Annotated in this window: 63 protein-coding genes (2 of these 63 running past the window's edge); 16 read left to right on the forward strand and 47 right to left on the reverse strand. The window is 57.6% G+C overall.

The window, feature by feature from the left end:
• Positions 1–375 carry the 5' portion of an iron-containing redox enzyme family protein gene (locus OS242_RS07750; RefSeq protein WP_267151105.1) on the reverse strand. It extends 330 nt beyond the left edge of the window, so only the first 375 of its 705 coding nucleotides appear in the window; the start codon lies at positions 373–375; the stop codon falls past the left edge of the window.
• A 588-nt stretch (positions 376–963) separates the two neighbouring features.
• On the opposite strand from OS242_RS07750, the gene OS242_RS07755 reads away from it, so the two are divergent.
• Positions 964–2154, forward strand: a complete 1191-nt coding sequence (locus tag OS242_RS07755; RefSeq protein WP_267151106.1) for a spinster family MFS transporter — start codon at positions 964–966, stop codon at positions 2152–2154.
• Positions 2155–2176: 22 nt separating this feature from the next.
• On the opposite strand, the gene OS242_RS07760 is transcribed toward OS242_RS07755, so the two are convergent.
• The 6 genes from OS242_RS07760 to OS242_RS07785 all read right to left on the reverse strand — a co-directional run bounded on the left by OS242_RS07760 (position 2177) and on the right by OS242_RS07785 (position 6135).
• The gene (locus OS242_RS07760) at positions 2177–2878 is read right to left on the reverse strand and encodes a glycerol-3-phosphate acyltransferase (protein WP_267151107.1); all 702 of its coding nucleotides are present in this window, start codon (positions 2876–2878) and stop codon (positions 2177–2179) included.
• 129 nt (positions 2879–3007) lie between these two features.
• Positions 3008–3820 carry a glycerophosphodiester phosphodiesterase gene (locus tag OS242_RS07765; protein ID WP_267151108.1) on the reverse strand — a complete coding sequence of 271 codons (813 nt, stop codon included), beginning with the start codon at positions 3818–3820 and terminating at the stop codon, positions 3008–3010.
• Positions 3795–4235, reverse strand: coding sequence for a hypothetical protein (locus tag OS242_RS07770; RefSeq protein WP_267151109.1), 441 nt, complete (start codon positions 4233–4235; stop codon positions 3795–3797). Before OS242_RS07770 ends, OS242_RS07765 begins: the two co-directional genes overlap by 26 nt.
• Positions 4236–4251: 16 nt before the next feature.
• Positions 4252–4887 carry a DUF1802 family protein gene (locus OS242_RS07775; RefSeq protein ID WP_267151110.1) on the reverse strand — a complete coding sequence of 212 codons (636 nt, stop codon included), beginning with the start codon at positions 4885–4887 and terminating at the stop codon, positions 4252–4254.
• 9 nt (positions 4888–4896) lie between these two features.
• Positions 4897–5523: a DedA family protein gene (locus OS242_RS07780; RefSeq protein WP_267151111.1), complete on the reverse strand. Its 627-nt coding sequence runs from the start codon at positions 5521–5523 to the stop codon at positions 4897–4899.
• Between the two features lie 207 nt (positions 5524–5730).
• Positions 5731–6135 (reverse strand): hypothetical protein, encoded by a 405-nt coding sequence (locus OS242_RS07785; protein WP_267151112.1) that lies wholly within the window; start codon positions 6133–6135, stop codon positions 5731–5733.
• Positions 6136–6256: 121 nt separating this feature from the next.
• Here OS242_RS07785 and ftsW point away from each other — a divergent pair, with 121 nt between their 5' ends.
• On the forward strand, positions 6257–7411 hold the full coding sequence (ftsW, locus tag OS242_RS07790) for a putative lipid II flippase FtsW (protein ID WP_267151113.1): 1155 nt from the start codon (positions 6257–6259) through the stop codon (positions 7409–7411).
• The gene (locus tag OS242_RS07795) at positions 7408–8367 is read left to right on the forward strand and encodes an MBL fold metallo-hydrolase (protein WP_267151114.1); all 960 of its coding nucleotides are present in this window, start codon (positions 7408–7410) and stop codon (positions 8365–8367) included. The genes ftsW and OS242_RS07795 overlap by 4 nt, the downstream gene beginning before the upstream one ends.
• A 45-nt stretch (positions 8368–8412) precedes the next feature.
• On the opposite strand, the gene thpR is transcribed toward OS242_RS07795, so the two are convergent.
• From thpR to OS242_RS07825, 6 genes are all read right to left on the reverse strand, one after another.
• Positions 8413–8976 (reverse strand): RNA 2',3'-cyclic phosphodiesterase, encoded by a 564-nt coding sequence (thpR, locus tag OS242_RS07800; protein WP_267151115.1) that lies wholly within the window; start codon positions 8974–8976, stop codon positions 8413–8415.
• Positions 8977–9019: 43 nt separating this feature from the next.
• On the reverse strand, positions 9020–9742 hold the full coding sequence (locus tag OS242_RS07805; RefSeq protein WP_267151116.1) for a phosphocholine cytidylyltransferase family protein: 723 nt from the start codon (positions 9740–9742) through the stop codon (positions 9020–9022).
• Positions 9743–9762: 20 nt separating this feature from the next.
• Positions 9763–11595, reverse strand: a complete 1833-nt coding sequence (locus OS242_RS07810) for an aminotransferase class V-fold PLP-dependent enzyme (protein WP_267151117.1) — start codon at positions 11593–11595, stop codon at positions 9763–9765.
• A 15-nt stretch (positions 11596–11610) separates the two neighbouring features.
• Entirely contained in the window at positions 11611–12318 is a 708-nt protein-coding gene (locus OS242_RS07815; protein ID WP_267151118.1) for a CDP-alcohol phosphatidyltransferase family protein, read from the reverse strand.
• A gap of 143 nt (positions 12319–12461) precedes the next feature.
• Positions 12462–12962 (reverse strand): GAF domain-containing protein, encoded by a 501-nt coding sequence (locus OS242_RS07820; RefSeq protein WP_267151119.1) that lies wholly within the window; start codon positions 12960–12962, stop codon positions 12462–12464.
• Between the two features lie 54 nt (positions 12963–13016).
• On the reverse strand, positions 13017–13175 hold the full coding sequence (locus OS242_RS07825) for a hypothetical protein (RefSeq protein ID WP_267151120.1): 159 nt from the start codon (positions 13173–13175) through the stop codon (positions 13017–13019).
• A 137-nt stretch (positions 13176–13312) separates the two neighbouring features.
• On the opposite strand from OS242_RS07825, the gene OS242_RS07830 reads away from it, so the two are divergent.
• The gene (locus tag OS242_RS07830; RefSeq protein ID WP_267151121.1) at positions 13313–14062 is read left to right on the forward strand and encodes a tRNA threonylcarbamoyladenosine dehydratase; all 750 of its coding nucleotides are present in this window, start codon (positions 13313–13315) and stop codon (positions 14060–14062) included.
• A gap of 304 nt (positions 14063–14366) precedes the next feature.
• Here OS242_RS07830 and OS242_RS07835 read toward each other — a convergent pair whose 3' ends face one another.
• The 4 genes from OS242_RS07835 to OS242_RS07850 form a co-directional block, all read right to left on the reverse strand.
• The gene (locus OS242_RS07835) at positions 14367–15548 is read right to left on the reverse strand and encodes an ABC transporter permease (protein WP_267151122.1); all 1182 of its coding nucleotides are present in this window, start codon (positions 15546–15548) and stop codon (positions 14367–14369) included.
• Positions 15545–16279: an ABC transporter ATP-binding protein gene (locus tag OS242_RS07840; protein WP_267151123.1), complete on the reverse strand. Its 735-nt coding sequence runs from the start codon at positions 16277–16279 to the stop codon at positions 15545–15547. Before OS242_RS07840 ends, OS242_RS07835 begins: the two co-directional genes overlap by 4 nt.
• 89 nt (positions 16280–16368) lie before the next feature.
• Positions 16369–16671 carry a hypothetical protein gene (locus OS242_RS07845; protein ID WP_267151124.1) on the reverse strand — a complete coding sequence of 101 codons (303 nt, stop codon included), beginning with the start codon at positions 16669–16671 and terminating at the stop codon, positions 16369–16371.
• A 157-nt stretch (positions 16672–16828) separates the two neighbouring features.
• Positions 16829–17698 carry a tyrosine-type recombinase/integrase gene (locus OS242_RS07850; protein WP_267151125.1) on the reverse strand — a complete coding sequence of 290 codons (870 nt, stop codon included), beginning with the start codon at positions 17696–17698 and terminating at the stop codon, positions 16829–16831.
• A gap of 204 nt (positions 17699–17902) precedes the next feature.
• Between OS242_RS07850 and queD the strand changes: the two genes are divergently transcribed.
• The 3 genes from queD to queC are packed head-to-tail and all read left to right on the forward strand — an operon-like array spanning position 17903 to position 19680.
• The gene (queD, locus tag OS242_RS07855; protein ID WP_267151126.1) at positions 17903–18319 is read left to right on the forward strand and encodes a 6-carboxytetrahydropterin synthase QueD; all 417 of its coding nucleotides are present in this window, start codon (positions 17903–17905) and stop codon (positions 18317–18319) included.
• A complete protein-coding gene (locus tag OS242_RS07860; protein ID WP_267151127.1) occupies positions 18309–18965 on the forward strand; it encodes a radical SAM protein in 657 nt (218 codons plus the stop codon). Before queD ends, OS242_RS07860 begins: the two co-directional genes overlap by 11 nt.
• A gap of 4 nt (positions 18966–18969) precedes the next feature.
• Positions 18970–19680 (forward strand): 7-cyano-7-deazaguanine synthase QueC, encoded by a 711-nt coding sequence (queC, locus tag OS242_RS07865; protein ID WP_267151128.1) that lies wholly within the window; start codon positions 18970–18972, stop codon positions 19678–19680.
• Between the two features lie 40 nt (positions 19681–19720).
• Here the strand turns inward: queC and OS242_RS07870 are convergent, their stop codons facing one another.
• Positions 19721–20035, reverse strand: coding sequence for a hypothetical protein (locus OS242_RS07870; RefSeq protein WP_267151129.1), 315 nt, complete (start codon positions 20033–20035; stop codon positions 19721–19723).
• Positions 20036–20207: 172 nt separating this feature from the next.
• Between OS242_RS07870 and OS242_RS07875 the strand changes: the two genes are divergently transcribed.
• A complete protein-coding gene (locus OS242_RS07875; RefSeq protein WP_267151130.1) occupies positions 20208–22010 on the forward strand; it encodes an SLC13 family permease in 1803 nt (600 codons plus the stop codon).
• Positions 22011–22052: 42 nt separating this feature from the next.
• Here OS242_RS07875 and OS242_RS07880 read toward each other — a convergent pair whose 3' ends face one another.
• Entirely contained in the window at positions 22053–22613 is a 561-nt protein-coding gene (locus OS242_RS07880; RefSeq protein ID WP_267151131.1) for a GNAT family N-acetyltransferase, read from the reverse strand.
• Positions 22614–22751: 138 nt separating this feature from the next.
• Between OS242_RS07880 and OS242_RS07885 the strand changes: the two genes are divergently transcribed.
• Positions 22752–23237, forward strand: a complete 486-nt coding sequence (locus OS242_RS07885) for a glutathione peroxidase (RefSeq protein WP_267151132.1) — start codon at positions 22752–22754, stop codon at positions 23235–23237.
• A gap of 3 nt (positions 23238–23240) precedes the next feature.
• Positions 23241–23687 (forward strand): MarR family winged helix-turn-helix transcriptional regulator, encoded by a 447-nt coding sequence (locus OS242_RS07890; protein WP_267151133.1) that lies wholly within the window; start codon positions 23241–23243, stop codon positions 23685–23687.
• 407 nt (positions 23688–24094) lie between these two features.
• On the opposite strand, the gene OS242_RS07895 is transcribed toward OS242_RS07890, so the two are convergent.
• The 10 genes from OS242_RS07895 to OS242_RS07940 all read right to left on the reverse strand — a co-directional run bounded on the left by OS242_RS07895 (position 24095) and on the right by OS242_RS07940 (position 33630).
• Complete coding sequence (locus OS242_RS07895) at positions 24095–25366, reverse strand: MFS transporter (protein WP_267151134.1); 1272 nt, start codon at positions 25364–25366, stop codon at positions 24095–24097.
• 14 nt (positions 25367–25380) lie between these two features.
• Positions 25381–26754: a coproporphyrinogen-III oxidase family protein gene (locus tag OS242_RS07900; RefSeq protein ID WP_267151135.1), complete on the reverse strand. Its 1374-nt coding sequence runs from the start codon at positions 26752–26754 to the stop codon at positions 25381–25383.
• Between the two features lie 198 nt (positions 26755–26952).
• Positions 26953–28248, reverse strand: a complete 1296-nt coding sequence (gene yfmH, locus OS242_RS07905; RefSeq protein WP_267151136.1) for an EF-P 5-aminopentanol modification-associated protein YfmH — start codon at positions 28246–28248, stop codon at positions 26953–26955.
• On the reverse strand, positions 28241–29524 hold the full coding sequence (yfmF, locus tag OS242_RS07910) for an EF-P 5-aminopentanol modification-associated protein YfmF (protein WP_267151137.1): 1284 nt from the start codon (positions 29522–29524) through the stop codon (positions 28241–28243). The genes yfmH and yfmF overlap by 8 nt, the downstream gene beginning before the upstream one ends.
• Positions 29525–29663: 139 nt before the next feature.
• Complete coding sequence (locus OS242_RS07915; protein ID WP_267151138.1) at positions 29664–29867, reverse strand: hypothetical protein; 204 nt, start codon at positions 29865–29867, stop codon at positions 29664–29666.
• Positions 29868–30213: 346 nt separating this feature from the next.
• Positions 30214–30504 (reverse strand): hypothetical protein, encoded by a 291-nt coding sequence (locus OS242_RS07920; RefSeq protein ID WP_267151139.1) that lies wholly within the window; start codon positions 30502–30504, stop codon positions 30214–30216.
• Between the two features lie 88 nt (positions 30505–30592).
• Positions 30593–30838 (reverse strand): hypothetical protein, encoded by a 246-nt coding sequence (locus OS242_RS07925; protein ID WP_267151140.1) that lies wholly within the window; start codon positions 30836–30838, stop codon positions 30593–30595.
• A gap of 106 nt (positions 30839–30944) precedes the next feature.
• On the reverse strand, positions 30945–32111 hold the full coding sequence (locus OS242_RS07930; RefSeq protein ID WP_267151141.1) for an NAD(P)/FAD-dependent oxidoreductase: 1167 nt from the start codon (positions 32109–32111) through the stop codon (positions 30945–30947).
• Between the two features lie 194 nt (positions 32112–32305).
• Positions 32306–32911, reverse strand: a complete 606-nt coding sequence (locus OS242_RS07935; RefSeq protein ID WP_267151142.1) for a CYTH domain-containing protein — start codon at positions 32909–32911, stop codon at positions 32306–32308.
• A gap of 83 nt (positions 32912–32994) precedes the next feature.
• Positions 32995–33630: a CAP domain-containing protein gene (locus OS242_RS07940; RefSeq protein ID WP_267151143.1), complete on the reverse strand. Its 636-nt coding sequence runs from the start codon at positions 33628–33630 to the stop codon at positions 32995–32997.
• A gap of 83 nt (positions 33631–33713) precedes the next feature.
• On the opposite strand from OS242_RS07940, the gene OS242_RS07945 reads away from it, so the two are divergent.
• The 3 genes from OS242_RS07945 (at position 33714) to OS242_RS07955 (ending at position 35192) form a co-directional block, all read left to right on the forward strand.
• Positions 33714–34667, forward strand: coding sequence for a LysR family transcriptional regulator (locus tag OS242_RS07945; protein ID WP_267151144.1), 954 nt, complete (start codon positions 33714–33716; stop codon positions 34665–34667).
• Positions 34668–34714: 47 nt separating this feature from the next.
• Positions 34715–34882, forward strand: coding sequence for a twin-arginine translocase TatA/TatE family subunit (tatA, locus tag OS242_RS07950; protein ID WP_267151145.1), 168 nt, complete (start codon positions 34715–34717; stop codon positions 34880–34882).
• 115 nt (positions 34883–34997) lie between these two features.
• The gene (locus OS242_RS07955; protein WP_267151146.1) at positions 34998–35192 is read left to right on the forward strand and encodes a hypothetical protein; all 195 of its coding nucleotides are present in this window, start codon (positions 34998–35000) and stop codon (positions 35190–35192) included.
• A gap of 56 nt (positions 35193–35248) precedes the next feature.
• On the opposite strand, the gene OS242_RS07960 is transcribed toward OS242_RS07955, so the two are convergent.
• From OS242_RS07960 to OS242_RS07995, 8 genes are all read right to left on the reverse strand, one after another.
• Positions 35249–36133, reverse strand: a complete 885-nt coding sequence (locus OS242_RS07960; protein ID WP_267151147.1) for a YhcN/YlaJ family sporulation lipoprotein — start codon at positions 36131–36133, stop codon at positions 35249–35251.
• Between the two features lie 60 nt (positions 36134–36193).
• A complete protein-coding gene (locus tag OS242_RS07965) occupies positions 36194–37594 on the reverse strand; it encodes an amino acid permease (RefSeq protein ID WP_267151148.1) in 1401 nt (466 codons plus the stop codon).
• Between the two features lie 78 nt (positions 37595–37672).
• Positions 37673–38242, reverse strand: a complete 570-nt coding sequence (locus tag OS242_RS07970) for a SpoIIE family protein phosphatase (protein ID WP_267151149.1) — start codon at positions 38240–38242, stop codon at positions 37673–37675.
• 69 nt (positions 38243–38311) lie between these two features.
• Positions 38312–38722 carry an anti-sigma regulatory factor gene (locus OS242_RS07975; protein WP_267151150.1) on the reverse strand — a complete coding sequence of 137 codons (411 nt, stop codon included), beginning with the start codon at positions 38720–38722 and terminating at the stop codon, positions 38312–38314.
• Between the two features lie 2 nt (positions 38723–38724).
• Positions 38725–39084, reverse strand: coding sequence for an STAS domain-containing protein (locus OS242_RS07980; RefSeq protein WP_267151151.1), 360 nt, complete (start codon positions 39082–39084; stop codon positions 38725–38727).
• Positions 39084–39974, reverse strand: coding sequence for an STAS domain-containing protein (locus OS242_RS07985; RefSeq protein WP_267151152.1), 891 nt, complete (start codon positions 39972–39974; stop codon positions 39084–39086). Before OS242_RS07985 ends, OS242_RS07980 begins: the two co-directional genes overlap by 1 nt.
• A 98-nt stretch (positions 39975–40072) precedes the next feature.
• Positions 40073–40384 (reverse strand): DUF1294 domain-containing protein, encoded by a 312-nt coding sequence (locus OS242_RS07990; protein WP_407702100.1) that lies wholly within the window; start codon positions 40382–40384, stop codon positions 40073–40075.
• Positions 40385–40425: 41 nt separating this feature from the next.
• Positions 40426–41493: a bifunctional phosphoglucose/phosphomannose isomerase gene (locus OS242_RS07995; protein ID WP_267151153.1), complete on the reverse strand. Its 1068-nt coding sequence runs from the start codon at positions 41491–41493 to the stop codon at positions 40426–40428.
• Positions 41494–41620: 127 nt separating this feature from the next.
• On the opposite strand from OS242_RS07995, the gene OS242_RS08000 reads away from it, so the two are divergent.
• A complete protein-coding gene (locus tag OS242_RS08000) occupies positions 41621–42112 on the forward strand; it encodes a hypothetical protein (RefSeq protein WP_267151154.1) in 492 nt (163 codons plus the stop codon).
• Positions 42113–42114: 2 nt separating this feature from the next.
• Here the strand turns inward: OS242_RS08000 and OS242_RS08005 are convergent, their stop codons facing one another.
• A complete protein-coding gene (locus OS242_RS08005; RefSeq protein ID WP_267151155.1) occupies positions 42115–43203 on the reverse strand; it encodes an HD-GYP domain-containing protein in 1089 nt (362 codons plus the stop codon).
• 180 nt (positions 43204–43383) lie between these two features.
• On the opposite strand from OS242_RS08005, the gene OS242_RS08010 reads away from it, so the two are divergent.
• A complete protein-coding gene (locus OS242_RS08010; RefSeq protein ID WP_267151156.1) occupies positions 43384–44565 on the forward strand; it encodes an ornithine cyclodeaminase, nickel-pincer nucleotide-dependent in 1182 nt (393 codons plus the stop codon).
• 71 nt (positions 44566–44636) lie between these two features.
• On the opposite strand, the gene OS242_RS08015 is transcribed toward OS242_RS08010, so the two are convergent.
• Complete coding sequence (locus tag OS242_RS08015) at positions 44637–45134, reverse strand: hypothetical protein (RefSeq protein WP_267151157.1); 498 nt, start codon at positions 45132–45134, stop codon at positions 44637–44639.
• A 187-nt stretch (positions 45135–45321) separates the two neighbouring features.
• Between OS242_RS08015 and OS242_RS08020 the strand changes: the two genes are divergently transcribed.
• Positions 45322–45921, forward strand: coding sequence for a hypothetical protein (locus tag OS242_RS08020; RefSeq protein ID WP_267151158.1), 600 nt, complete (start codon positions 45322–45324; stop codon positions 45919–45921).
• Positions 45922–45972: 51 nt separating this feature from the next.
• Here the strand turns inward: OS242_RS08020 and OS242_RS08025 are convergent, their stop codons facing one another.
• The 8 genes from OS242_RS08025 to OS242_RS08060 all read right to left on the reverse strand — a co-directional run.
• On the reverse strand, positions 45973–46983 hold the full coding sequence (locus OS242_RS08025; RefSeq protein ID WP_267151159.1) for a CobW family GTP-binding protein: 1011 nt from the start codon (positions 46981–46983) through the stop codon (positions 45973–45975).
• A complete protein-coding gene (locus tag OS242_RS08030; protein ID WP_267151160.1) occupies positions 46980–48203 on the reverse strand; it encodes a GTP-binding protein in 1224 nt (407 codons plus the stop codon). Before OS242_RS08030 ends, OS242_RS08025 begins: the two co-directional genes overlap by 4 nt.
• A gap of 159 nt (positions 48204–48362) precedes the next feature.
• Positions 48363–48959: a DUF4309 domain-containing protein gene (locus OS242_RS08035; protein ID WP_267151161.1), complete on the reverse strand. Its 597-nt coding sequence runs from the start codon at positions 48957–48959 to the stop codon at positions 48363–48365.
• 108 nt (positions 48960–49067) lie between these two features.
• Complete coding sequence (icmF, locus tag OS242_RS08040; RefSeq protein WP_267151162.1) at positions 49068–52313, reverse strand: fused isobutyryl-CoA mutase/GTPase IcmF; 3246 nt, start codon at positions 52311–52313, stop codon at positions 49068–49070.
• The gene (locus OS242_RS08045) at positions 52313–52993 is read right to left on the reverse strand and encodes a TetR/AcrR family transcriptional regulator (RefSeq protein WP_267151163.1); all 681 of its coding nucleotides are present in this window, start codon (positions 52991–52993) and stop codon (positions 52313–52315) included. Before OS242_RS08045 ends, icmF begins: the two co-directional genes overlap by 1 nt.
• Positions 52994–53247: 254 nt before the next feature.
• Complete coding sequence (locus tag OS242_RS08050; RefSeq protein ID WP_267151164.1) at positions 53248–53871, reverse strand: hypothetical protein; 624 nt, start codon at positions 53869–53871, stop codon at positions 53248–53250.
• 111 nt (positions 53872–53982) lie between these two features.
• Positions 53983–54198: a YqgQ family protein gene (locus tag OS242_RS08055; protein WP_267151165.1), complete on the reverse strand. Its 216-nt coding sequence runs from the start codon at positions 54196–54198 to the stop codon at positions 53983–53985.
• On the reverse strand, positions 54198–54781 hold the 3' portion of the coding sequence (locus OS242_RS08060) for a DUF3109 family protein (protein WP_267151166.1). Its footprint extends 244 nt past the window's final position; only the last 584 of its 828 coding nucleotides appear in the window; its start codon lies off the right edge, out of view; it ends in the stop codon at positions 54198–54200. Before OS242_RS08060 ends, OS242_RS08055 begins: the two co-directional genes overlap by 1 nt.

Here is a 54781-nt window from a genome sequence, read left to right on the forward strand (position 1 = left end):
GATCAGCATCTCGGTGGTGAAGAACGGCTTGGTTGCGCGCAGTTCTGCTTCGGAGACGCCGAACTTTTTCAGGTCATGCAGGAAGAGGGAGTCATGGCCGAACTCTTCTGCCAGGTATTGAGCCAGCTTTTGAGCCAGCAGGTTGTCTTTGTAGCCGATTTTGTACAGCGAGTAGGAGTCTACTTCGTTGTTCAGGCCGATGCGGATGATGGTTTCCATCAGGTGGCGCTTGTAGTATTCTTGGTCGATTGCTTGGCCCATGTTGAACTCACGAGCGTACGGAACTTTATCGAACATTTTTTCCATTTCTTGTTTAGCGAGTGCTTCGAATTCTTCACGGGTCGGGAACTTGAGTTCTACAGCAGTCGTCGACATTTGTTGGAACACCTCTTTGGTTTAGGATTTGATTCTCGGTACCACTACACCCCAAACAATATATTGAATTAAAATATTAGTCAACGTGAAAGTTTATAAGTAAGTGTCATTATTCATTCACCGAATAAAAAAGTAAGGATGTTTGTTGACTAAAGATCTTTGATATTTTGCATAAAACCGTTAAAACATGGGGTCTCTTGACAATTCTCGACATCTTTCACGCTTCTAGCGGAAGAGTGAATTGACAAACATTTATACTTATGCGGTGATTTTTGATTTGAATTGTTCGTGACTGAGAACCTAACAAAACAACACGAAAGCGTATTTTCTAAGGCGTCATGTGGGTTTTGTAGATCTAATTTGTTTGTTTAAACAGTTCCGTATATTTTATTTTTGAATTAAAAATAAAGAAAAAGCTCATAAATTGGCCGTTTTTCTTGTCGAAAACGTAAAATCACCGAGTAAACGTCGTTTTCGAGCCATCTATATTTTTTTATTGGCCCAGCCCGATCCCGCCGGCCGCATCGGTACCCTTGCCATCTGTGATAGAATAGAGGAAACAATTGTCTGACAAAGGAGCCTTTGCGAATGAGCGCGACTCGAATCTTGCTCTTGTTTCTGGCGATCAACATCATCAACTATGTCGACCGCCAAGTCATCTCCGGCGTCTTTCCCCTGTTGAAAGACCATTTCACCCTCTCCGATGCGCAGCTCGGGTTGCTCGGCACAGCGTTTATGATCACGTACTCGCTGACGGCCATCCCGTTTGGCGCTTGGTCGGACCGCTGGTTGCCGCACAAAGTGGCTGCGATCGGCGTCGGGATCTGGAGCTTGGCGACGGTGTCGTCGGCGCTGGCGTGGTCGTTTGGCTCCCTGTTCTTCTTCCGGGCGCTGGTCGGCGTCGGCGAGGCGGCCTACGTCTCCACGGCGGGCACGATCCTCTCCAACGCCTATCCGGAGCACAAACGCTCGGCGGTCCTCGGGCTGTTCAACCTCGGGATGCCGATCGGCGGTGCGCTGGGCGTGGTGCTCGGGGGCTGGATCGGCGTGACGTACGGCTGGCAATGGGCGTTTGTCCTCGTCGGTCTGCCAGGCCTGATCCTCGGTCACTTTGCGTTCCGCCTGCCGTTGCCAAGAGTGGAACCGGCCGAAAAACGCCCGCGCTTTCACCTGCGCGAGATCGGTCAGTTGCTGAGAAACCGTCCTTATTTTTATACCGCTCTCGGCTATGCGGGCATCTCGTTTGCGTTTGGTGCCATCGTGCTGTGGGTGCCGACGTTCTTTGAACGCTCGATGGGCTACTCGCTGGCCGACGCCACGATGCTCTCCGGCGCGCTGCAGGTCGGGGCCGGTCTGCTCGGCGCTCCCATCGGCGGCTGGGTCGGCGACTTCTGGCAAAAGCGCAACCCGCGCGGCCGCCTGTACACGCTGGTGCTGTCGATGTTGCTCTCCGCCGCCTTCCTCTGGGCGGGCCTTTTGCTCGGCAGTCTGGTCTGCTTCTTCTTCTCGGCGTTCTTCATGCTCTGGCATGTCGGCGTCGCGTCGGCCGTCATCTTTGACGTCACCGACCGCTCGGTCTGGAACACGGCATCCGCTGTGGCGATGTTCCTGATGCACGCCCTCGGCGACATCCCAAGCCCGGTGATCGTCGGCTGGATCTCCGACCGCACGTCGCTGTTCACCGCGTTCTCGCTGCTGCCGATCTCGATGCTGCTGGCCTCCTTGTTTTTCTACATGGCGAGCCGGACCCTCGGAATTCAAAAAAGAGAGGCCCTGTAAAAAGGGCCTCTCTTTTTCGTTTTTATCCAAATAAGCTCACAAGTGCGAACACGACGGCGACGCCGATCCAATACCACGCTTTCACACGGCGTTGCTGCTCCGGTACAAGACGCTTGAGCGTCAGTTCAGAGACGGTGTCGCCGATCTTCGGCTCGGTGCGCAGGTAGACGCGCTCCCAATTGCCAAGGTGGCGGTAGAGGATGCCGGCGACCATCGTCAGCAGGGCGAGTTTGTCGCCGACCGGCTGCCCGGCAAAGAAGAGGAAAAAGACCACCGCGCCCAAGATGACCAGCGTGGTCGCGATCACGATGTAGCGGATCAGGAGCACGAGCAGCACGTACGCGACGACGACCACAGCCAGCGGCAGCGGGTACAGGCAGAGCAGCACACCGGCTGCGGTCGCCAGCGCTTTGCCGCCTTGGAAGCGGGTGAACAGCGACGCGACGTGTCCGAGCACGCTCCCTGTCCCTGTCCAGAATGCGAGCGTGTGATCACCTGTGATCAGCAACACGAGCAGCGTCGGGACAAATCCTTTGAGCACGTCCAACGCCAGAACGGTCGCGGCCGCCTGTTTCCCGTAGACGACGAGCGTGTTGGTCGCGCCCGGGTTGCCGCTTCCTTGTTGAAAAATATTGCCGCCCCGTCGCTTGGCTTGCAAGAAAGCGAACGGCGTCGACCCCACGAGATAACCGATCAGCAAAAACAGAAGAATGGAAAAGTTCACGAGATCACCTCAACTTCATATCTATGCACGAGAATCCACCATATTGTAACACGAAACGAAGAACATGAAAAAAGCTCTCCGCCCGATCCATTGCAGAGAGCTTTTTTCACGAATACCTGCCCGTTTGACTCACAGCAGGCCCATCTCCTTCATCACCTTGACCACGCGGTCCGGATAGTCGGAGCAGATGCCGTCGACGCCCCACTCCAGCAGGCGGCGGATGTCCGGCTCTTCGTTGATCGTCCAGACGTGCACCTTGACGCCGTGCCGGTGGGCGATCTCGACCATTTTGGGCGTGACGACGCGCAGGCCGTAGCCCGCCTCCGGGACTTGGAACGCGTCGACCGGCGGCTTGTAGAAACGGTGCAGACCGGTCTTCCAATAAAAGACGAACTCCACCATATCCCGCGTGTTCGCCCCGGTGGCGATGCGCGACGACGCCAATTTGCGAAACCGCTCCATCGTCACCGCGTGAAACGAGGCGATCAGCACCCGGTCTTCCGCCTGACACCGGCGGATCGTCTCGACCAACGCCATCTCCATCGGCGGTGAGGCCTGTTTGATGTCCATGTTGATCCGCATCGTCGGAAACGCGGTCAGCACGTCCTGCAGCGTCGGGATCGTCAGTCCCTTGCCCCGATACGGGTAGGTCCGGCCTCCGTCGAGCGTAAATCGATACCCGGCATCGATCTCGCGCAGTTCGGCCAGCGTTTTGTTCTTGATCAATCCACTGCCGTCTGTCAGCCGGTCGACCGTATCGTCGTGGCTGACCACCACATGCCCGTCGCGGGTCATGTGCACGTCCGTTTCAAAGGCGTCTGCCCCCATCTCACTGGCGAGCTGAAACGCTGCCATCGTATTGGACGGGGCATAGGCCGACGCCCCTTGATGAGCCAAGATCATCGGCCTTGGCAGATCAAGGTATGGCTTTGTTTTGCGCACCCGCTCCCTCTCCCATCATGCAATACCGCTCGATCATCCGCGCCCGTGCCGGTGTGGTCTGGAGCGCAATGATGCGTTGCGGACCCGTTTCATCCAAATAGCGGATCTGCATCACCGCCCGCTCTTCTTCCAGATGAGACGCAACCGACGTGATCCGCGATGCGTCCACCGCACAACATTCGCGTGCTCGCGAGGTCAGGCAGAGCGCTCCGTCCAAGATCGACAGGTATACCTCCTCACCGGGAAGCAACGTTGGAAACGGGCTGTTTTGCAGCGTCACTTTTCCTTCATAGCGTATCGTGCGGTCTTCATACAACTCGCGGGCCACCGCCAGGACGCGGGCTTTGCGCGTCTCGAACACCTGCCACACGAGCAATCCGATCCCGACCAGCGCCCCGAACAATCCGATCACCATCTGTGCTCGCCCCCTCTCAGTGCCGGTTGACGCCGGCAGCCAGGAGGATTCGCTCCCGTTCGGCCTGGAACACCACATCCGGCACGACCGGTGTCAGGTCGATGTTTTCGATCGGCTCTTGCAAAAACAGCCAGGACTTGCAGCCGAGATACTCGTCCTCGACGCGCACCGTGCACGGCTCCGACAGTTTGTAGGCGCGCACGATCAGGATATGCAGCGGTTTGTTCGGCTGCCATTGCAGACGCTTTTCCGCATAGTCGGGCGTGAGGATGTGAAACTCATCCAGACGGGACAAGATCTCGCCGTCATCCTTGACGGTGAGATCGTCCACCACATGCGCGAGATGCGTGATCGTCACTTCGCGCGGCGGCATCTCCATCCCCTCGGCGGTCTCGGCGACGACCTTGTCACGCCAGGCCGGCTTGACCAGATCGGCGCGCTGATGCTCGTACGTCGGATAGAGGTAGAACGACTGCTCTTCCAAGCGGAACTCCCGCGTCTCTTCCAGCAGCCCGCCTTTGCGCACGAGGATCAGTTGCTCGCCGGAAGCCAGCGCGTCGATGCAGACCGCCCACTCTTTGCAGGCGATCTCTTTGACCGGAAGATGCGGGGAATGCAAGTGTTCGGAAAACGAGCGAAAACTGACTGTCATGAAGGAAACTCACTCCTGTTCCTGAGAGTCTTCACCTGATTCCTGAGCTGCTTTGCGCCGATGGGAGAAAAAGCGCCAGAGAAACGGCGTGCCAAGCGAGAGCACGACGAGTGTGCCGATCCAATAGCGGAACGGATAGAGCATCTCCTCGATATGCCGCCATTGGTGACCGACCGCCTGCCCGAGCAAAAGGAACGTCAGCACCCAGACCAGCGCGCCGCCGTATGCAAACGGCGCAAAGATCCGGTAGTTCATCTGCCCAAAGCCTGCTGTCAACGCCGTCACATGCCGGAGCCCCGGCACAAAGTAGCCAAAGAACAAGGCAAAGCGTCCGTATCGTTCCATATAGCGTTCCACTTTTTCCAGCCGTTCTTCCGTCAAATGCAAAAATCGTCCCAGCCGTTCCACCGCACTGCGTCCGAGCAGCCGCCCGATCAGGTAGCTGAGCGTGATCCCGACCGAACTGCCGAGAAATGCGGCGAGAAAGGCGGGCACATACGCCATGTGTCCTTTTTGGATCAACACGCCGACAAACGTCAGCAACGTCTCATCGGGCAACGGCAGGCCGACGATGCCCAAAAACAGCAGCCCGAACAGCCCGAAATAGCCGTACTGTTCCAATATGTGGAGAAGCATCCCCTGCTCGATACTTCATCACCTCACCCTTTATTGGGGAATCAGCGAGTCAAACCAGACTCCTGCCAAGTAGATGAGCAGCACCGAGACCACAGACAGCAACACCGTCCAAGCAAAGATGCGCATCCTCTCACTCCTTTTCTGACTCCTCTCCGGTCAGACAAAGAAAGCATGCAGTGACTGCATGCTCTCCCTTTCTTCTCTCTGTTACGGCGTGACCGATTCAGCCGCGTCGGCCGCTTGCGGTGCCGGACCGCTGATCTGCTCGGTGGTGGCACCGGTCTCTTTCCACTCTTCGATCAACACCGCGACGGTGTCGGGAGCGAGCGGGTAGATCTGAATCATCGTCAGCATGTCGATCATCGCTTTTTGCTCGTTTTTGCGAATGCGCGTGAGGATGTCTGCGATCAGATCCATCTCTTCTTGCGACAGACCGCCCTCTGCGGCGCGGATCTGAATCTTATTCTCGCCAAAGGTGACTTCATATACTTGATCCGTGTCAGACTCGACCGGGAACTGGCGGTCTTTGAAGCGGTTGGACAGGCTCATCTTTTGCACCGGATTCAGTTTGGTGCGCTTCAATGCGGATTTAAAATCAAAAGTTTGGCTCATTTGGTCGAATCCTCCCTTGCTTTCCACTCGTCTTTCGTTCGTATTATACCATTTTCTTTGAAAGGGTTGTGCTCCTTTATGTCGAAGTAGTCAACGACATGCAAGATTTGGAGGACGAAGGATGAAAGTAACGAGACACCGCCCTGACTTTGTATTGTTTGTCGTCGTAGTCCTATTGACGTTGATCGGTTTGGTGAGCATTTACAGCGCGAGTTCGATCGTCGCACTGGTCAAGTACGAGCAGTCAACCGCCTACTTTTTCATTCGCCAGTCGGTCTGGGTGATCCTCGGCCTGTTTGTGATGCTCTTTACGATGAACATCCCGTTTACCCGCTGGCAAAAATTGTCCAAGCTGTTTTTGCTCGGCTCTTATCTCGCCTTGATTCTGGTCCTCATCCCGCCATTTGGCAAGGAGGTCAACGGCGCTTATCGCTGGTTGAAGTTGGGCCCGCTTTCCTTCCAGCCCTCGGAGTTGGCGATCGTCGGGATCATCTTGTACCTCGCCTATCTGCTTTCCAAAAAAGGCGACCGGGTGCAGGATCCGAAAGCTTCCTTCTGGCCGACGATGGTGTTGACGATGCTCGGCTTTGGCCTGATCATGCTGGAGCCGGACATGGACACGGCCGCCACCTACGGACTCTGCGCGTTTATCATCATGTTCGTCGCGGGCGTTCCCGGAAAGTATTTGCGAAATACGGCATTATTAGCCATCGCGGCGATGATCCCGCTGGCCTTGTACGGATATCGCGGTGAACGTCTGGATGCCTATCTCGACCCTTGGAACAACATCAATGAAAAAGGCTATCAGGTGATTCAGTCGCTCTACGCGATTGGCACCGGCGGCCTGACCGGGCGCGGTCTCGGCCACTCCATCGAGAAGTTTTCCTATCTGCCGGAGCCGCACACCGACTTTATTTTCGCCGTGTTCTCCGAGGAGTGGGGGTATATCGGCGGGATGGTGCTGATCGTGCTGTACGGCATCCTGATCTGGCGGGGGATTCATATCGCCACGCACGTGCAGGATCGATTTGCCGGTCTGGTCGCCGTCGGTTTGACGACGATGATCGGCGTTGCCGTGTTTCTCAACATCGGCTCGGTAACCAAACTGTTGCCGACCATTGGCGTGCCGCTGCCGTTCATCTCGTACGGCGGCACCTCGCTTTTGTTTAAAATGTTTGCGATGGGCATCCTGCTCAATATATCACGCTATACGGTACAGGAGCGTCCGGAACAGCCCGCACGCGCTTTTGACGGAAAAGGGGGAACTTCGTTGTGACAGAAAACACGCTGGTGCAAGATCTCGGTCGTAACGTCTATCTGATCGACCTGCTGGAAACCAATTCGCCCGGCCGCACGTCGGCGTACGTCGTGCGCGGTGAAAAAAACGCGCTCGTCGAGGTCGGCTCGTCGCACTCGCGGGAAAACATCTTGAACTCGCTGGAAAAGATCGGACTGACACCGGAGCAGATCGACTATGTGATCGTCACGCACATCCACCTCGACCACTCCGGCGGCGTCGGGTACATCCTGCCGCTGTTGCCGAATGCGACGGTCGTCTGCCATCCGCGGGCCGCTCGCCATCTGATCGACCCGTCCCGCCTGATCGCCGGGGCGAGCGCCGTCTACGGCGACGAGTTGGAGCGCATCTTCGGCAAGATCTTGCCGGTGCCGGAGGAGCGCGTGCTCGTGCGAGAGGACGGCGAGGAGATCGACCTTGGCAACGGGCATCTGCTGACGTTCTACGATACGCCGGGGCATGCCCGCCATCATTTCTCGATCCACGATCACGGCTCGAACGGCATCTTCACCGGCGACACCGTCGGGATCAAGTATGTGCCGGAGTTGACCGGCTGGGACTTCGACGTCATCTACCCGTCGTCGTCGCCGTCCGAGTTTGACCTGCAGGCGGTGTTCCGCACCATCGAACGCCTGCAAGCGTTACGTCCGGACCGCATCTACCACACCCACTTCGGTGCGACCGAACCGGCCACGCATGCGTTCGAGCGCACGCGCCAAACGGCGGCCGACTTCGACCGTCTCGCCCGCGACTCCTTCCGCCCCGGCCAGCCGTGGCAAGAGATCGCCGAAAAGCTTCGCGAGTACATCCGTACCGACTGTGCCGCACAAGGTCATACCGTGACCGATCTGTCCGGACTGGAACTCGACATCGAGCTGAACGCAAAAGGCCTGCTGTTCGTCTTGGAAAAAGAACACGCAAGCAAAAACGCATAAAAACGAAACAAGGCTGACGCCGTAAAAAGCGTCAGCCTTGTTTCTTTACTTTTTCCCAAACGCGAACGTATGTCGGATCGGATACGACGGTCCGGCAGCCCCTGCCGACACAGACTCAAACAAGTGCACCGCCTCCACCGTCCACGAGATCGGCTCCGGTGCGGCTGCCGACTCGGGGCGGAATGTGCCGTCGGCCGATTTGAGGCGACCGAGGGTGATGTGCGGCTTGAAGGAGTTGTGCGCATAGCGGGTCGCGTCCAAACGCTCCGCTCCGGCCATGCCTGCGGTCAGCGTGCGGTACAGACTTTGAAATGCCTCCGTCTCGCCTGCCACGCCGCACCAGACCACCTTCGCCTGGGGGAACCAACCCGGTTTGCCCAGCCGCAACTCAAACGGCGCCTGCTCCCGCAACGCCGCTGCCACCAGCCCCGTCATCTCCTCCACCGCGTCTGCATTCAACTCCCCAAAAAAGTGCGTCGTCAAATGCAACTGCTCCGGCCGATACCACCGCTTGCCGTCCACCAGCGGTGCCAGCCGCTCCTGCAAGGCGGTCAATTCCGCCCCGCACCGCTCGGCCGGCACCTCCACGCCGAGAAAATACCGTCCCATCTCGCCGATCCTCCTCACGCAACGATTGATCTGTCAGCCCGATTTAGCCGAAGATGCGCTCCGCACGCGCCAGGTCCGCGTGATCGTCCACTTCCACCCAACGCAGATCGCCAACGTCGACGACGCCGAGTTGCCAACCTTCGCGGATACGCTCTTGGAACGCACGCTCGTAGTATTCGTTTTCCTCGCCCGCTTCAACCAACTGCGCCAGATGCGCGACGATCGCCGGCACATCCTCCGCCACGATCTTGCACAGGCCGATCGACTCGCCAAGACCGCGCTCCACGGTGATCTCCTTGCTCAGTTCCGTCACATGACCTTGCTCGTCGAGGACAAATTTCATCGCTTCCTCATCGAGTTTCATCTGCATGTCGACCGCCAGCCCGCTGTGCGAAAGCCCGGCCACGCGACTCAAAATGCCTTCTTCCAAGATCAGGTCGCCGTCGGTCAGCACAAAGCCGTTCGCCAGCTCCTCATGGGCGCACAGCAGCGTGTAGCCGTTGTTCGTCTCGTCATAGCGCGCGTTGTGCACAAACGACACCTTCAGCCCGTGCTCTTGCGACCACGCGGTCGCAAACTCCGCGATCTGCTCCTGACGGTAGCCGGTCACCAACACCACTTCCTCAAACGCCTCCGTCGCCTTCGCCTGCGTCAAAAACCGCTCCAAGATCGTGCGGCCGCCGACCTCGACCAGACACTTCGGACGCACATCTGTCAACGGGCGCAGACGCGACCCGACACCTGCCAGCAAAATCACCAATTTCATACTCGAATGCCCCCTCCGATTTAAACCGTCGCTGTTGCCTGTTGCTCCGCTTTCCGTTCAAAGCCGCGCTCCATCAGATCGAGGAACGCCAGCACGTGCTCTTCCCGCACATGGCCGATGTTGGCGATCTGGAACGCCTTGCCGAGGAACGGCCCTTTGCCGCGATAGATTACGAAATTGTGTTCTTTCACAAAGTCGTGGAACGCCTCGATGTCGATGCCTTCCGGATAATACGCCGTCGTCAGCACCCGCGACATCTGCTCTTCCTCGATCACCGTGCTCATGCCGAGCTTTTTCAAACGGTTGCGAACGAGGCTCGCCAGATAGCCGTACCGCGCCATCCGCATCTCCAGCGTGTCTGCCAGCAGTTCATCCAACGCCGTCTCGAGCGCGTAGAACAGCGACACAGCCGGCGTGTTCGGCGTTTGGTAGTACAGCTCTTCAAAATCGTAATGGCGATACAGATCCAGATAGCGCGTGCGAGCCGGACGGCCTTTCAGCGCTTGGAACGCCTCCCGTTTGCCGCAGACGAACGACAGACCCGGCAGCGACGCCAACGCCTTGTTGGCAGACGACGTGCAGAACGTGATCTGCGCCTCTTCCACCGACAATGCCTCCGCACCGAGCGACGACACCGCGTCGACGAGGAAGTCCACCTCGTACCGCGCCAACAACGCACCAATCTCCTCAATCGGGTTCAACATCCCGGTCGACGTCTCATGATGCACCATCATCAGCGCATCAAATCCACCCGTCGCTATTTCCTGCTCGACACGTGCCAGATCGATTGCATGGCCCCAGCCAAACTCCAACACGGTGAAATCAAGCCCGTGGCAGCGCGCCAGATCGCTCAACCGGTTGCCAAACTCGCCGTTCGACAGCACCAGCAGTTTGCGACCCGGACCGTACGACGACAGCAGCGCTTCGTTCGCCGACGTGCCGGATCCGGTGATGATCACGTTCGTGTAATCGCCGCCCTTGACGCCAAACGCCTTGTTCAATTTTGCCCGGCAGCGGGTCAGGATCTCGATAAACTCCGTCTCACGATGCCCGATGTCCGCATGGAGCAACGCCGATTTGACTTTGTGCGACACCATAACCGGTCCCGGGCAGAGCAGCACCTGCTCGGAGATGATCGGCGACACCGGCTCGCGCTTTTCGGTAAACAGGCGGATCGCCTGCAGATAGTCGGTGACAAAGTCGACCTCGATCCACGAATTTTCCGCGACCGCTTCCAGGACAAACGGGTGCTCCCCGGCCATCGCGTTGATCGCGACCTCGTAGTAGCCGTCTTCCTGCTCCTTCAAAGCGGCAAAAAACGCACGGCTCGCCTCCGCCGAGATGCGCGCCACGCCGATGAACTCCCCGAGCGCACGACCCGACTCGATCTTTTTGTTCAAAAAGACCTTCCCGTCCGCCGCCTCTGCAACTTTCATCTCCTCCGGCGACATGATCGACTTCGCCTCGTAGAACAGCACATTGCCTTGGCTCTGACCGATCCGGTGCATCAGTGCATCTTCAGCGATCACATCGCCGTCGAGCAAATAAAAATCATCGCCCGCCACAAATTTTTCTGCCAACGCAGCAGAAAATGCGGTCGAGGTGGTCATAAATTGTCGGTTCTCAACGAAATGTATCTTGATCGGCCAGTTCGATGCCGCGACATGTTCGCGGATCGCTTCCCCTTCATAGCCGATCACGACGACGATCTCCGTCACGCCAGCTGTGACGAGCTGGCGAATTTGACGGGCGAGGATCGTCTCCGGGCCAATGGGCAACAACGCTTTTGGCAAAGTCTGCGTGATCGGGGCCAGACGGCCTCCGTCGCCGGCAGTCAGTAAAACCGCTTTCATCTCCGTACCCCTCTCTTATCTCGAACGAAAATATCCAGCCCATGCTTTCACAGGCTTATAGACAGCAAAGAGCACGCCGATCAAGGTGACGCCGATCAGCGTCCCTTTCGCGCCCGCGATCACGATCAGCAGGCAGACGACCGCATACTGCTCGTCGATGGAAAAGTCGATGACGATCTTGCGGCGGCCGCCGGTCGGTTTGCCGTAGTTGACGCCCGTCGATGCAGAAGCCGTCTCCGCAGCAGCCCCGGTCGGGATCGCCCGGTTCATGTGCGCGTAGTATTCCAGCAGGAACAGCATGAACAGCGAGCCCATCGCCCAGCCAAACACGGTCGCGTCTCCTGTCTGACGATAAAAACCGGCTGCCAGCGTCGACACAAAGGCAAACTCTTTGATCCGGTCGCACATCTGATCCAGCCAGCCGCCGAACGGGCTCATCTTGCCGGTGAAGCGGGCGAGCTGTCCGTCGCACCAGTCCAGCACGTACGAGAAGTACAAGATCACCGCGCCGACGATCAGAGCGGACGTCGTCCCCTGCCAGAAGAACCAGCAGGACAAAAGCCCGAACAAAAGCGAGATCAGCGTCATCGCATTCGGGCTCATCCCCATGCGCGCCGCCAGATCCGTGATCGGGATCGACAGCCACGTGTAGCATTTGCCGAGATAATAATTGCTGTATTTTGTCACCGCTTCGATTTGGCGGTAACGCTCCATCAGAGCCATTCCCTATTTCCCCCCGTACCTTCCGATTCTCACAAAAAAACACTATAATCTTATCATAAATAGACTTGCAAAACAGCCATCGCGACCGATGAAAAAACAGGGCGTCTCCGCAAACGGAAACACCCTGTTTTCCTGTGTCCTTACTAGGCCATGCGGCTCCAGTCGATGTGCTTGTTCAGCACTTCAACGAACGCCTCCAGACCCTCGCGATCCGCGTCGTCAAATCGCTCCGGTACCGGGCTGTCGATGTCGAGCACCCCGATCAGGCGGTCGCCGACGAGGATCGGCACGACGATCTCCGAGCGGGACGCCGCATCGCAGGCGATATGACCCGGAAACGCATGCACGTCCGGCACCACTTGCGTCACGCGCGTTTCGGCCGCCGTGCCGCACACGCCACGGCCGAGCGGAATGCGCACGCAGGCAGGTTTGCCCATAAACGGTCCGAGGATGAGCTGCTCCTCCCGCCAGAGATAGAACCCGGCCCAGTTGATCGTGTCCAGATGGACGTCGAGCAACGAAGCCGCGTTCGCCAGATTGGCGATGTAGTCGCTCTCCCCGGCGAGCAGGTGATCGAGTTGCGTGTTCAATTCCTTATAAAAGGTGGATTTGTCCCCTTCGATTTTCATTGCGACGAATGACATGTCGGTGATCGGCTCCTCTCTTCTCAACTCTATACAAGTTTACCATAGAGTCGCCTAGCCGAGCACCCAGATCGCGATCACAGCCACCGCCGCCAACACGCCGAGGATCGTCAGCCAGCTCTTGGCCCCGCCCTTTTTGGCAGCGGTGTCTTGGCCGTGAACGGCGTGTTGGATCTCATCGTTTCGATTCGAGTGAATGTTGAAGTCATCCATGCTCCTCACCTCCACGACAACGAAGTGGTAGACAATTTCGAACTCACCGATTCCTTTCTGACGGTCGGAATTTATGTTATGATTCTTGGTAAATCTAGAGAAGACATTCAGATGAGTGAAGAAGGAGTACATACGCTATGTTGCATCGTTATTCTCGCACGGAACTCGTGGTCGGACCGGAGGGTCTGGAGAAATTGTGGAACAGCACCGTCGTCGTGCTCGGCATGGGCGGCGTCGGCTCGTATGCGGTCGAAGCCCTGGCGCGCTCCGGCGTCGGTCGCCTCGTCCTCGTGGACAAAGATGACGTCGACATCACCAACATCAACCGGCAGATCCCGGCTCTGACCCAAACGGTCGGGCAGGACAAGACCACATTGATGGCGGAGCGCGTCAAGCAGATCAACCCGGACATCGACGTCGTGGCGCTGCGCACGTTCTACCTGGAAGACAACAAAGACATCATTTTCGAATACAACCCGGACTATGTGGTTGACGCGATCGACACGATCTCGGCGAAGATCCTCGCCATCGTCGAGTGCCACAAGCGCGGCATTCCGATCATCTCCTCGATGGGCGCTGCCAACAAGATCGACCCGACGGCGTTCCGCGTCATGGACATCTCCAAGACCAAGATCGACCCGATTGCGAAGATCATCCGCCGCAAGCTGAAAGACTATGGTATCTACAAAGGTGTCAAAGTCGTCTGCTCGCTGGAAAACCCGCGCAAACCGCTGGTCGACGTCACCGAAAAGATCGTCCCGGAACACGTCAAAGAAGGCGATGCCCCGCGCAAAGCCAAAAACCCGCCGGCCTCCATCGCCTTCGTGCCGCCGGTCGCCGGCATGACCCTGGCGAGCGTGTGCGTCCGCGACATCGTCGGGATCTAAACCAACACCCCAAACAGCCGCCGTCCCCCACAGGGACAGCGGCTGTTTTTCGTCTGTCTGAAACAAGCGACCGGATCAAAAAAGCCGCTCCACACTCAGAAAACAGCGCAAAGAAAGCCGCCGTTCTCTTCCAGAATACGGACGTAAATAAGAAGCCGCCGTTCGGCTTCCAGATGCGGACGAATCAAAGAAAGCAGCCGTTCTCTTCCAGATACGAACGAATCAAAGAGAGCAGCCGTTCTCTTCCAGATACGGACGTAAAAAAGAAGCCGCCGATCTGCTTCCAGATACGGCGGCTTCTTTTTTACGTTCTGAACAGCACTTCTTCCCGGTCATACAACTTCACTGCCGGGATGATCAAAATCGCCGTGTACACGAGCGACGTCAGCACCGTGAGCAACAGCCCCAGCGTATTCCCTGTGTTGAGCAGCACTTGCTTGATCGCGAGGATCGGGCCGAAGAACGGGATCGCGTAGTAGGCGAGCGACACGTTGGCATCCATGCCGGACGAGGCGATGCCAAGGCCCATCATCAGGAACATCAGCGGCATGATGTAGGCGTTGCCCTCTTTGCTGTTGCGGGCAAACGTGCCGAGGAACACGATCCCCGCCGCCGTCATGCAGCCGAGCGGGATCATCACCGCAAACAGCTCGACGAGCGTCATCACACCGATCCCCTTCAGCGCGTCCGCCGGGAACTCCTCCCCGACCGTTTGGATCAGCACCAGCAGTCCGAGCACCAGCGAGATCAAGTTCAGCACCACCGAGAAGATCGACATCCAAAGCACCGTCAGCAGTTTCGCCAGCGCGATCTCCGCCCGCGAGAGCTGTGAGACGAGCAGCGTGGTGATCGTGCCCCGCTCCTTCTCCCCGGCTGTGATCTCGACGCCGATCTGCATCGAACCTGCGACCAGACCGATGGCGAGGATGTACGGCAAGAACGTGCCGAACGGACCCAGACCGCCCGTGTCCTCCGAGATGTTGCGCGACTCGACCGACACCGGGTTGAGAATGTCCAGCGACAGCCCCTTCTCCTGCAGCGACTGGGCGATCATGCCTTGTTTGTAGCCTTCGCTGACCGCTTGCAGACGCTCGACCGCCTTGTTGGACGCGCCGTATCGGTCGTCGTAGTCGACTTTCATCTGGAGCCCCTTGCCGTCTGCTGCGACCACCACGACCGCATCGATCTCTTGCTCCATCAGCATCCCTCTGGCATCGTCCGGATGCGCGTCGACGACCTCAAACTCGCCGCTCGCCCGAATGCCGTCGATCAACGGAATCGCTTCGGCCGACTGCTGGACCACGATGATCCGCGAGTCTTTCTCGGCAAATTTGTCCTCCTGCGACTTCATCACCATCCCGATCACGCCAAACAAGATCGGATACAAAAGCAATGACATCATCAGCATCGTCACCATCGTCTTGCGGTCGCGGATCACGCCCGACAGCTCTTTTTTCAGCAACGTCCATACCTGCGCGCCCCTCATGACTCCTCCCCCACGATCTTGAAGAAAATATCGTCCATATGTACCAGTCCGGTCTGTTCCCGCAGTTCCTCCAGCGTTCCCAGCGCGTACAGTCTGCCTTTATAGATCACGCCGATCCGGTCGCACAGCTTTTCCACCTCGTGCATGATGTGCGTGGAGAGAATCACGCTCTTGCCCTCTTCCCGCAGCGACTCGATGGAGCGATGCACCGCACGGGCGGCAAACACATCCAGCCCCGCCGTCGGCTCGTCAAAGATCACCAAGGACGGGTCGTGCACCAACGCTCTGGCGATCGACACCTTCTGCTTCATCCCGGTGGAAAACCCGTTGGCCTGCCGATTTTGGAAATCGCCCATCTCGAACCGCTCGATCAGCTCGTCGATCCGCCGCTTCGCCGTCGCTTTGGGCACCCCGTGCACATCGGCGAAAAACTGCAACTGCTCGCGGGGCGTAAACCGCTCATAGATCCCCGTCTCGTTGGACAGATAGCCGATCAATTGTCTGACCTCGTGGCTCTGGCTGACCGTGTCGTATCCCCCGACCGACACCCGTCCGGACGTCGGTTTCATCAACGTCGCGATCATTCTCAGCGTCGTCGTCTTGCCCGCTCCGTTTGGACCGAGCAGACCGAACACCTCGCCCGGACGCACGTCAAACGTCAGACGCTCCACGCCGACGACAGGACCCGTTTTGGTCTTGAACTCTTTGCGTACCTCTTGCACTTGCAACATCGTAACACCCTCCCCCTTCAACCAATCAACCATTCATACGAAAAGTCCCGCTCCAAGTTTCGCATGGAACGGGACTATTTGGCAAATGTCTATGAAACTTCCAACGCTTCCACAGCCACGACCGCGCGCATCCGTTTCCGCACAGACAAGATCGCCAAGACCACCGTCAAGCCGAGGAAGAGCAGCGTCTGCCACACATGAATCCCCGTACCGAAGAACAAGGCGCTGGTCAGATCGGTCAAAGCCAGCGACAAAAACAGCGCTCCTCCCCAGAAATACACCGGGCTCATGCTCCGCTCCGTATCTCTGTACATCACGAACCGCGCCACAACCATCAAGGCACAGAATGTATAAAGAGCCGTCATCAAATAATGAAAGACCTGATAGGACATGTCCGATTCACACACCTTTCTCTGTTTTATTTCTTTACGTATTTCTTTACGAATCTACCTATATAGACGCATGAAACGACGATTGGTTTCAGAAAATTTTATCCAAAAATGAAAAAAAGTCCGCCATGAAGACGGACTTGCTTCCTTGTAAACGTTCCTACAGATCGAGTGCCGAGATAAATTTTTGATATTCGTTCGACCGCACGCCACCCGCCGGCACCAACACTTCCAGCGAGTTGAGGTTTTTCAGACCGAGCTGCTGCGCCACGTGGCCGATGTCGATACCCTGTTCGATCATGTGCGCGGCCAAGGAGCGACGGATCGACGGGAGAGCGATATGCCCTTCGATCTTGGCATCTTTGGCCGTCTCGATGAACAGCAGTTGCAGGCGCGACACTTTCATCGGGCCTTTTTCATCGACAAACACGTAGTTCAATTTGTCTTTGCGGGAACGGATGTATTTTTTCAGCAAATCTTTCAGCTTGCGGGAGAAAAACACCAAGCGGTCGCGCTCCCCCTGTTTGTTGCGCACCATCAAGAACAGGTCGTCCCAATTGATGTCATCCTGTTGCATGCGGCACAATTCGTCGGGACGCAGTCCCAGTTCGTACAAGGACGTAAAGATCGCACGGCGTTTCACGTCGTTGCAGGCGATGATAAACCGCTTCATCTCGTCGATGGTCAGCGGACGCGGCATCGAGAGCACATACGCGAGGCTCTCGGAGATCGTTTCATCCATCGCGGCCGACTCGCCCCGGTCTTCGAGAAACTTGTAAAAGTTTTTGACGGCGCGGAGTTTGCGGTAGATCAACTTCTCCGATTTCCCCCCCTCGCGCATCTCTGTGCCAAAATCGTTAACGTCCTCTTCTGTCAGAGCGGCAAACGGCTTTTCCCGTTTGGCAAGAAACTCGGCAAACTGCCGGATGTCGAGCAACATCCCCTGCACCGTACCCGGCGACTTCTTCTTCTCCTCCAGGTACTCTCCGAACGCCTTGATCTGAGCTTCGTGTTCAGTATACCCTGCCATGAGTTCCCCTCCACTTTACAATCTACCGTGTTATTTTGAACCAAAACGGCCGGGAAATGCAACACCCGCACTCTTTAGTATAGTGATCGGCGAGGAGCCTCAGAACCAAATTTTATACCTCCTACTGAATTCCAGTGACGAAACGAGGCAACATTGGTATGATAGGATGTTGTATCTAATGCTTACAGAAAAGAGGGGATTGCCATGACTCAATCCGCTTACCATAACAAGAAAGTGTCGGTCACCAAGATCTTCACGTTCGACTCGGCTCATCGCCTCGATGACTATATCGGCAAGTGCGCCAACCTGCACGGCCACACGTACAAATTGGAAGTCACGATCAAAGGCCGCACCGATCATCGCGGCATCGTCGTCGACTTTGGCGATATCAAGTCGATTGTGAACGAGAGGATCATCGGCCCGTATGACCACCGTTTCCTCAACGACCTGATGCCGTTCAACACGACGGCGGAAAACATGGTCGTTCATTTCTTTGAGCTGGTGGACAACCACCTGAAAGGGATCGAGGACGGCAACGAAGCAGTCCTGATGCGGATGCGTCTGTGGGAGACACCGACCGCTTATGCGGAGCTGACGCGGGAGGATTTCGATGCGTCTTAACGAGATGTTTTTATCCATTCAAGGCGAGACGTCGACAGCCGGGCTGCCGACGATCTTCGTCCGTTTTACCGGGTGCAACCTGCGTTGCACGTGGTGTGACACCAAATATTCGTATTTTGAAGGCGACCCGATCACGCCCCTTGAAGTGATGGACAAGATCCGTAACTTGAAATGCAAGCGCGTCTGCCTGACCGGGGGCGAACCGCTGATCCAGCCGCGCGCCGAGATGCAACAACTGCTCGACATGCTGGCGGCGGAAGGCTATGAAGTCTCGATTGAGACGGACGGCTCGATTGACATTTCCAAATATCAGTTGCATGACAAACAGCGCTTCATCGTCGACATGAAGCCGCCGTCCTCCGGGATGAGTGAAAAAATGCACTGGGAAAACCTGCGCCACATCGTGCCGACCCGCGACGAGATCAAGTTTGTCGTCGGCAGCCGCGAGGATTACGAGTGGTGCGTTCAACTGGTTCGGGAACATGACGTGGACCCGGCGAAAGGGTATCAGCTGGTGTTCTCGCCGGTATTTCGTCAGGTCGACCTGGAAGAGATGGTGGGCTGGATCTTGGCTGACGAACTGGATGCGCGCTTCCAGGTGCAGCTGCACAAAATCGTCTGGGACCCGGACAAGCGAGGAGTGTAACCCGATGAGCGAGACGAAAAAAGCTGTGATCATCCTCTCCGGCGGCCTCGATTCGACCACCTGCATGGCGGCGGCCAAAGCGGAGGGCTACGAACTGTACCCGCTGACGTTCTGGTACGGGCAAAAGCAGGCCATCGAGCTGGAAGCGGCGAAAAGGGTCGCAGCCTACTACAAGGTGGCCGACCGTCACCGCATCGTCGATCTGAACGGCGTGATCAAAGGGTCTGCGTTGACCGATGCGGACAAAGAGATCCCGGTCCACCGGGGGGATGAGGAGATGCAGGCGGAGGTGCCGGTGACGTATGTGCCGGCCCGGAACATCATCTTCCTGTCGATCGCCTTGTCCTACTCGGAGGCGATCGGGGCGGACGCGATGTATATCGGCGTGAACGCGCTGGACTACTCCGGCTATCCGGACTGCCGGGCCGAGTTTATCGCGGCGTTCCAAGACGTGATCAACAAAGGCACCGCCGCCGGTGCGCACGGGGCCGGGATCCAGATCAAGACTCCGTTGCAGTTCCTCTCCAAAGCGGACATCGTCAAGCTCGGGAGCGAACTCGGAGCCCCGTTACAATTCAGCCACTCCTGCTACTTTGGCACCGACCCGTCGTGCGGCGTGTGCGACTCGTGCCTGCTGCGGATCAAAGGATTCCAAGAGGCGGGCGTGCCCGACCCGATCCGGTATGCGGTGGAGATTGAGTGGGACAAGAAATAAGATGAAAAAAAGACCTTTGCCTGCATAGGCAAAGGTCTTTTTACATGGTGGCCGCGATCTCCAACGCCATCTTTTCCGTCTCATTTTCCACCCGTCGCATCGTTCTTTCCAACCCACCGACCCGGTCTGTCAGTTGAACGACCGAGACTTTCACAGCCTTGAGTTCCACTTGCACTTGTTCCAATTGCTCTTCCACCCGGTCTAGTCGAATCGCGAGTTGGCCGTTCATGTCATACATTTCAGTTCGAAGCCCTGTGACTTCATCTGTGATTTTCTTCATGATTCTCGCTTCACTGGCTTGTACGGTTTCGCCGATAATGCGACCCACCTGAACAAGCAATGCTTCGTTGGTCATCGTGCTCGGTCACCCCTTCGCGTGAAATTCCGCTGTTGATTCCAGACTATCACGGTCAATTGAACATTAACAACATTAAAAACAAAGCAATAAAAAAGAACCCCCCATAAACCGATGGAATTTTCGTACTATTTATGACTTGTCAGTACAAAAAGAACAGGGAGGGGTTCACATGAACGACACGGCACAGACTGTCACGCTGGATGGAGCAGGCTGGTCGACCATCGGCATCTTGGGCCTCGTCCTGATCCTGTTGGTCACCAACCGCGTTCGGCTCGATCTGATCGGGATATTTATCCTGCTCGCGCTCGGGTTGAGCGGGATCGTGGAAGAAAAAGAGCTGTTTTCCGGCTTCGGCAGTGAAGCGGTGATCGTGATCGCCGCGATGCTCGCCATCGGCGAGGCACTCGTGCAAAGCGGCGTCACAGATCGCCTGTCCAGCCGCATCGCCAAACACAGCGGCACATCGGAAATGCGGCTCGTGCTGCTGATGATGCTGGTCGCCGGTCTCGCTTCGACGTTTATCAGCGACCTCGCCGTCGTCTCGATCCTGCTGCCGGTCATGCTCGGGTTTGAAGAGCGGCTCGGCATCCGCCCCGCCCGGCTGTTGCTTCCGGTCGCCGTGGCCTCGATGCTCGGCGGGCTGATCTCGATGGTCGGCAGTTCCTCGAACATCGTCGCGAACCAAGTCCTCAAGGAGTTTGGGCACGAAGGCTTGTCCCTGTTTGCCATCGCTCCGGTCGGACTGACCTTGCTCGCAGCCGGGATGCTGTTTGTCTGGCTGTTCGGGCGCTTTTTCCTGCCGAGCGGCGCACGCGAGTCCCGCGTGAAAGCAAAGGCGCTCGGGGTGCGCGAGTATCTGAGCGAACTGCACATCCCCGCCGGTTCGACATGGGCGGGCCGAACGCTTCGGGACGTGTCTTTCTTTCGCGACAACGGTCTGAACGTCGCCCGCGTCCTGCGCGACGGCGAGCCGGTGCTCTATCCGAAAGCGAGCACAAAACTGCGCACCGACGACGTCCTGCTCGTCCAAGCCGGTCAAGAAGAGCTGCTCAAACTGCGCAGCACCTCCGACTACTCGGTCCACCCGCAGGTGCAGAAAAGCCTCGAAGAGACCGACCTCGCCCTCGCCGGGGAAGCGATCGTCCGCCAAGGCTCGCAGTTCATCGGCCGCACGCTGCGGGAGCTCGTGTTTCGCCAGCTCTATGACGTGACGGTGCTCGCCCTCTGGCGCGACGGCAAGACGATCACGCAGCGCATCGCTGACCTGCCCTTGCGCACCGGCGACATGCTGCTCCTGCAGGGCCCGCCGGAAAACATGCGCGATCTGCAGGAAGAAGAAGGTCTGCTGATGGTCTCCGAGACCCCGCACCGTCCCAAGACGCGCTCGCAAGGCTGGGTGGCGGTCGTCATCCTGCTCCTCGCCTTGCTGACGGCGGGGCTCGGCCTGATGCCGATGTCGGTCGCCGGGATGATCGCCGTCGGGCTGCTCGTCGTCACGCGCATCCTGAGCATGAATCAGGTGTACCGCGCCATCGACTGGCAGATCCTCGTCTTCGTCGCGGCGATGATCCCGCTCGGCACGGCGATGAGAGAGACGGGCGTGATCGCGCTGGTTTCGCAGCAGATCGTCGACGTGTTCGGCAGCTACGGACCGTTGGCCGTGCTGGCCGCCTCCTTCTGGCTGGCCGCGCTGACCACCCAGATCCTGAGCAATACGGCCACCGCCCTCCTGCTCTCCCCCGTCGTGATCGGCGCGGCGACGCAGCTCGGCGTCGATCCGACCCCGTTTGTCGTCGCCGTCATCGCTGCCGTGTCCGCTTCGCCGATCACCTACGTCTCGCACAAAGTGTTCCTCGTGATCATGGCACCGGGCGGCTACTGCTACATGGACTATGTAAAGATCGGCCTGCCGATGACCCTGCTCTTTTTCGCCCTCACGATGCTCGTCGTACCGTGGCTGTGGCCGATGTGAGGAGATAAGAAAAGGAAGCTCCGCTGTCGCGGGCTTCCTTTTCTATTTCGATTTCAATCGGTCCCAGTCGCTTCTGACCATCGAGTACTGGCAGTGATCCTGCCAGACGCCTTTGATCTTCAACTTCTCGCGGGCGATGCCTTCGTAGTGAAAGCCGACCTTTTCCAACACCCGGCGCGACCCCCTATTGTGCGGCATGACGCCCGCCTCGAGGCGGTGCAGGTTCAGCCGTTCAAACGCATGCTGGACGGCGAGGCGCACCGCTTCGGTCGTATAGCCTTTGCCGTTGTGCGCCTGGTCCAGCGAATAGCCGACGATGCAAGACTGCAACGGCCCGCGGAACACCTCGGCGAGCGACACGTCGCCGATCAGCTCATTCGTCTCCTTCAGAAAGATGCCGAAAAAATAACTTTGATCGTTCGCTGCCCGCTCTTTTTGTTGCCCGATACGGCCCACTGTATGTTCAAACGTCGGTTCCGGCCGGTCAAAATCCGGCTCGAACTCGCCCCAAAATTCGCGGTTGCGCGCGTTCATCTCGTAAAACGCTTCGACATCGTCAGCTTCCAGCGGTCGGATGTAGATCTGTTCCCCGCTCCATTTCATGTAAAGATCCCCCCTGTTCCTGTTCAAGTTCTCCAAGGCCGCTTGCTGTTCCTTCCCGGCTGTGATATGCTGGTAACAACAATTAGATTGTGCACAATTGAATTTAGAGCAATCTACTACGAGAGGGGTATTCGGTACATGTCTCTTTATGATCTGTCCGCAACGCGCATCAACGGGGAGGAGCAATCGCTCGCCGACTACAAAGGCAAGGTCTTGCTGATCGTCAACACGGCGAGCAAGTGCGGGTTTACGCCGCAGTACAAAGGCCTGCAAGCGCTGTATGACCAGTATCAGGAGCAAGGATTTGAAGTCCTCGGCTTCCCCTGCAACCAGTTTGGAAATCAGGAGCCGGGCGGGAGCGACGACATCAACTCGTTCTGCGAGATCAATTTTGGCGTGGCTTTCCCGCTGTTTGAGAAGGTCGATGTCAAAGGGCCGAACATCCACCCGGTGTTCAAGCATCTGACGGAGCAGGCCGGCGGTTTTCTCACCAAGACGATCAAATGGAACTTCACCAAGTTCCTCATCGACCAAAACGGCAACGTGGTGGAGCGCTATGCACCGCAGACCGATCCGCAAAAGATTGCGTCCGATGTGGAAAAGCTGCTCGGAGCCGGTCGCTGAGTCATGAGTGACGATCAACTGCGACTCGATCAGATGCTCTGCTTTGCCATCTATGCCTGTTCGCGGGAGATAACCAAGTTGTACCGGCCGCTGCTCGACGAGGTCGGGCTGACCTATCCGCAGTATCTGGTCATGCTCGTGCTCTGGGAGGAACGGTCGGCGACGGTGAAGCATCTCGGTGAACGGCTGTATCTCGACTCCGGGACGCTGACTCCTCTGCTCAAACGACTGGAGCAGTCCGGGCTCGTCTCCCGCGCGAGATCGCGGGACGATGAGCGCGTGGTGGTGATCTCCCTTACCGAGCAAGGAGCAGCGCTCAAACAGCGAGCCAACAAAATCCCCCACGAACTGCTCTGCAAAAGCAACCTCCAGCCGGAGGAGTTCCTGCGCCTGAAAGGCGAGTTTGAATCCCTCTTGCACCGCATGCATCACATGCGGCAAACTGACTGACGAGATCCTGACTGCGATCTCCCGATAAAAAAGACGAAAGGCTGACAGATCTCTCTGTCAGCCTTTCGCGTTGCTCTATGGATCTGGATCAGACGACCCGCCACTCTCATTACACGACTACCAGCCAATCTTTACGCATGATTTCACCCCCTTTCGCGGAGTCAAATCAATGCCTGGTCCGTGCTTCTTAGTTTTCCACGATGACGATCCACTCGCGCATTCCGGACACCTCCTTCATTCAATCAGTCAGCGAACAACGACACACCAGGCCTCTTAGTTCTCCACCACGATGATCCACTCGCGCATCCAAAACACCTCCTCAACCGACATATGTAGTCACGAGATCCCGAACGCTCGGACCGACTTCTGATTAGTTTTCAACCACAACGATCCACTCGCGCATGATGTCACCCCCTTGTCAGAGTACTCGCGTCTTCTTTTTGCGTTTGCAATTTGCCTTTCAGCCAGAGGAACAGCACCCCTGACGAGACCACGCAGATCACCGTCAACAGGTAGCCGCCGTAATGGCTGGGGATAAATCCGCCGATCGCCGAGAACAGCGGCAGCGAGATCCCGTAGGCGAGGCGCGACATCGACAGCCAGGAAGCAAAGACGCGGCCGCGCACTTCCGGTTTCGAATAGGTCATCAGCGACGTCTCGGTGATGACGTTGACGCCCGATTGGAAGATGTTCGCGACGAGCAACACCGTCAGGAACAGGTACCAATTTTGGATCGAAAACATCACGCCAAGGCCGATGCCGTACAGCATGTTGAACGGGAAGTAGATCTTGAAGAAAGCGGTGTCATCAAACGGCTTGCTCTTGAAGCGTCGCTTGATGTACCACGCGCCGATCACGTAGGCGATCGCCGTCACCGAGTAGCCGATCCCAATGCCCGTGTTGCCTTTATCCAGCTCGTTGAGCACGTACAGCGAGAACAGAATGTAGACAAAGCCGAGGCAGAAGTCGCGCCACGCTTGCAACCAGAACACGCTGACGAGCTGCGGACGGGAGCGGACAAAGTCGATGCCTTCCTTCACCTGCTTCAGATACGGCACGCGCGCTGCACCGGCAGGCTTTGGACGCGGCGTGTATTTCATCATCCCGATAAAGACGGCGGAGACGAGATACGAGAAGGCGTCAAAGTACAGGATCGCCAGCACGCCGACCCAGTCGGCGAGCAGTCCGCCGAGGGCGCTCGCCACCACCATCGTCGTCGAGGTGAGCAAGGCAAACGACGAGGTGGCTTGGATCAGATTTTTCTCGTTGAGGATCTCCGGGATCACTGACGAGCGGGCCGGAGCAAACGTGGAGGAGACAAAGCTCGCCGCCGCGATGCAGCCGTAGATCACCCACAAGGATTCGATCTGCGTGCCCCAGATGATGCCGAGCGTAAACACGAAACGGATGATGTCCACCCAGATCATCAGGTGCTTTTTGTTCCAGCGGTCGACCAGAGGGCCGAGGAAGATGCCGCCGAACAGCACCGGCAGGACGCTGGCGATAAACATGCCGCCCACCGAACCGGCGGAAGGATTGAGCCCGTAGACGATGCCGATCAGAGCGATCGTCTTGAACCAGTCGCCAAACTGGGAGACGAGTTGACCGAGGTAGAGATAGGTGAAATTGCGATTTTTAAAGGGGGAAGGCAGTTGCTCCCCCGCTGTTTGTGCAGACATGGGCGGCACCCTCCCTACTCGACGGAGATCAGCTCCAGATTTTCATGCCACTGGCGGTCTTCCTGCGCGCGGGTCACGTAGCCCATGTAGATCTCGCGCTGGTCGGCCGGGAGCAGTTCGACCATCATAAACATGTAATATTTTTTGCCTTCCTCGGTGAGCACCAGTTGGTTCTCCTCTTTGCGGACCAGGCCGAGCGATTCAAACTCCGCCAGTTTGTCGAGGTAGAACGGGTCGATCCGGTCTTTGATCGAGTTCAGGTAGTCGAGCGAGAGCGTCATCTTTTTCGGGAAGTAGATCAAGCCTTTTTCCATCGCGTGGTAATCGTACGCCTGCATGACCGGCAGTTCGCCCGCCTCGACCGCGTGGATGTACGCGTCGGTGGTGACGTGGTTGTTGTGCGCCATCCCGGCGAGGTAGGAACCTGCCGCTTGGCCGCAGCCGATGTACTCGTCTTCGTAGACACCGTAGATCGTCTCGCCGAACACCCAGGACTTGTGCTTGGCATCCGAGCGGGTGAAGGTGTAGATGTAGTTTTGCTCATAGCCGTTTTCCAGTGCCCACCGGCGGATGTGCTCTTGCATCTCCAACTTGTCATTGGCCGACGGCGGCATCTCGATCTTGCCGTTTTTGATCAGGTTGAGGAACCCTTTGGCGGTGACGAGATACTCCAGCGGGTACGCGTCAAACGAGGTGCAGCCGAGCTCTTTCGCTTGATCGAGGTCTTGCTGCAGGCGTTCGAGCGTCTGACCCGGCAGTTGGTAGAGCAGGTCCATGTTGTACGCTTTGAAATATTTCTCCGCCATGTTGCGGACGTTGCGCACTTCGTCGAGCGTAGCGGTCAGGTTGAAGATCTTGCGGTACTCCGGGTCGAACGTCTGCACCCCGAAGGAGATCCGGTTGATCCCGCCCGCTGCCATCGCCTTAAATTTATCTTCCGTCGCGCTCTTGGCTTCCACCTCGAACGTCCACTCATAGTCGTCAGCCAGCTTGAAGTTTTCGCGGATCGTTGAAGTTAAGCGTGTAATCATATCCGGCGTCAGCACCGACGGCGTGCCGCCTCCGACGTAGATCGAGCCCAGTTCGAACTGTTGGATGTACGGAGACGATCCAATCATCTTCAACTCTTTAATCAAAGCGTTGACGTACGGTTCGAGCTTTTCTTGATACGCGGTCGACTTGATGAACGGGCAGAAGGTGCAGATCGTGTCGCAGAACGGGATGTGCACGTAGAGCGCTTTCTTGCCGGGGCGATAGGCGTCCGACTGCGAAAGGAACTGCGTCACGCGTGCCGCCGGCTCCGGAATGTCCTTGATAAACGGGTACAGATAGTTCCACATGCTGGGCAGTTTTTTGTACGGCAGTTCACGCTTTTGACCATCGAGCATTGTGATAGGGCCCCCTCTGTTCACTTGTTGTTTTTATATTGGTAAAATTGGGAATTTTTAATTTCTTGCTGTTTTCAACTCCCTTTGCATTACCATTTATACAACGATGAGCAGACGGATATCACCAATTTGAAAAAATAATTTAAAAAACCACGACACCCATAAGGTATCGTGGTTGATCATTGTTTAACCGCATGATTAATGCTTTTTCGGCAGGACCAGCGAAGCGGAGAAGCATTCCGGGCGCAGATGTTCACGCAGACGCTGATTGACCTGATCCAGCGTCAGACTCTCCAACACCGGCACCGTCTCGAAATAGTCGATCCCGCGCAGGTTGTAGGCGGAGAACTGGCGGCAGATCGCGCGCGGCGAGTCGAGGTCGGACAGCGACTGGCCGATCAGCTTGCGTTTGGCCCGTTCAAAGTCTTCCGCCGAGATGCCTGTATCCGCCGCTTCTGCGAAAGCAGCGGTGATCGCCTCCAGCAGCTTTTCCGGCTCCGGGGAGTTGCCGCCAAAGACGGAATGGGCGTAGAAGGGCGTTACGTCGTACGACCAGCCGAACTGCTTGTCGACCAAGCCGCTCTCATAGAGGCGGTTGAACAGCGTCGAGCTTTTGCCAAACAACGCCTCCAGACCGATGGCCGTCGCATACTCGTTGACGAGCAGGTCGTTGCCCTTCAGTTTGGAGCTCTTGATGTCTTTGTAGCCAAAGTTGATTTTCGGGATCGAGACGACCATCTCCACTTGCACGCGCGGTTCCGCGACTTCCTCCCCTTCTTCCGGGAGCAGGCGCTGGATGTCCGGCTGACGGGTGAAGTCTTTTTGCGCTTGGTTGTCGCGCACGGCGGCATGGATCGCCGCCGGGTCGACGTCGCCGACGATGACGAGGTTCATGTTGCTCGGGTGATAGAACGTGTTGTAGCACTTGTAGAGCGTCTCTTTGGTGATCTTCGAGATGCTTTCGACGGTGCCGGCGATGTCGATGTTGATCGGGTGCTGTTTGTAGAACCCGCGCAGCAGGTTGAAATAGACCACCCAGCCCGGGTTGTCGTCGTACATGCGGATCTCCTGACCGATGATGCCTTTTTCTTTTTCGACGTTTTCGTCGGTGAAATACGGGTCCTGGACGTAGTTGAGCAGGATGTCGAGGTTTTCCTTCACGGCGATGGTCGACGAAAACAGATAGGCGGTCATGTCAAACGACGTGAAGGCGTTCGGCGAGGCGCCGTATTTGGCAAACAGGTTGAACACGTCTTCGCCGCTCTCCTGCTCGAACATCTTGTGTTCCAGGAAATGGGCGATGCCGTCCGGCACGACGGTGCGTTCGGTCTCGCCGGGCACGACAAACTCCCGGTCGATGGATCCGTATTTGGTGGTAAACAGAGCGAACGTCTGGGCAAATCCCGGTTTGGGAATCACGTACACGTCCAGTCCGTTTTCGATCTGTTCGTGATAGGCGGCCAGTTGCAGTTGCTCATTGCGAATCTCATGCATGGGCTTCTCCCCCCTTGTCTCGCAGCATGTAGACGGTGTCGAGCACGACGCCTTTGGCGATGCGCACGACATCATCGACGGTGACTTTTTGGAACGCTTCGATCATCTCTTCGCGGGTGCGGACCCGGCCTGCGATCAGCCCGTTCAGGTGCATGTCCGCAGCACCGGTCGCCGAGTCGCCCGCCGTGCGGTAGTCGTTGACCAGCGAGGAGATCGTGAACGAAAACTCTTCGTCGTTGATCTCGCCGCGGCGCATCGCGTCGAGCTGCTCCTTGATGATCGTCAGCGCTTTTTCAAAATGGCTCACTTCGACGCCCGACATCACGTACAGCACGCCTTTGAGCGGATCGATGCGCGAGGTGGCGTAGTAGGCGAGGCTGTGCTTTTCACGGACGTTGACGAACAGTTTGGAGTGCGGGTAGCTGCCGAAGATGCCGTTGAAGACCACCAGCGCCGGATAATCGTCAGACGGCATCTCGACGTTCGTCCACATGCCGATGTTCAGCTTGCCTTGATTGACGTCGAGGCGGTCGACGACCTGACGTTCTGTGCGCGCTTCGTGCAGGATCTGCACCGGGCGGAACTCGGTGACCGGTTCGCGTTCCATGTTGAACGTCTCGAACATGTGCTGATAGACTTGTTCCGGATCGACGTCGCCGATGACATAGATATGTATGGGCGCTGTTTTGAGCAGCTGTTGGTAACGGTCATAGAGCGTTTTGCCGTCGATCTTTGCCAATTCTTCTTCGCGGCCGAGGCGCGGGATGCTGTAGGGCTCGCCTTTGGTCAGTTCCTGCAGGCAGCGCAGGTTGGCGTAGGACATTTTGTCGTCGAGCACGGCGTTGATGCGCTTTTTGTGCTGGTCGATCTCCGCTTTGACGTTCTCGGCGAGAAACGCACCGTTTTCGGTGAGCGGTTTCATGATCACGTCAGACAGGATGCCGAGCGCTTTTTCAAACAAAGGCTCATCGGTGCTGAGATACTTTTCGTTCGGGACCTGCATCGTAAAATCAACGACGTGACGCTCGCCTTTTTTGTCGATGGTGCCGGACAGTGCGGCGCCGTACAGATCGTCAAGCGCCATCTGGAGCTTCTCCGGGGTAGAATACTGCTCGGAGCCGCGCATCAGCACGTACGGCAGCAAGGCGGTCGGCGCAGCGGTCTCCTCTTGCAGATCGGTCGTCAGCGTGACGACGATCGAGCTTTTTTTGAACATCTGCGTAGGCAGGACGTGGACGCTGATGCCTCGTTCTTCACGCGTTTGAAACGTCTTCATGATATCCCCATCCTTTCGCCCTCGCGGTCAGGGTGATTGGTATATTTTGTACTTAGTATATCCTATGTTACCTGTAAAATGAGGGGGATGCAAAAAACCCCTGCCGGTGTGCAGAGGTTTCCCTGTATACAAGTCGCTCTCAGCTGCGCTTCACAAGGTTGCGGGCAGCCGCTTGGGCGACATCGAAGTCGACTCTTGAGATGATCGTGGATTCCTTGATCCAGTTTTGCACTTCCCGACTCATCGTCGGGGACACGTACTTCGGCGCCCCGTAGTGTGCGATCAGTTCCTTCTTGCTCATGCCGTGCTGCGCTTGACAATGGTAATTCGTCAAGATTTCCATAAGTTCACCACAGGCAGGACACTGAAACATGGACACAACCTCCTCCATCCGTGCAACTTGGCTCAGATGCGACCGTTTGCACGCGTAGTCAGGGTGGTCACCTCAAGTGACCAGATCAGGAACACGTCAATTCAATTTTCTGAAAACATATTCTATTTTACCTACCAGTCTACATCGCTTCCTAAATTAACTCTATGGGACGAAAGACCTATTTTACAATTTTTCCTAAGCCACTGACCTCCTCCGTTGCTTTCTTTGTACAGATATACGAAGGGACAAGTTTGATTATGAATCAATAAAAAAACGCCTTTCCCGATTTAGGAAGGCGTTTTCTTTCGTGATAAAATTACCAGAACTTGCCCTTGATCTCCATCAGATAGCGCCAGATCAAACCGACCCCGGCCACATAGTAGGCGATCAAAGCGATCCATCCCGTCGGATCGTACGTTTGGGCGCCGGCGAGGATCATCAGCGGCAGAACGGTATGCAACATGTCGCCGAGGAAGTTCGGGACGAGGCTCAGAGAAAAAGTATTGCTCATCAGCGCGCGATACATGCCGGCCAGCACGTTCAGACCGATCAGGCCCAGCACCGCATACATCGTGTAGAGCATCCAACCAGAGAGTGCCACCATCATTTGGGTTCCCCCCTCTCCTGCAGGTTGAGTTCCTGCTATACCTTATGAAAGAGGAGGGACATGCGCGATAGGCGGATGCGGAACTCTGTTACGCGCGGCGGAACTTCGCGAGAATTTCTTCCCGCTGCTCCGGGGTGAACTCGGTGTTTTTGTCGGAGAAGCGGTGTTCCGCCCAACGGATCATCTCGTATTGCGAAGCAAAATCGTGGGTGAACTCGCCTTCAAAGGAGTTGATCTCCGAGACGACATAACGTCGTCCGTGTTGGTGGATGTTCATTTGGTTCCAGCTGTCAATCGTGTAGACGTTCAGTTTCTTGCCGTCGTTGTTCGCCATGTGTGTGTCATCCTTTCATCCCATGCTGTATGTAGGTAGTATGTCCGATCAAGGCAAAAAGAGCCCTGCAGCCGCGTGTGACATGCAAGACTCCTTTTGGGAAACGTTATTTCAAGAGGGCGCCGATCTTGGCGAGGTAGCGGTATTTGGAAGCGTCTTTGACGCGGTAGGCGAGCCAGCCGGTCGACTTCATCTTGGAGCCGAGCTTGCCGATCGCGTGCTTGCGACCGAGAGAAGCGATCGCGCCGAGCAGTACCGGCTTGAACTCTTCTTTCTTGATGTGCTTCATCGTCGCGTACAGGTTGACCGCCGCGTTTTCACCCATCTGGGTCGCGATCTGTGCGGTAGGCGGGTACGGACGGCCTTCCGGAGAGAGCACGAAGCAGGAGTCGCCGATGATCCAAACGTCTTCGTGGCCGATGGCGCGCATGTACTCGTCGACCTTCGCGCGGCCGCGCGGTTCGGTCTCAAAGCCTGCGTCGATGACTTGCTGAACGCCGCGCACGCCGCCGGTCCAGATCATCGTCTCGGTCTCGATCACATCGCCAGTCTTGAGGTGTACCTTGCCCGGCTCGACCTGAACGACCGGGCAACCGATGACAAACTTGACGCCGCGAGCTTCGAGGCTCTCTTTGGCAAATTTGACGAGGTCTTCGTCAAAGCCCGGCAGGATCATCGGAGCTGCTTCGACGTTGAGGATCTTGACTGCCGATGCCGGCACGCCGTGCTTGGCAGCCAGTTCCGGCAGTTTGTCAGCCAGCTCGCCGACGAGCTCGATGCCGGAGAAGCCTGCGCCGCCGACGACGAACGTCAGCAGGTTGTCTTTCTTCTCCGACTTGTAACGCACGAAGCAGGTCTCGATGTGCTCGCGGATGCGGTTTGCCTGGTTGACAGACTTCATGGTGAAGGAGTACTCCTTCAGACCCGGGATGCCGAAGAACTCGGTGTCGGAGCCCAGCGCCACGATCAAGTAGTCGTAGGACAGCTTGCCGTGTCCGAGGGTGACTTCCTTGGCTTCTTTGTCGATCGCTTCCACCGTGTCTTTCACAAACTTGATCTTCTTGTTGCCGAGGATCGAGTTGATCGAGATCATGATGTCCTCGTCCTTCTTCGCGCCGGATGCCGGCTCGTGAAGTTGGGTGATCAACTGGTGATATTCATGTTTATTAACAAGGATGATCTCAACTTCCTGTGCGGTCGTCAATTTGTTCAGTTCAAGCGCGGCTACGAGCCCTGCATAACCCGCTCCCAAAACAACAACTTTTTTCGCCATGTTTCCCCACCCTAATTGTGTCGAATTTCACAAACTTGATATTCCTATTCTAGCAAATTTGTGTCTCACGTCAACGAAATTTGTAGCTTTTTTGTGAATCCGTAAGGGGGCAACTTGTGGGGAGCAAAGCGAATGTGCTATGATAGTACTTTTTTGTATTTGACTGAATATTGTAGATATTTGTCGAAGCGCGGTTATTCGCGGCAAGACACGAGATTCAAAGCGTAGGCCAGCTTGGACACGCCGGAGCGTTCGACCTGTTCGCCGTAGCGGCTGTGGAACGCGTCGACGATCTCAAAGAGGCGGGATTCGTCGCCGCTGACCAGTTCAAACTCGATCTCGAACAGTTTGTGCTCACGGCAGGTGTCGAGGATCGAAACGTCGTCAAAACAGACTTCTGCCGCAAAGCCCGCTTCCTGCAAATGAAAGACGGTGCGGCGGGTGGTCATCATCACCTGCGGCACGATGTCGTCATAAGCGATGCCGACCCGCGCCAGCAACGCTTGCAAAGCCGGGCTGTCCGGCGGCAAGGAGTCGGTGGCAGCCGGGTACGTCTCCTCGATCTCTTCGCGCTTGATCCCGTCCGGGGAGTCGCCTTTGATCGTCAGGACGCTTTTGCCCTCCATCCGGCGCAGGCGCAGGCCGATCCGGCGCTCGTTGATCCGTCCTTTGGTGTCATGGTAGTACTGGTTGGTCTGCTCTTCGATATGACCGACGGTGTGGTCGCGCTCATAGTCGGCTTTGATCGCGGTCCACGCCGCTTTTTCCATGCGAAATTTAACTTCGGTTTCAATCGCCATCTGGTGGATTCCCCCTCTGTTCCCATTGTAGCAAAAAGCCAGCGACAGGGGCTCCCCCCGCGCTGGCTTTTTCCCTTGCTGGCCTACGGACGGATGAACTGCTGCGTCCAGTAGTAGCGGTAACTGCCGCCAAACGCCACGCCGCAGCCGATCTGGGTGTACTCCGCCTTGAGGATGTTCGCGCGGTGGCCCGGCGAGTTCATCCACGATTTGACCACCGCTTCCGGGGTGGTTTGGCCGGCCGCGATGTTCTCGCCTGCCGTCGAGTACTGGATGCCGAAGTTTTTCATCATCGCGAACGGAGAGCCGAACGTCGGCGAGGTGTGGTCGAAGTAGTTTTTGTTGCGCATGTCCTCCGACTTGATCCGCGCGACGCGTTGCAGTTCCCAGTTCAACTTCAGCGGACGCAGACCGTGTTTGGCCCGCTCGGCGTTGGTCAGTTGAACGACCCGGTTTTGGAACTCGTCCACTTTCGGATCGAGCAGCGGGATGACCAGCTTTTGACCGGGGTAGATCAGGTTGGGGTTTTTCAGGTGGTTGGCCGTTGCGATCTCCGCCACGCCGACATGGTAGCGGACGGCGATCTTCCAGACGCTGTCCCCGCGCTGGACGGTGTAGACGGTCGACGATTCGGCGTGTGCCGGCGTCGCAAATGAAGGAAGAAGCAACGATGCACCGAGTACCAGCGAGGTCAGGCAACCCGTGATCCACTTTTTCATCGAATGACTCCTCCTTTGTGTCGTCGTTCTTGTCAGTGCCTGAACGACAGAACTAGTTTGCTCGCACGGCAGGGAGAATCATCATGGAATCTCTGGTACAATGGGAATATCAAGGCCGTGCGCCGATAGGAGGTGTCCTGCTTGTGACGCCGATGCATCTGCTCGTATTTGTAACGGTCGCGGACAAGAAAAATTTCTCCCGCGCCGCTGAAGCTCTGTCGTTGACCCAGCCTGCGATTTCGCAACAGATCCACTCGCTGGAGGAATATTACGGAAGCAAATTGTTTGAGCGCACGTCCAAGCGGGTTGAGCTGACCCGCTCCGGAGAGACGCTCCTGCCCTATGCCAAGCGCATCTTGGAACTGTCGGCAGCCGCCAAAGGGGCGGTCGACGATCTCTCCGGACGGGTGACCGGCCGCATGACGATCGGGGCGACGCTGACCATCGGGGAGTATATCTTGCCGCAACTGCTCGCCGAGTATACGAAGCTCTACCCCGAGGTCGAGGTGGAGATGATGATCGCCAACACCGAGGAGATCGGTGAGATGGCGCTCGATCACCGGCTGGACGCGGCATTGGTCGAAGGCCGCTTTGCACACAAGACGTTGACGCTGACTCCCTTTTTGGAAGACGAGATGCTGCTGATCGCACCTGGCGATCATCCCTTGGCAGCCAAAGGGTCGATCACCGTCGCCGATCTGGCTCGCGAGTCGTTTGTGCTGCGCGAGGCCGGCTCAGGGACGCGGGTGGTCGCCGAAGAAGTGCTGCGCTCGCTCGGGGTGCAACCGACGAAGATGTACGCGTTTGGCTCGACGCAGGCGATCAAGGAAGCGGTCGAGGCCGGGATGGGACTGACGATCCTCTCCAAGTGGTGCATCCGCAAAGAGGAGTCGTTCGGCACGCTGAAGCGGTTGCTCGTGCCCGGGTTCACGTTCTCTCGCCCCCTGTGGGTGATGGAGCGGCCCGGACAGTTTCAAACGCGGGCGGTGGCAGAGTTTACGTCGCTCGTCCATTCCTATGCATATCCGACCGCGTGATGGCCGACCCTATTTCGTGTACGCCCCTTTGGAGGTGAGTGCGCGAGATGCTGTCAAACATCGGATTTCCCGGATTGATCCTGATCTTGGTGATCGCCTTGATCGTCTTTGGCCCAAGCAAACTTCCGGAGATCGGCCGGTCGCTGGGCCGCGGTCTGCGCGAGTTTAAAGACTCGGTCAAAGACATCGCCGACGATTCGGACACCAAAAAATGACCGCTTCTTTCTCCGGAAAGAAGCGGTCTTTTTTACTGGCCGCTGCTCCTGCATGACCCGCGCACACTTCGGGGGATGCTAGGAAAGACACGAGTGCAGAAAGGGTGGGGTAGCGATGGATCAGCGTGAGTTGCAACGCAACATTGAGTCGTACGTCCTGCAGCGGTTGCAGGCCGGGGAGACACCGGAGTCGGTGATCGATGTGGCGCGGGAGTTGGACGTGCCGGTGACGATGGTCGACCGGGCGATGCGCAACTTGACGGCGCAAGGCTATGCCGGGCTTCCGTACTCGGAAGCGACCGAGTTTTAACTCTCTGCACGCAAAAAGGCCGTGTTCCCGGAGTGGTTGCGGGACACGGCCTTTTTTTAATTCCAGATATCTTGGATATGTTCGGCCAGCGCATGGGTGTTCAGGTTGATGTCGCCCTTTGTGATCTGCGTGGCGTAGCGGGAAAAGCTTTTGACGTGCTCCGGGTTGTTGGTGATATGCACCGTCTCGACCAGGGGATCAAGGCTTCGCACTTTGGTCGCGACTTTTTCCTGCAGGTCTTCTTGGATCTCGCCTTCCGATCTGACTTTCAGGGATTCGTTTTTCTTGACCGGCGGTTTCTCGCCGCTTTCCGATTTTTTCTCGTTGCCGGTCGAAAGCGATACATAGGCGTTGTGTTCATCGTCGATCAGCACGGTGCTGCTTTCCACACCTTCAACCTTGCTCACTTCGCCGGAGATGTAGGCGTTGTAGAGCAGATGCGGCTTTTGATCGGCGAGGATCTTTTCCGGTTTGTCTTTGGCGGTGAGCGTCTCGGACGGACCCGGTTTGAGCTTGTTTTGGGATTCTGCTTTGTAGTTGCTTTTCGGTTTGGGCAGTGCTTTGGGCTTGTCCTCCGCCGTGCCCGCGACGTTCGGCTCCGGTCTCATGTCGGGCAGAACGTAGATCAGGCCTTGCCCTTTTACGCGCTCGCGCTTTTCTGCCATCGTCTCCGCGCGGCCCGGCGTGGAAGGCTTTTTGTCTTCCGCCTTCTTTTTCGCTTCCGCTTTTTGCTTGGGACCTGCGCTGGCCGACGTGACGTCGGAGCCTTTGCCGCCCTCGCCGCCTTTCGCTTCGCCGCCTTCTTCTTTCTTCTTGGCGGTACCGCCCTGCTCTTGAATCTTCGCTCGCTCGTATGGCGTGCGCATCACCCCGCACCCGCTTAAGGTGGCCGACAGCATCACGACGGCCAGACCGAGCGCGATCGTTTTCATCGCCCGCATGGTGACACCTCTTTCGATCAGGAATGATTTCGTCAGTAGTATCGCCCGAGTGAACGCTTTCTATCGACTTGGCCGGTTCAGATTCGAGTGATGGCGGGAGTAGACGAAGTAGATCACAAGGCCGATCAACAGCCAGATCACGAAGGCGGCCCACGTCAGCCAGGCCAGTTGCAACATCAGAAATACGCAGAAGATCACCGCCAACAGCGGCACGACCGGCGAACCCGGCACCCGAAACGCGCGCGGCAGTTCCGGGCGCGTGCGGCGCAACACTAGCACCGCGATCGAGATCAAGGTGAAAGCGGCCAAGGTGCCGATGTTGACCAACTCGGCGAGCTGTCCGAGCGGCACCAGTCCGCCGACCAGCGCCGAGACGGTGCCGACCATCCACGTCGAACCGTACGGCGTGCGGTATTTGGGATGGACGGTCGAGAACATTTTCGGGAGCAGACCGTCGCGGGACATCGCGAAAAAGATCCGCGTCTGACCGTACGTCATCACGAGCAGCACGGTGGTGATGCCGAGAATCGCGCCGAGATCGATAAAGCCGGCGACCCAGTTTTGACCGGCGACCTGCAGCGCGAGCGAAACCGGGTGATCCACGCCCTCAAACTGCGGGTACGGCACGATCCCGGTCATGATCGCAGAGACGATCACATAGAGCAGCGTGCAGATCGCCAGCGACCAGAGGATGCCGCGGGGCAGGTCGCGTGCCGGGTCGCGCGTTTCCTCCGCTGCCGAGGCCACCGCATCAAAGCCAATGAAAGCAAAGAAGACCAAGGCGGCCGCTTGAAAGATGCCGTTGACGCCAAACGGCATGAACGGCTGCCAGTTCTCCGGCTGCACGTAGCCGACGCCGACGACGATGAACAGAAGCACGACGGCCACTTTGATCACGACCATGATGTTGTTGATCCGGGTCGACTCGCGCACGCCCCGCGAGAGCAGGAACGTGATCAGGAGGACGATCAAAGCGGCAGGGAGATTGAAAAAGGTCGTGACGCCTTTGACCGCCCCCGGTGCGGCAGACAACGCCGCGGGCACGCGCAGGCCAAAACCGCTGATCAGCGATTGGAAATAGCCCGACCAGCCGACCGAGACGGCACTGACGGCGAGCGCATACTCCAAGATCAAGTCCCAGCCGATCACCCAAGCCGGAAACTCCCCCATCGTCGCGTAGGTGTACGTGTAGACAGACCCGGAGACGGGCACCGTCGAAGCAAACTCCGCATAGCACAGCGCGGCAAATCCGCAGGCCAGACCCGCGAGGATGAAGGAGAGGATCAGGGCCGGCCCTGCGGTCAGCGCCCCTTGCCCGGTGAGGACAAAGATACCGGTGCCGATGATCGCACCGATGCCGAGCAAGGTGAGGTCAAACGCTCCCAGAGCGCGTTTTAACGTCTCGCCTTGGTTGCTGGTGCGGATCAGTTCTTCGATGCTTTTGGTGCGAAACAGATTCATGAGAGCGACTCCTCCTTTTTAGCGGACACAAAAAAACGGTCAACACTACTCTCAGTAGTATCCACCGTTCTTCACCGTTCACTCCTCCAAAGGAGCCTTCCACATTTCTTCGCTGATATCCGGCACTCCGTTGCCCGTCTGCACGACGAGCACCAGCGCATCGTCGACCCGGTTGGCAAACTGCTCGACCGCTTTTCGGGCCATTCGGATCGGCAGTTCATGCCATAGGCGCGAGATCACGCTGACGCCGCCGTTCAACCCGTCGGTGTGAAACAAAAACCGGTCGCCTTCGCCGTAGAGGATCACCCGCTCTTGCGGCTGCACGCTGCGATAGCCCAAAATGCCGCTCACCATCCGTTTGGCCGATACTTGTCCCCCGTCAATCGGCGCATGGTAGAGCGAGATGTTGCCAACGCCGCTGTATGTGACCGTCTTGCGGATCGAATCCAGCACGAGGGCCGCCACTGCGGCTCCCCGCGTGCGGCGCATCCGTTCATGGCACCACAGCAACAACTGTGTCAACGGCATCACCTGCGCCGTTTCCACCAGCTCGCGCAACGTGTCGGTGGCTTCCTTTGCCTTCTGCCCATGTCCCAAACCGTCGATGACCATGATCAGCGTCCGGTGGTCCCCATAGGGCCGGATCACATAACCATCCCCGCAGTAAGTTTCCAGAGGGGATACGACTACCCCGATCTTAATCGTGGCCCCTCCTCCCTAAAAATGCCGGCTGTGCAGCCACTTGCGGATCGTGATGCGCGTGCCCACTCCCGGTGTGGTGTCGATGGAAAACTCATCCATCAGACGCTTGGTGCCGGGTAACCCCATCCCAAGCCCGTTGGAGGTCGAGTACCCGTCAACAAGCGCGAGGTTGAGGTCCGAGATGCCAGGTCCGTTATCGGCGGCGATCACTTCGATCCCGATGTCATCATAGCCGGCGACCAGATCTGTGATCAGCACTTCACCTGTGCCTGCGTACAAGATGATATTGCGGGCCAGTTCGGAGATGCTGATGGCGATACGGGTCTGATCCACGATGGAGAAACCGAGGGTGCGGGCGATTTCTCGACCGCGCTGACGGGCAACGATCGCGTCCGCTTCACTGAGGATCTGTATTGTCTCCTGCATGGTTACGCTCCCGTCTTCTGGTTTTTCAGCCACTCAAAACCACGCTCCACCGTCAACGCCGTATAGACCCCTTCCAGTTTCAAACCGAGTTCCACCATCGTGATCGCCACCTGCGGGCTCATCCCGGTGATCGCGGTACGGCTGCCCATCAGGCGCGCCATCTCGGCGATCTCGTTGAGCACACGGCCCATGAAGCTGTCGATCAGGTCGACGACGGAGATATCGATCAGGAGACCTTCACATTCTGTCTCTTTGATGCGCACCAGGATATCGTGTTTGATCGAGATCGCCTCTTCATCGGTGATGTCTTCACCGAGCGTCACGATCAACACATCGTTCATTCGTAAGATCGGCACTTGCATCACGAAACACTCTCTTCCAAAATTTTAGTGTCGGCAAACGCCGCTTCTTGCTCACCCTGTCTGATGCGTTGCAGGATGTAGGAGAGTCCTGCCTGAAGAGTCGCCTTGGTGACGATGTCGCCGAGGTTGACGCCGAGCATCACCAGCGTCTGCGCCACTTCCGGACGGATGCCGGTCATCACGCACTCCGCTCCGACGAGGCGGGCGGCCTCGACCGTCTTGATCAGCCGTTCCGCGACGCCCGTGTCGACGATCGGCACGCCGGTGATGTCAATGATCACATGCGGCGATTTGGTGCGCACGACCTCGCGCAGCAAATTTTCCATGATCCCCTTGGCCCGCTGGGTGTCGATGGCGCCGATCAGCGGCAGGGCGAGGATGCCGTTCCACACCTGTATCACCGGTGCAGACAGCTCTTGGATCGCCAACGCCTGCGCCTTGATCACCTGTTCGCGTCGGTTGAGGTAAAAATCATAATACAAGTGATTGATGCGATCAAAAACCCGATCCAGCGCAGTCAGTCCGTCGTACAGATCCTGCATCGTCATCTCCGGGTGATCCTTCACACGCTCCGAGATGATCGCCTTGAGCCGCAGCAGATACGGCATAAAGGTATGGGGGCTGCCCCCGTGCTGCGCCGTGCGCAACGAGATGTTTTGCAACCAGCGCGAAACGCCTTCATAAGAGTCCCTCTCCCGGTCGGGTGACGCGGTGCCGGGTACTGTCAAACGGGGAAACTCGATCAAGAGGGTCTCGCTCTGTTGACGTATATACTCGCTTCCGAGAAGTTCGTGCAGTTCATGCCTTTCAGCTGCCAACTGCGCCATCCATTCGGTCACGATCGATTCACGGTCCGCGACGATGGTGCGGAGAGATTTGAAATGATCCATCTCCAGTCCTCCGTTCCAACTCGATATTGCTTGAAAAATAAAGCCCCGTATGCGGACGGGGCCATCCATTTACAGCCTGTATCTGCCTCTGGCGGTCGTCAAGAAGCGACAGCCCACAGATCGGCGGAATACGCACGCAAAAACCAGATCATGCCGCAGATCCAACCGAACAGGAGCGCCGGTATGCCGATGCGAAACGAGAGATGCCGGGTCTTGTGACGCCATACGGCCATCCCAAGCCACACGCCGGCCGCTCCGCCCAGCAGCGCGATCAGGAAAAAGACGCGCTCGGGCACACGCCAGCGCTTGTGTTTCGCCTTTCGCTTGTCGAGGCCCATCAGGACAAATCCCCACAGGTTCAAAAGCGACAGCAGAAACAGCAAGAGCATCAATCCGTTCGCCGTCCACATAGCGGTCACTCCTCGTCCTCGTGATGTCGATACTTAATTCCCTATCCTTCCGCCAATCTCCTCTTTAATTGTTCGATTTTCTGTACCGGCGTCGGGTCGATCCCATAGGACAGTCCCAGATAGGCCGACAGATATTCCCCCACATAGAGCAGAGAGAACAATTGGGCGAGCGGAGACTCTCCCTCCGCACGCACCTCGACTCCGTTGCAGGGGCCGAGCAGCTCCTGCGTCGTGATCTCAATCCGCTTGCCGATGCGCGGATGCAGGTCGCGCGCCCGCAGCGTGATCACGCGGATCAGTTCCAGCGCCGCTCCCGGCACGTCGAAGCCGACGATCTCGTTGTGGTTGAGTTCCGGGTAGACGTGCGCGTAGGCGGGCGAGTTGGCATTTTCATTGATCTGCGTCTTCCAGCGGTAGGCGGCCGCTTCGGTCAGTCCGGCGGTGCTGTGGATGACCGGGATCTTGCCGTGCAGGTGACAGGCGATCTGCTTTGCAGGATTATGAGCGGTCGGCGTGTCCGGTGCGAGCAGGCCCCGCAGACGGTGCAGCACCTCGACCGTCTCACTCAGTTCCTCGTCGACCTCCGGGATCAATCCGCTGTCGGCAAGCATAAGCAGGGCCGGCACGAACAGGTAGCCGAGCGCGGCACGCGGCTGCAGTCCGGTCGGCACGACCACGTGCGGCACGCTGTCCCGCTCGGCAAGGCGCAACAGTTCGCCGCCGCCGGTGATCACCACCGTCTGGGCCCCGCGTGCCCGCGCCTCCTCATAGGCGGCCAGCGTCTCCTCCGTGTTGCCGGAGTAGGAGACGGCGATCACACAGGTGGCAGGCCCGACAAATGCCGGGAGTTCGTACTGGCGGTTGACGAAGATCGGTACTTTGCAAGCGGCGGCCGCATAGCCGCGCAACAGATCGCCCCCGGCCGCCGAACCGCCAAGACCGGTGATCACGATCTGGAGCAGCCCTTCCGTCCGGAGCCGCACCCCTTGAGTCCGCGTGTACGCCAGCGCGGCCGGCAGTTGGTCCGGCAGCCCGTAGATCGCCCCGAGCATGTCGGAGCTGTCCGTTTCACGCAGTCGAACCGGATCATCCAAATACAGGTCACGCATTCGACTCCCTCCCTTTATGCATGCAGGCATTACTTGGCTATCTGATCTCTCTAACCATATGTGATGCCCCGCCCTTGCATGAAAGGAATGTGATACACTGACACTACCAGAAAGGAAGTGTTTTCCGATGAGTCAGCAGATCTTTGCAGATATCGCCGGCATCTTCGTCGCGCAGGTGCCGCAGGAGGTCGGGCTCGACTACAGCGAGGCGAGCATCCGGCAAGTCGACCGCCTGTTGTCCGCCCTGCTGGACGAGCCGGGTCGGCAGCACGATGTACAGAGCCTCGTGCTGTCGGTGGGCGCCTACCTCGGAGAAACGACCGTCCGCTCCCTTGGCGGCGAGTGGCGGCTGGACGAAGAGGACATCCACGACTCCAGCGTCCTCGTCGGCGGCTGTGAGCTCTGGCCGTTCCGCCGCGTTCGCCAACGCCTCCACTACGGGACGGAGCGTCCCCTTTACGCCTGGTACGAGATGGCCAAGAGCGGTGCCTCCGAAGAAATACAAAAGCTCCTGCAAGGGCAGGAGCAAGCGACGATGATCCGGCCGACCGACCGCGATCCATTGGTGATCAAAGTGACGAAGAACCGCCGGAGCGACGACGGAATAAATGAATCGTAGGATTACAAAATCTGCTCGCACCCGGTGATCGTCACGTTGAGGTTTGACGAGAGATCGATCTCGTACGGCACCTTGATGTCCACACCGTCCGCACCTTTGAGCACCCGGATGATCGGGCGGTGCGGATATTTGGTGTTGATGTCGACGACGACAGCGGTCTCGCCGGAGGAGAGCTGCACGATCAGCCCGAGCGGGTAGATCGCCACGTTGTCGTGGAATTTGCGGATCAACTCGCTGTCGAACTGCCCGGTCGTCGTGAACAGCATCTCCAGCGCTTCATGCGGCAGAAATGCCTTGCGATAGACGCGGTTGGTGGTCAGCGCATCATAGACGTCGGCGATGCCGACGATCTGTCCGTATAGATGGATCTGATCTTCTTTGAGCTGACGGGGGTAGCCGCTGCCGTCCAGCCGCTCGTGATGTTGCAGCGCACAGTGCGCCGAGAGCAGCGGGATGTCGGGATGCTCTTTGAGTATCTCATAGCCGACCTGCGAATGCGTCTTCATGATCGCGTATTCCTCGTCGGTCAGCTTGCCCGGCTTGTCGAGGATCTCAAAGGGGATCTGCGTCTTGCCGATGTCGTGCAGCATCGCGCCGATGCCAAGGTCGATCAGCGCATCGCGTCCGAGACCGAGTGCCATGCCGAGCGCCGCCGAGTAGATCCCGACGTTGACCGAATGGCTGTATAGGTAATTGTCTGTCGTATAGATGCTCGACAACTGGATCATCACTTGTTTGTTCGATTGCAGGTCGTACAGGATGTCTTCGAATGCGGAACGAAACTCCCGCCCGAGCCGCGGATTGGCGATCGTGCGCTTCCATTTGCGCGCCTCGATCATCTGCGAGAACGACTCGTAGACCACCTTGACCGACCGGTTGCGCGTCTCTTCGCTGACCGCGTCGCGGATTTCGATATCGTCGGTGCGCGGGTCCTGCACGTACACCTGCGTGATGCCAAGGGCGACCAAGCGCTGGATCATCGCTTCGCTCAGTTCCTTGCCTGCCGCGAGCAGGACATTTCCGCTGCTGGTGTAGATCGGTTTCCCAAGCTTTTGGCCCGCTTGGAGAGAACCTGTCGACATGACATGCATCTGACTGTTCACCCTCACTCTTTCCGAAATAGATGGCCTGCCCTGTTTCAATTCGGCGGCCAAGAGAAAAACCCTGCCATCATTCAACAAATTTTGACAAGTTCAAAAAAGTCCATCTTGTTTGATTTCTTGTATAATGATCTTGTATCCCGCGACATTCCCTAAGGAGGGGCACAACTGATGTACATACATGAAGAATTCGAAGTCGAATCGCCGAATCTGACCGAACTGGAAGAGATCGTTGCAGGTGCCGGCGGAGCGTTTGAGATCGAAAATCACAAACCGTTCCGCTTCTCCGTCTACCACGCGCCGGAGCACATCGAAGAGCTGACCCGGCAGTTGATCGACAGAGGCTGCACCCGCCTCTTTTCCACCGACTTGAAAACGGAGGCCGCGCCGAAGGACGGCGTCGTCCCGAACGATTTCCACTCCACTTCCAACTATCCGACGTTCATCTTCCGCGATGGCCGTTGGCAGCAGGTCGAGCGGCTGCGCATGGACGGCTGCGTCAAACTGGTCGGTGACCGTGCCGTCTGCACGCTGATGCGCGACGTGTCGGCCGGCGAGCAGGTCGTCGTCGGACACGACGGCGTGCGGATCGCCGTGATGCAGGTGCCAAACGCCGTGGACAAGGAGTTTGGCTTCATGACCTCCGAGGTCTCCTCCGAGCGTCAGGTGCCGGTCATCATCCGCAAGATCGCCAAAGAGATGCATGACATCCGCCAAGCGGGCGGCCGCATCGTGTTTGTGGCAGGCCCTGGCATCGTCCACACCGGCGGCATGAGCGCGTTTTGCGGTCTGATCGAAAAAGGCTATGTACAGGCACTCCTGACCGGCAACGCGCTGGCCGTCCACGACATCGAGAACGCGTTTTTCAAAACGTCGCTCGGCGTCTCCACCGACACGGCGGTCGCCGTACCGCACGGTCATCGCCACCACCTCGTCGCCATCAACCGCATCCGCTACCACGGCTCGATCAAAGAAGCGGTCGAAGCGGGCGAGTTGACATCGGGGATCATGTACACGATGGTCAAACACGATGTGCCGTTCGTGCTCGCCGGGTCGATCCGCGACGACGGTCCGTTGCCCGACACCCGCATGGACCTGATCCAAGCACAGACCGAGTACTCCGATCTGGTGCAAAACGCCAACATGGTGATCATGATCTCGACGATGCTGCACGCCATCGGCACCGGCAACATGATCCCGGCCACCTGCAAGACGATCTGCGTCGATATCAACCCGGCCGTCGTCTCCAAGCTCGTCGACCGCGGCTCCACGCAAGCGACAGGCGTCGTCACCGATGCCGGGCTGTTCGTCGAAGGGCTGAACCGCGAGCTGAATGTGCTGGAAGGTCAATAACAGATCAAACATCCCGAAAAAAACCCGACCTCGTCTCGCGCAGGTCGGGTTGTCTTTTTTATCGTTCGCTCTTACTCGTACCGGATCTTGCCGAACGTATCGGTGATCCGTTTCATCATCTCTTCGTCCGCGCCGATGCCCGGCGAGAAGAGAATCAAATTGCCGTGTTGGAACAAAGGCAGCGGCGAGCGCTCCAATGTCTTGCCCTGCAAACGGGCGATCTTCTCATCATGGCGAAACCGCTCTTCAAACATCTTGCGCAGCGCGAGGCTGTCTTCGTACGCTTCCGTATCGCTCGGATAGAGATAGACTTCCACCCACACATCGTCAAGCCGATAATGATCAAAATAATCGATCTGCAAAAAATGCCGCTCTCCTTTGGCTTTCAACAGCAGCCTGCCATTGCCTTGAGAGACCGGATAATGAGCCAAGACTCCATATTCTTTCAACGTCGTTACGATCGTTTCTTTCGTATAGATGGGAGAGGCGGTTCCCACGCTGCACCCGGCGAACAACATCGCACAGCACAGCAGCAAAACCATCTGTTTCGTCCACCTGAACACACGCATCCAAAGCCCTCCCTGCTTCCCCTGATGTCTGACACCTTTCGACGCAAACTTCCCCTATCTACAAGAGTACACAAATGACTGACAATTCACAAGAGAAAATTTTTTTGGACATCCCCAAAACGCAGAAATCCGTCGCCATTTTGCTGGTATACTGGTAGATAGAAAGTCGCAGAAGGAGGATTTCCACGTGCTGTCATTGCTTGGCGGACTGTTGTTTCGCCCGCGCGCGGTGATCGAACAGGTCATCAGCCAACCGGACCGTGATCAAACGTCCCATGTCAATTCGTTTGTGATGGTCCTGATCATGATCAACTTTGCCTTTATGATGGTCTCCGATGAGTTGCTCTCCAAGCAGGTGATCGCCATCGGTAATTTCAAATGGGTGCTCGTCTTGTTGCTGCCGCCTTTGTTTTTCTTCGTGCAGCGTTTCCTGCAAGTGCTCTTTATCCGAATCGGGATGTTCCTGTTCGCCAGAAAGCACCTTCCGGCAGACCGCGAGGAACGCCGCGAATCATACAAGCGAGTCAAGATGGCCTACGCTTACACCGTGTTCCCGTCCTTTGTGTTCACCCTGATCTCGCTGCCGGTCCAAAGCGCCGTGATGAATTTCTTCTTCTTCACCATCGGACTGGCGTACACGCTGTTCCTGACCGCGCACATGCTCCGCAAACTGTTCGGCGTCTCCTCGGCCGTCGGCATCTTCGCGCCGCTGGTGGTGCAGTTCCTGTTTGGGATCGTCATCTCGTTGATTTTGGCGGTCTTTTTACTGGCCTTCTCGGTCGTGTGACACAGCCACACAAAAAGAGCGTTCCGAAAGCCCGCTTTCGGAACGCTCTTTTTATTTACTTTGCTCGCACGCTTGCAGACGCTCCCGCCACACGTCCGTTTGCAGGTCTTCACCGATCAGCAGCGCAAACGCTCGGCCGTGCTCAAACATCTGCATGCCGACCGACAATTGTCCTGGACCTGCCGCATGAAACTCCAACAACAGGCCGGTCGACGCATCCAGGAAAAATCCCTTGGCTCGCAGGACCGTTTCGGGGAGTTGGGCGAGGCATTGGAACAACTGTTCACGGTCGACCGGGCCTGCAAACTCATAGAGAAACGTCTGCAGATTGCCGAAACTCGTCGGCTTTTCACGCAGGGTGGAGCTGACTTTGCCCCCTGTTTTGCGGCGCGTGAAACCCTTCGGCTTGACCGGGCCGCGCCGTTCGCGCTGCATCGCGCCGACCGCCAGCAAACGGGCTGCGTCAATCTTTCCGTGGACCACCTCAAATCGGCTCGCCTTTTCGTTAAGTCCCCCCAGTTCCTCCATCAGCTGCGTCCGTCGATCCTTCGTGACCAGATCGGTCTTGGTGATCAGCAACGCATCGGCGTAGCGCACTTGTTCGCGCATCGTCAGCTCCAACGGGTTCGGGTCGTTGCTGCCGAGCACCTCGACTGGAAAGCGCTCGGCGTTGACCAGCGTGTAGATTCCGCCGATGCGCGTGCGCTGCACCAGTTCCGGGACGAGCAGCGACTCGATGATGTCGAGCGGAGCCGCAACACCGGTCGTCTCCAACAACAACACATCCGGCTGGTAGCGATCCAACGTATCCAGTACCGCCTGGGGCAGGCTGCCGTTGAGCGTGCAGCAGACACAGCCGTCCACCATGTCGACCACCGGCGTGTTTTCCCCCTGCAAGAGCAGCGTATCCACCGAGATCGAGCCAAACTCATTCATCAACACGACCGGCCGCTGACCTTGTTCGCGCAAGGCGGGCAACAATTGACGAAGCAGGGTGGTCTTGCCCGCACCGAGGAAACCGGTCAGGACATAGACAGGAACTTGCACCGTATCGCCGCTCATGCCAACACTTCCTCCTGCGCATCGTCCTCTTCCTGCTCGATGATCGGGAGATCATCATGGAGCAGGCTCCAGTCGGAAGCCGCTTCCTCCTCGGTTAACAGGCACGCGTCCAACGACTCGATCACCGCTTCTGCATCCAGATCGACACCGATCAGCACCAGTTCCGTATGGCGGTCCCCGTAGACCGGGTGCCAATCTTCCAAGATCTCGGGCTCCTCTGCCAGCACTTGTTTTCGGTACTCCTCCTCAAGCGCAGCCACCCAATGACCGGCCGCGCCGATCTGAATCGAAGGGCCTGCCTGCGAGAGCTGCAGACCGATGCGTTCCCGGCTGGCCAACCAGACGATCCCTTTGCTGCGCACCACCTCAGCCGGGAAGTCATGAAGCCAAGCGGTAAATCGCCCCGGATGGAACGGTATGCGCCGTGCGTAAACAAAAGACGAGATGCCGTACTCTTCCGTCTCCGGAGTATGATGCTCTTTCTCCAACTCACGCATCCAGCCCGCCGAAGCGCTCGCCTCATCAAAATCGAACAGCCCGGTGTTCAGGATATCATGCGGATCGACCTCCCCTTGCGTCGAACGAAGGAAGCGGGCACGCGGTTGCAGTTTTCGCAGAACGCCTTCCAATTGAGCGAGATCTTCTTCCGAGACGAGATCGCATTTATTCAAGACCAGCACATCGCAAAACTCGATCTGATCGACGAGCAGATCGACCACCTCGCGGGTGTCCTCCTCCCCGGTCGCCTGCTGGCGGTCGAGCAGCGTCTCCCCGGAGGAGAAGTCGTGCCAGAACCGGTAGGCGTCCACCACCGTCACCATCGTGTCGAGGCGGCAGATCTGCGACAGGTCGATGCCCTGCTCCTCATCGACGTACGTGAAGGTATGCGCCACCGGCACCGGCTCGCCGATGCCGGTCGACTCGATCAAAATATAGTCGTAGCGCCCTTCCTTGACGAGGCGCTCCACTTCTTGCAACAGATCATCGCGCAGCGTGCAGCAGATGCAGCCGTTGGACATCTCGATCAACTTTTCATCAATTCGCGAGATCCCTCCACCCTGCTTCAACAACTGAGCGTCCACGTTGACCTCGCTGAGATCGTTGACGATCACCGCCACTTTCAATCCTTGGCGGTTGTTCAACACATGGTTAAGCAACGTCGTTTTGCCGGAGCCCAGATAGCCGCTCAAGACGGTTACAGGCACACGTGTATCGGTCATGTATTCTTCCCCCTGATATACAAATCGTAATCTTTACGATTTAATTGTATATCGGTATTATATCCCGATCCCGACGTCGTGTAAATAAGAATCGTTACGAAATAAAAGAGACCTCGTCCATCCAGGACGAGGTCTCTTTTTTGCATGGACGCGGTCAGATTACCGGGAGACGATCACGCGTTGCAAAGGTGTGTTTTCGTCGCCGCCCTTGAAGACAAAGCGCAGGCGGTACTCTCCCGCCGGATACGCGATCTCCTGCTGACCGGCTCCGTCTGCCGGAGTGCCGGTCAGCGACTGGAGAGCGGACGTGACTTTCGCCTGCGTCAGGTCGTTTAACGACGGTTCAAAGGAGTGGATCTCCCGCACCCGGTCATCCGGGGAGACGAGGAAGGCGGCGTGGCGCGACGGGTAGGAGAGCAGCCGTTCCTGGCCGATCGCCTCTTTTCGCTCCGGCTCCCCCCAGTCGCGGATGATGTCGCTGAGGGTGGTGCGGTCGACCGCGTATTTCCAGTTGATCACCTTGCCGTCTGCTGCGGCCCGGTGCAGTTGCAGCACCATTTCGGTATACGTGTCCGGCCGGGTCGACGGCGCGGGCGGCACCGCCATCTCCGTCAGCCCGCCGGTCGAGATGTGATAAGGCCGCGTCGGCTCCGCATCGAGGGCACGGGCTCCCTCCTTGTCGGCGGTGCATCCCGACAAGAGCCAGGCGCACGCGCAGACGACAGACAGCAAAGCGGTGGTTCTGTTGGCGCGCATCGTGATCAATCCCCCATGACGTGACAGTTTGAAAGTATTGTCACCTGTTTTGGAGTCAGCTATGAAAAAAAATCCCCGCCTGCGACAGGCGGGGATTGCGTCTTCTTTTTACATGTTGCGGCGGTATTGGCCGCCGACTTCGTACAGAGCTTGAGTGATCTGGCCGAGGGAGCAGTACTGGACGGTCTCCATCAGCTCTTCGAAGATGTTGCCGCCGGACGTTGCCACTTGCTTCAGGCGCTTGAGCATCTCCTTGGAACGGTCCGCGTGGCGGGATTGGAAGTTGCGCAGGTTATGGATCTGCTCTTCCTTCTCCGCTTGGGTCGCGCGAGCCAGTTCGATCTTCGGCGCTTCGTAGTCGTCGGCGAGAGTCGCCGGGTTGATGTAGGTGTTGACCCCGATGATCGGCAGGGTGCCGTCATGCTTGAGGTGCTCATAGTACATCGACTCTTCCTGGATCTTGCCGCGCTGATATTGGGTCTCCATCGCGCCGAGCACGCCGCCGCGGTCGTTGATGCGCTGGAACTCGGCCAGCACCGCTTCTTCGACGAGGTCGGTCAGCTCCTCGACGATGAAGGCGCCTTGGATCGGGTTTTCGTTTTTGGTCAGGCCGAATTCCTTCGTGATGATCATCTGGATCGCCATCGCGCGGCGCACCGATTCTTCGGTCGGCGTGGTGATCGCTTCATCATACGCATTGGTGTGCAACGAGTTGCAGTTGTCCTGCAGCGCGAGCAACGCTTGCAAGGTGGTGCGGATGTCGTTGAAGTCGATCTCCTGCGCATGCAAGGAGCGGCCCGACGTTTGGATGTGGTACTTGAGCTTTTGCGAGCGGTCGTTGCCGTTGTACTTGTTCTTGATCGCGGTCGCCCAGATGCGGCGCGCCACACGGCCGATGACGGTGTACTCCGGGTCCATGCCGTTCGAGAAGAAGAACGACAGGTTGGGCGCAAAGTCGTCGATGTTCATGCCGCGGGACAGGTAGTACTCGACGTAGGTGAACGCGTTCGCCAACGTAAACGCCAGCTGCGAGATCGGGTTCGCGCCCGCCTCCGCGATGTGGTAGCCGGAGATCGAGACGGAGTAGTAGTTGCGCACTTTGTTGGTGATGAAATATTGCTGGATGTCGCCCATCATGCGCAGGGCAAACTCGGTCGAGAAGATGCAGGTGTTTTGACCTTGGTCTTCTTTGAGGATATCCGCCTGCACGGTGCCGCGAACGGTGGAGAGCGTGTACGCTTTGATCTGTTGCAGCTCTTCCTCGTTCGGCTGACGGCCTTCGTTGTCGACGAACTTTTGCACCTGTTGCTCGTAGGCGGTGTTCATGAACATCGCGAGGATGATCGGAGCCGGGCCGTTGATCGTCATCGAGACGGACGTCGACGGGTGGCACAGGTCAAATCCGTCGTACAGTTTCTTCATGTCGTCCAGCGAGCAGATCGAGACGCCCGACTCGCCGATCTTGCCGTAGATGTCCGGGCGGTAGTCCGGGTCTTCGCCGTACAGCGTGACCGAGTCAAACGCGGTGGACAGACGTTTTGCATCGTCGTTTTTGGACAGGTAATGGAAGCGGCGGTTGGTGCGGTCCGGCGTGCCTTCGCCCGCGAACTGACGCTTCGGGTCTTCGCCTTCGCGCTTGAACGGGAATACGCCTGCGGTGTACGGGAACTCGCCCGGCACGTTCTCGGTCATCAGCCAATTGAGGAGATCGCCCCAGTCGGTGTACTTCGGCAGCGAGATCTTCGGAATGCGGGTGCCGGAGAGCGACGTGGTGAACAGTTTGGTGCGGATCTCTTTGTCGCGGACTTTGGTGACCAGTTCGTCTTTGCCGTATGCGTCACGCAGCGCCGGCCAGTTGTTCAGGAGGCGCTTGGACTCCGGGTGGAGCAGCTCTTCTTGCGCGGCGATCTGCGCGTCGAACGCAGCCAGCACGTCCGGTTGACCGGCAAACAGGTCACGGGTGCCTTTGAGCTGGAACACTTTGCGGGCGATGTCCGCTTGGTTCGCGACAAATTTCTTGTAGTCGCGGATGGTGCTGACGATCTCGCCGAGGTACTGGGTGCGGTCGGTCGGGATGATGTAGTTTTTCTTGGACTCCGAATCGGTGATCTCCAGAGAGGAGACCCAGTTGGTGCCCGCTTTTTCGTTGATTTTATCGATCAGCGCGCGGTACAGCACGTTGGTACCCGGATCGTGGAACTGAGAAGCGATAGTGCCGTAAACCGGCATCGTCTCCGCGTCCTGCGAGAACAGGTTGTGGTTGCGCTGGTATTGTTTTTTGACGTCGCGCAGGGCGTCTGCCGAGCCTTTGCGCTCAAATTTGTTGATCGCGACGAGATCGGCAAAGTCGAGCATGTCGATCTTTTCCAACTGCGACGGCGCACCGAACTCGGAGGTCATCACGTACAGAGACAGATCGGTGACGCGGGTGATCTCCGCATCGCCTTGGCCGATGCCGGACGTCTCTACGATGATCAGATCGTAGCCGGCCGTCTTGACGACGTCGATCGCTTCTTTGATCGCAGCCGACAGCTCGGAGCGCGAGTCGCGGGTCGCCAGAGAGCGCATGTAGACGCGGGAGTTGTGGATCGCATTCATGCGGATGCGGTCGCCGAGCAGCGCGCCGCCGGTCTTTTGCTTGGACGGGTCGACGGAGAGGATCGCGATGGTCTTGTCGGAGAAATCGTTCAGGAAGCGGCGGACCAGTTCGTCGGTCAGGGACGATTTGCCTGCGCCGCCGGTGCCGGTGATGCCGACGACCGGAACGTTTTTCGCGTTGTCGCGCAGGGTGGCCAGCACTTGTTTGCGCGCTTCGTCGTTTTCAAAGACCGACTCTTCCGCGACGGTGATCAGTTTGGCGATGGCGAGAGCGTTTTTCTCTTGCAACGCCGCCACTTCCGCTTCCACCTGCTGGACGGTCGGGAAATCGGAGTTTTCGAGCATGTGGTTGATCATGCCTTGCAGACCGAGGCGACGGCCGTCGTCCGGGGAGTAGATCTTGGTCACGCCGTATGCTTCCAACTCGCGTATCTCGTCCGGGACGATGACGCCACCGCCGCCGCCGAAGATCTTGATGTGGCCGGCGCCGCGCTCTTGGAGCAGGTCATAGATAAACTTGAAAAACTCGACGTGGCCGCCTTGGTAGGACGAGATCGCGATGGCTTGCGCGTCCTCTTGGACAGCGGCGTTGACGATCTCTTCCGCCGAGCGGTTGTGGCCGAGGTGGATGACTTCCGCGCCGGACGCTTGCAGGACGCGGCGCATGATGTTGATCGATGCATCGTGCCCGTCAAACAGGGCGGATGCGGTGACAAAGCGGACTTTGTGTTTCGGGCGATAGACGGTGGTTTCCATCAGGATTTCCCCTCTCCTTGTGATCCTTGCGATCCTTGTGTTCCTTCTAACTCTCTGGCGCGGATCTCCTGCAGGAGCAGGGAGATCTGGCGCTCGGTGTATTCCTCAAGCGTATAGTGGCGGTGCAGAGCCCAGCGGCGGAATGTCCACATCTGGCCCAGCACGACGATGTTGTGCGCGATCAGTTTGACAGAGGCGGCGTCGATGGGGATCGATCCGTCGGCGCGGCCGCGTTCGAGGATCTCCTCGAACAGATGGACGAGCGCCTCCTCGCGTTCGAGGACCGGATGCATCCGCTCTTTGGGCAGCGATTTCGTCTCTTGGTAGATCAGCAGCACGTAGTCCTGCAGTTCATCGACGCAATGGAAAAAGCGCCGGATCGACGTCGCCAGCCACTCGCGTCCGCTGCGAGACGCATCGCGGACTTCGGCCAGCCGATGTTCCACCTCGCCGTGTATGTAGGCGCAGACGAGGTAGAGTACATCTTCTTTGGACTGAATGTACTCATAGAGCGTCCCGATGCCAAGGCCGCTCGCTTTGGCGATCTCGCGGGTGGTCGTCTTGTGAAAACCTTTCTCCACAAACAGGACCACCGCCGCCTGCACGATCTGCAAACGGCGCGCCTCCACGAGCTGCGGGTCGAGGACGCGGGATGGAATCGGTTTGCAACCGTTTGACATCTCGCACCTTCCTTTTCGACCGACTGAGCGTTCGTTCGGTCACTTTTAGTGTATCCGCTTTCGTTGTATTCCGTCAATGCGGAAAAAGAAAAGAACGCGGAAATGTCTGCGCTCTTTTCAAATGCGTATGGGTAATGCTCACAAATGCAAATACGGGTTCTTGCTTGCAGGTGCTTGCTTGCAGGTGCTTGCTTGCAGGTGCTTGCTTGCAGGTGCTTACTTGCAGATGCTTGCTTGCAGATGCTTGCAGGTGGTTATTTTTGCAGGGTGCCTTCTTTGGCGATGATGCGGTATTGGTTGCCGTCTTTTTTGACGGTGTATTTCAGACCCTTGTATTCGAGGGTGTATTGGCCATCTTTGCCTTCAACTTTGATGTCTTCAAATTTGGCACCGGTCAGGACGTTAGCGCCGATCTTGTCCGCGTCGCCCACTTCCGTTCTCGGGGTAAATTTGATTTTTTCTTCTTCCGACTTGGCCTTCTCGTTGTCGGCGTTCACCTTTGCTTCAAACGCCGCGTTCGCTTTGTCGAGCAACGCTTGGTCGCCGAGTACCGCTTCATATTCTTTCTTTGCGACTTCCTTGTCCCAGTACGTTTTTGCGAGGATGTCCAACGTTTCTTTCGCCTGACGCTTCGGCACCATGTACTCCACTTCCGCGTCGTCCGGGCCGAGCCCCTTTTTCGCTTCAAACGAGTCGGTGACAAGGCTGTCCCCGATCAAAACCGCTGCAAAGATCGACTTTTGAACTTTTACTACGTCCTCTTTCGTATCGGTCGCAGCCGTGGTGGAAGCCGGTTTTTCAGCGTCGGAGCAGCCGACAGCCGTTGCCGTGGTTAACGCCAGCATCGCAGCCAGCGCCAGTTTCGAAAATTTCGTCATGCGAATCTCCCCTTTTTCCTAATTGGCAATAAGTGTAACAGAGACGATCCAAATTGCAAATACTTGGGAGAAATTCTGAAATTTTCCAAATATACGTATTTGTTTACAAATTTAATCTTGCCCGCCCAGTTCTTGATAGGCGCGACGCAAGGTCATGCGCATATTTACATACTCCGTCTGGTCGAGACCCTTCTCCTGATAGAGGTCTTCCAACTCGATCTCCATCAGCACGATGTCGTCGAGCGGGTTGCCTGTATAGACGATGATCGACCATTGCTTGAGCAGTTCGCGGATCTTCATCAAGCTTTCGTGCAGGTGGAAGTCCATCAGCTCTTGCCTCCCATCAACGATTCAATTTCCTTATAGAGTTCCAAACCATAGCGGGCGATCAACGTCTCACGCCCTTCGAGATAAGCCGGTCGGTACCGCTCCGGTGCAAACGACTGCTCGTCCAGATCGCGGCGAATGTTCGGGCGCAGATCGTCCGTCTTCCCGGCTGCCACCCTTTCGCGCAAAGCGAGGTTGGCGCAGAGAAAGTCGAGGCGATAGTCTTCGCCCCAGCGGGAAAACCGGGCGGTGTCTGCCGTCAAAGCGGTCAGCAACACAGTGCCGTCCGCCCCCTCGATCAAGTCGAGCGGATAGAGCAGGCATGACAGCGGCTTGAGCTCGTGCGGCCCGCGGCCTTGCTCCAGAGCAAAGCGGTGCGCGGCGCAGGCCGGCCCCTCCCCTTCGACGCGGCAAAACAGGCAGTTCCCGCCCGCAGCTGTTGCGATCGTCGGGTGTCCTGCCGTCTCCAGATGCGCGGCAAACAGCCCCTGCTCCCGGATCTGCCTCTGAGCAGCCGCATCCAGGTGACGGGCGGCGATCAACGGCGAGAACAGGTCGAGCACGGGCAGCAGGTCTTCGGTCG

This window comes from Tumebacillus lacus (assembly GCF_026410385.1).
Taxonomy (GTDB): domain Bacteria; phylum Bacillota; class Bacilli; order Tumebacillales; family Tumebacillaceae; genus Tumebacillus; species Tumebacillus lacus.

Bases quoted from the DNA above. Each gene is read 5' to 3' on its own strand.
- OS242_RS07925 (WP_267151140.1), bottom strand. From the start codon at position 30,838: ATGGCGAACAACGACGGCAAGAAACTGAACGTCTACACGATTGACAGC.
- OS242_RS08055 (WP_267151165.1), bottom strand. From the start codon at position 54,198: ATGGACTTCCACCTGCACGAAAGCTTGATGAAGATCCGCGAACTGCTC.
- OS242_RS07920 (WP_267151139.1), bottom strand. From the start codon at position 30,504: ATGATGGTGGCACTCTCTGGTTGGATGCTCTACACGATGTATGCGGTG.
- ftsW (WP_267151113.1), top strand. From the start codon at position 6,257: ATGAAAGTAACGAGACACCGCCCTGACTTTGTATTGTTTGTCGTCGTA.
- OS242_RS08000 (WP_267151154.1), top strand. From the start codon at position 41,621: ATGAGTCAGCAGATCTTTGCAGATATCGCCGGCATCTTCGTCGCGCAG.
- thpR (WP_267151115.1), bottom strand. From the start codon at position 8,976: ATGGGACGGTATTTTCTCGGCGTGGAGGTGCCGGCCGAGCGGTGCGGG.
- OS242_RS07845 (WP_267151124.1), bottom strand. From the start codon at position 16,671: ATGTCCTATCAGGTCTTTCATTATTTGATGACGGCTCTTTATACATTC.
- OS242_RS08010 (WP_267151156.1), top strand. From the start codon at position 43,384: ATGTACATACATGAAGAATTCGAAGTCGAATCGCCGAATCTGACCGAA.
- OS242_RS07870 (WP_267151129.1), bottom strand. From the start codon at position 20,035: ATGACCAACGAAGCATTGCTTGTTCAGGTGGGTCGCATTATCGGCGAA.
- OS242_RS07915 (WP_267151138.1), bottom strand. From the start codon at position 29,867: ATGGAAATCTTGACGAATTACCATTGTCAAGCGCAGCACGGCATGAGC.
- OS242_RS07890 (WP_267151133.1), top strand. From the start codon at position 23,241: ATGAGTGACGATCAACTGCGACTCGATCAGATGCTCTGCTTTGCCATC.
- OS242_RS07755 (WP_267151106.1), top strand. From the start codon at position 964: ATGAGCGCGACTCGAATCTTGCTCTTGTTTCTGGCGATCAACATCATC.
- OS242_RS07830 (WP_267151121.1), top strand. From the start codon at position 13,313: ATGTTGCATCGTTATTCTCGCACGGAACTCGTGGTCGGACCGGAGGGT.
- OS242_RS08035 (WP_267151161.1), bottom strand. From the start codon at position 48,959: ATGCGCGCCAACAGAACCACCGCTTTGCTGTCTGTCGTCTGCGCGTGC.
- queC (WP_267151128.1), top strand. From the start codon at position 18,970: ATGAGCGAGACGAAAAAAGCTGTGATCATCCTCTCCGGCGGCCTCGAT.
- yfmF (WP_267151137.1), bottom strand. From the start codon at position 29,524: ATGAAGACGTTTCAAACGCGTGAAGAACGAGGCATCAGCGTCCACGTC.
- OS242_RS07885 (WP_267151132.1), top strand. From the start codon at position 22,752: ATGTCTCTTTATGATCTGTCCGCAACGCGCATCAACGGGGAGGAGCAA.
- OS242_RS07785 (WP_267151112.1), bottom strand. From the start codon at position 6,135: ATGAGCCAAACTTTTGATTTTAAATCCGCATTGAAGCGCACCAAACTG.
- OS242_RS07955 (WP_267151146.1), top strand. From the start codon at position 34,998: ATGGATCAGCGTGAGTTGCAACGCAACATTGAGTCGTACGTCCTGCAG.
- OS242_RS07780 (WP_267151111.1), bottom strand. From the start codon at position 5,523: ATGCTTCTCCACATATTGGAACAGTACGGCTATTTCGGGCTGTTCGGG.
- OS242_RS07995 (WP_267151153.1), bottom strand. From the start codon at position 41,493: ATGCGTGACCTGTATTTGGATGATCCGGTTCGACTGCGTGAAACGGAC.
- OS242_RS07990 (WP_407702100.1), bottom strand. From the start codon at position 40,384: ATGTGGACGGCGAACGGATTGATGCTCTTGCTGTTTCTGCTGTCGCTT.
- OS242_RS07965 (WP_267151148.1), bottom strand. From the start codon at position 37,594: ATGAATCTGTTTCGCACCAAAAGCATCGAAGAACTGATCCGCACCAGC.
- queD (WP_267151126.1), top strand. From the start codon at position 17,903: ATGACTCAATCCGCTTACCATAACAAGAAAGTGTCGGTCACCAAGATC.
- OS242_RS08045 (WP_267151163.1), bottom strand. From the start codon at position 52,993: ATGTCAAACGGTTGCAAACCGATTCCATCCCGCGTCCTCGACCCGCAG.
- OS242_RS07985 (WP_267151152.1), bottom strand. From the start codon at position 39,974: ATGGATCATTTCAAATCTCTCCGCACCATCGTCGCGGACCGTGAATCG.
- OS242_RS07825 (WP_267151120.1), bottom strand. From the start codon at position 13,175: ATGGATGACTTCAACATTCACTCGAATCGAAACGATGAGATCCAACAC.
- OS242_RS07835 (WP_267151122.1), bottom strand. From the start codon at position 15,548: ATGAGGGGCGCGCAGGTATGGACGTTGCTGAAAAAAGAGCTGTCGGGC.
- OS242_RS07860 (WP_267151127.1), top strand. From the start codon at position 18,309: ATGCGTCTTAACGAGATGTTTTTATCCATTCAAGGCGAGACGTCGACA.
- OS242_RS07900 (WP_267151135.1), bottom strand. From the start codon at position 26,754: ATGCTCGATGGTCAAAAGCGTGAACTGCCGTACAAAAAACTGCCCAGC.
- OS242_RS07815 (WP_267151118.1), bottom strand. From the start codon at position 12,318: ATGGCTCTGATGGAGCGTTACCGCCAAATCGAAGCGGTGACAAAATAC.
- OS242_RS07810 (WP_267151117.1), bottom strand. From the start codon at position 11,595: ATGAAAGCGGTTTTACTGACTGCCGGCGACGGAGGCCGTCTGGCCCCG.
- OS242_RS07980 (WP_267151151.1), bottom strand. From the start codon at position 39,084: ATGCAAGTGCCGATCTTACGAATGAACGATGTGTTGATCGTGACGCTC.
- OS242_RS07770 (WP_267151109.1), bottom strand. From the start codon at position 4,235: ATGGTGATCGGATTGTTCGGGGCGCTGGTCGGGATCGGATTGCTCGTG.
- OS242_RS07940 (WP_267151143.1), bottom strand. From the start codon at position 33,630: ATGAAAAAGTGGATCACGGGTTGCCTGACCTCGCTGGTACTCGGTGCA.
- OS242_RS07875 (WP_267151130.1), top strand. From the start codon at position 20,208: ATGAACGACACGGCACAGACTGTCACGCTGGATGGAGCAGGCTGGTCG.
- OS242_RS08005 (WP_267151155.1), bottom strand. From the start codon at position 43,203: ATGCATGTCATGTCGACAGGTTCTCTCCAAGCGGGCCAAAAGCTTGGG.
- OS242_RS08025 (WP_267151159.1), bottom strand. From the start codon at position 46,983: ATGAGCGGCGATACGGTGCAAGTTCCTGTCTATGTCCTGACCGGTTTC.
- OS242_RS07775 (WP_267151110.1), bottom strand. From the start codon at position 4,887: ATGACAGTCAGTTTTCGCTCGTTTTCCGAACACTTGCATTCCCCGCAT.
- OS242_RS07850 (WP_267151125.1), bottom strand. From the start codon at position 17,698: ATGGCAGGGTATACTGAACACGAAGCTCAGATCAAGGCGTTCGGAGAG.
- icmF (WP_267151162.1), bottom strand. From the start codon at position 52,313: ATGGAAACCACCGTCTATCGCCCGAAACACAAAGTCCGCTTTGTCACC.
- tatA (WP_267151145.1), top strand. From the start codon at position 34,715: ATGCTGTCAAACATCGGATTTCCCGGATTGATCCTGATCTTGGTGATC.
- OS242_RS07805 (WP_267151116.1), bottom strand. From the start codon at position 9,742: ATGAAATTGGTGATTTTGCTGGCAGGTGTCGGGTCGCGTCTGCGCCCG.
- OS242_RS07935 (WP_267151142.1), bottom strand. From the start codon at position 32,911: ATGGCGATTGAAACCGAAGTTAAATTTCGCATGGAAAAAGCGGCGTGG.
- OS242_RS07880 (WP_267151131.1), bottom strand. From the start codon at position 22,613: ATGAAATGGAGCGGGGAACAGATCTACATCCGACCGCTGGAAGCTGAC.
- OS242_RS08015 (WP_267151157.1), bottom strand. From the start codon at position 45,134: ATGCGTGTGTTCAGGTGGACGAAACAGATGGTTTTGCTGCTGTGCTGT.
- OS242_RS07945 (WP_267151144.1), top strand. From the start codon at position 33,714: ATGGAATCTCTGGTACAATGGGAATATCAAGGCCGTGCGCCGATAGGA.
- OS242_RS07960 (WP_267151147.1), bottom strand. From the start codon at position 36,133: ATGCGGGCGATGAAAACGATCGCGCTCGGTCTGGCCGTCGTGATGCTG.
- OS242_RS07975 (WP_267151150.1), bottom strand. From the start codon at position 38,722: ATGCAGGAGACAATACAGATCCTCAGTGAAGCGGACGCGATCGTTGCC.
- OS242_RS07820 (WP_267151119.1), bottom strand. From the start codon at position 12,962: ATGTCATTCGTCGCAATGAAAATCGAAGGGGACAAATCCACCTTTTAT.
- OS242_RS08050 (WP_267151164.1), bottom strand. From the start codon at position 53,871: ATGACGAAATTTTCGAAACTGGCGCTGGCTGCGATGCTGGCGTTAACC.
- OS242_RS07930 (WP_267151141.1), bottom strand. From the start codon at position 32,111: ATGGCGAAAAAAGTTGTTGTTTTGGGAGCGGGTTATGCAGGGCTCGTA.
- OS242_RS07840 (WP_267151123.1), bottom strand. From the start codon at position 16,279: ATGTTGCAAGTGCAAGAGGTACGCAAAGAGTTCAAGACCAAAACGGGT.
- yfmH (WP_267151136.1), bottom strand. From the start codon at position 28,248: ATGCATGAGATTCGCAATGAGCAACTGCAACTGGCCGCCTATCACGAA.
- OS242_RS07895 (WP_267151134.1), bottom strand. From the start codon at position 25,366: ATGTCTGCACAAACAGCGGGGGAGCAACTGCCTTCCCCCTTTAAAAAT.
- OS242_RS08030 (WP_267151160.1), bottom strand. From the start codon at position 48,203: ATGACCGATACACGTGTGCCTGTAACCGTCTTGAGCGGCTATCTGGGC.